Here is a 55,719-nt window from a genome sequence, read left to right on the forward strand (position 1 = left end):
TCGCCCATTGATGCCTTGTTGATGGCGCGCTGGATATTGTCTTTCGGCATCGACACCGCCTTGGCATTCTGCACGGCCAAGCGCAGGCGCGGGTTCATCGACGGATCCGGCGTGCCGCTCTTGGCGGCGACGGTTATTTCGCGCGCCAGCTTGGAAAACATTTTCGACCGCACCGCGTCCTGGCGGCCCTTGCGGTGCATAATGTTCTTGAACTGTGAATGGCCAGCCATGGCACCCCTGTCGTCTTCTTGGCAGAGCATCCTGCAGCGAGGTGTCACCTCGCCTTTTGCCAAAATGCTCGAATTCAAAATTTCAGAACGTCCCTGGTGCGTCCGGATGGACGTACGGCGCTCTATCTCGGAATGGCCGGCTTATAGATAAATCGGCTCAATTCGTCCAGCCGCGCCGTAAGCGCGGTGCGCAAAGCGCCCGCCAGCTGCATTCCTGCGGCCATTCATTCTTCCAGATCGGATTTCAGCCGGTCGAGAATGCTGATCGCGTGCGTGGCGTATTGGCTGATCCAGCGGTCGTGGATCTGCTTGATCGGCAGCGCGTTGAGATGGTTCCAGCGTTCGCGGCCCTCGCGCCGCGCCACGACTAGGTCGGCTTCTTCCAGCACTTTCAGATGCAGCATGACGGTGCAGCGGTCCATGTCTGAAAAGGCATCGCACAGCATGCCGGTGGTCCGCGGCGCGTCCTTCAGCTCGTCCAGCAGCGCACGCCGGCGCGGGTGCGCCAGCGCCTTGAAAACATTGTCGTCCTGCGTTTTGCTTGACATGTTATATTTCTATAACATAATATCGGCCTGATCAAGGAAGGAGCTGTGGATATGTCTCTTGGATTCAGAGTTTCGGGCCGCATCGGCAAACCGGTCGCCGAGGTCTTCGACGCAGTCGTCAATCCGACCAAGCTCAGCGGCTATTTCACCACGATCGGCGGCGCCAGCGCGCCGCTGGTGGCAGGCGCCGGCGTCGTCTGGTGGGGCAAGGTCCCGGTCGAGGTCGACCAGGTGGAAAAAGACAGCCGCATCGTGCTGCGCTGGGACGCCACCGACGCCGACGGCAAGCCGGCTTACAAGACGCGCATCGAGATGAATTTCGAGCCGCTGGATGACGGCGGCACCTTCGTCACCATCGCCGAGACCGGCTGGCACGAGGACGCGGTCGGCCTGAAGAAGTCCTACCTCAATTGCGAAGGCTGGTCGCAGATGCTGGCCTGCATGAAGGCCTATGTCGAATACGGCATCAATCTGCGCGACGGCTATTACCGCAGCGAGATGAAGGCCGAGCCGGCCAGCGAAGACAATATCTGAGAAGACGGAGGAAAGAATGACTGCGAAAATCACCGGCGGCATCAACATCGCCATGAAAGTGCCGCCACACCAGTACCAGGACACGATCGCCTTCTACCGGGACGTCGTCGGCCTGAAGCCGTTCACGGCCAAGGCGCCGGCTATCGGCTTCGAACTCGGCCCCAATCGCCTATGGATCGACGAAGCGCCGATGCTGAGCCAGGCAGAGGTTTGGCTGGAGTTGTTCACCGACGATTTTCCGGCCGCAGCCGATCATCTCGCCAAGGCCGGTATCGTGCGCTGCGACGCCATTGAGGCGCTGGGTGAGGGTTTTCGTGGCGGTTGGATCACCAATCCGGCCAACATCGTTCACATGGTGCGCGAACCCGACGCCTGGTGACGGAGGCCTGTTCGGAAAGGAGGACGATATGGAAATCCGTGAGACACCGACCGCCGAAGCCGGCATGCTGATCCGGCGGCCGGTCGCAGAAATGTTCGAAGCCATCGTCGATCCGGCGATCACGACGAAATTCTGGTTCACTCATGGCAGCGGCAGGCTGGACAGCGGCAAGGAGGTTCGCTGGGAATGGCGCATGTACGGCGTCTCGACGCCGGTCACGGTCAGCGAATTCGTCAGGAACGAAAAGATCGTCATGCAATGGAGCGATCCGCCGACCACGGTGGTCTGGACCTTTACCGAGATGCCTGAAGGCGCGACCTTCGTCGAAGTTCGCAATTTCGGCTTTGCCGGCAGTGCCGACGAGCAGGTCAAGCAGGCGATCGGCTCGACCGATGGCTTCGCGTTGGTGCTCGCCGGCGCCAAGGCGTGGCTGGAGCAAGGCCTGACGCTTGGCCTGATCGGCGACCGTCATCCGAAAGGCGTGCCTGCGAGTTAAAACGCACCGGCGTCCCAAAGCGCCCGATCTTAGTGCCCGCCAGCCTTTGCCTTCCTCCGGCGTCGCGCCAGCATGTTGAGACCCTCGACAAGGGCGGAAAAACCCATGGCGGCGTAGATGTAGCCCTTCGGCACATGGAAGCCCATGCCGTCGGCGATCAGCGTCATGCCGATCATCAGCAGGAAGCTCAGCGCCAGCATGACGATGCTGGGGTTCTTGGCGATGAAGTCGGCGAGCGGCCCGGCCGCCAGCATCATCACGGTGACCGCCACGATGACGGCGATGTACATGATGGCGATCTCGTCCGTCATGCCGACCGCGGTGATGATCGAATCGATCGAGAAGACGAGGTCGAGCAGCAGGATCTGGAAAATCGCGCCGGCCAGTGAAAGCTGCAGCGTCTGGCCCATCATCGTGTCCTGATGATCCTCGAGATCGACCGTGTGGTGGATCTCCTTGGTCGCCTTCCAGACGAGGAACAGGCCGCCGGCGATCAGGATCAGGTCGCGCCAGGAAAAACCATGGCCGAAAGCGGTGAATACCGGCGCCGTCAACTGGACGATGATCGAGATGGTGGCAAGCAGTACCAGCCGCATGATCAGCGCGGCAGAAATGCCGAGCCGCCGGGCGCGGGCCCTTTGTGCCTCCGGCAATTTGTTGGTGAGGATCGAGATGAAGATCAGATTGTCGATGCCGAGCACGACCTCCAGCACGATCAGCGTCAGCAACGCGACCCACGCGGTCGGATCGGAGACAAAGGCGAAATGTGGCGCCAGGAATTCGATGAGCTGCATGGAGGTCGTCCCCTCTTTACGATCTGAAGCAGGCGTAGCCGGCAGTTAGGTATTACATCGCTTATATCAATGTCATGACCAGAAGGATGGTGCGGTTTCCTCGAGCCGCGGCCCGCGGCGAAACGGCGCAATCCGCTCGGTCAGGCCGCTGCGATCCGAAATGTCGACGCCGACGCCGCACAATGTCGCCGGGCCGGTCGCCGCCTCGAAGCGCCCTTTCGGCACCTTTGACAGAAACCGGTTGAGCGGCTCCTCCTTATCCATGCCAAGCGAGGAATCATAGTCGCCGCACATGCCGGCGTCGGAGATATAGCCGGTGCCGCCATTGAGGATATGGTGGTCGCCGGTCGGCTGGTGCGTGTGGGTGCCGACGACGAGACTGGCACGGCCGTCGACGAAATGCGCAAAGCACATTTTTTCAGACGTCGCCTCGGCATGGAAATCGATGACCACCGCGTCGGCCTGCTCGCCGAGCGGACAGGCGGCAAGCTCGCGCTCACCGGCCTGGAACGGGTCGTCGAGTTCGGGATGCATGAACACCCGGCCCATGATGTTGGTGACCAGAACGCGCGCGCCATTCCTGGCGATGTAGACGCCGGAGCCGCGGCCCGGCGTGCCCTTGGGGAAATTGGACGGGCGCAGGAAGCGTTCCTCGCGCGGCGCGAAAACCAGCGCGTCGCGCTGGTCCCAGACATGATTGCCGGTGGTGACGACATCGGCACCCGCCGAGATCGTCTCGCGAAAGATCTCTTCGGTGATGCCGAAGCCGCCGGCGGCGTTCTCACCATTGACGATGACGAAGTCGAGTTTGAAATCTGAGATCAGGCCGGGCAGTTGTTCCCACACTGCCGTGCGCCCGGTCTTGCCGACCATATCGCCGAGGAAGAGAAGTCTCATCTAAACATGATCCCGAACCAAAGGTCAGCGAAGCACAAAAGCTGCATGACTTTCGGAAAAGACCATGCGTCCAGGAACTTATCTACAATTTCGGCGCGAACTGGCGCAACCCGTTCTCGGTGAGTATTTCCGGGATGACCATGTCGTGCGGCTCGTCCGGCACCAGCGCCACCTCCTGGCAGTCGAAAGCAATCCCGATCAGCCGGGGCGGCTGCCCCTTGTCGACCAGCCGCGCGATCGCGCGGTCGTAATAACCGGCGCCGTAGCCGATGCGGTGGCCGCGCGCGTCGAAAGCCGCGAGCGGCACCAGCATTACCTGGGGATCGAGCACCTCGGCCTCCTCATGCGGCCCGACGGTGCCGAACCCCATATCGACCATCGGCGCCCCACGCACCAGTTCGCGAAAGACGATGGTGGTCTTGTCGAGAATGGCAGGCAGGCAAAGCCGTGCCCCGTTTTCGCGCAAGGCAAACATCAGCGGCCGGACGTCGACTTCCGAGCGCATCGGCCAGAAGCCGGAGACGATCTGGCCAGGCTCTATCGCAATGCTGTCCCGCGCCGTCTCGGCCATTTCGAGCGCTGCCTCCACACGCCAGAACGGATCGAGCGCGTCGCGGCGTCCGAGTGCTTCCTTGCGGAGATGTCTTTTCAGTTCTTTTGGAGAGGTCATGGGGCCAAGGTAGAAAAGGTCGGATCTGATTGGAGTTTTAGGAGCGACGTTTTCCACCGCATGATCCACCGAATTTGAGTGGATCTTTTGCGTCGAGTGACGATCCACACAACCGGTGGAGAGAGCGATCCCGGGAACCTACAAAGTAGGTGGGCGCCGTATGAGAAAACCCACGGGTCTTCCCAGGGACAGCTCCCTAGGGATCATTAAGGCCCCGGGGAAAATGTTCTCCTGCCGGGAAGCGCAGACCGTCACAACCAATATAGGCTGGCGATCGGCCAAGCGCCAGAGAGACGGCCATGCTCCGCGGCTTAATTCGACACAAAGACCCGCCTGGGAGCTGCGCGGCATGAGGTTTCACCGTGCCCTCGCTGCTGCGCCTTGCACAGGCTGGACCGTCTCCTTACGGTTGCTATGAAAAACCGAGGAGCAAGAATGCGTTTCGAAGGCACGGCGGCCTATGTCGCCGACAAGGACCTGATGGTGGCGGTCAATGCGGCAATCGCGCTGGAGCGGCCATTGCTGGTCAAGGGCGAGCCCGGCACCGGCAAGACCGAGCTGGCGAGGCAAGTGGCGGCAGCGCTCGGCCTCGAGCTGATCGAATGGCACGTCAAGTCGACGACAAGGGCGCAGCAGGGCCTCTACGAGTATGACGCTGTCTCGCGGCTGCGCGACAGCCAGCTCGGCGATATCAGCTTCAACGACATCAGGAATTATATCAAGCGCGGCAAGCTGTGGGATGCCTTCGCGACGGCCAATAGGGTGGTGCTTCTGATCGACGAGATCGACAAGGCCGATATCGAATTCCCCAACGATTTGTTGCAGGAACTCGATAGGATGGAGTTCTTCGTCTACGAGACTGGCGAAACGATCCGCGCCGAAGTCAGGCCGATCGTCATCATCACCTCCAACAACGAGAAGGAACTGCCGGACGCCTTCCTGCGTCGCTGCTTCTTCCACTATATCCGCTTTCCCGACGTCGACACGCTGCACAGGATCGTCGACGTGCACTATCCCGGTATCAAGCAGAACCTGGTGCGCGCCGCGCTCACCCAGTTCTACGAGATCCGCGACGTGCCGGGCCTGAAGAAGAAGCCGTCGACCTCCGAGGCACTCGACTGGATCAGGCTCTTGGTCGCCGACGACATCGCGCCTGAGGATTTGCGCGCCGACCCGAAGAACGCGCTGCCGAAATTGCATGGTGCGCTTTTGAAGAACGAACAGGACGTGCATCTGTTCGAGCGACTGGCCTTCATGGCGAGACGGCAGGGGTGAGGAGCGGTCATCCTGGGCCGCAGGAACTCGGCCTCTGACGCCGAGCCGGAAGGCAGTTGCTACGGGCGGGCTTCGCCTGCGCTGTGAGCAGGATGATGGCCCCTTGCCTCCTGCGGCGCGACGTTTTTGGGGCCGAAGATGATGAAGCTGATGACGGCAAGAGCAAGAACGCCGATCCCGCTATAGAGCATGACCCAGCCAAAACCGTTGACCAAAGCGGCATGCGCGATGGCGCCGGACGGATCGAGTATCGCGAGCTTGGGCGAGTGTTGCGAGAGGCCGTCGAGATTTCCGGCGGCGATCTTTTCCGCCAGCGCGCGCAGTTCATTGGGATCCAAGGCCGTGCCCAATGCGTCGCGCAGATAAGAAACGATCCCCTGCGTCAACAGCAAGCCCAGCACCGCGATATTGATGGCGAGCGTGATCAAGCGCGCGCTGATATCGATGCCCGAAGCCATGCCGGCACGATCCGGCGACACTGAGCCGGTCGTGGTGTTGGTGGTCGGTGAATTGGTCAGGCCGATGCCGATGCCGGCGATCAGCGTGCCGGGCAGCATGGTCAGCCAGTTGGCCCCCTCGAGCCCGGAGCCTACCCTCATGGCGATGAAGCCGATCCCCAATGTCAGCAAGCCAAGCGGGATCGCTACCCGCGCCTGATAGCGTGCGCGCAAGCGCTCGGCTATCGAGGACATCAGCATGAGGGGAAGCGTGTAGACGAGCAGCAACAGACCGGTCGTGGTGCTGTCGTAGCCGAGCACTCCCGAAAAATAGATCGGCAGATAGATGATGAACGGCCAGTAGCTGAAATTCATGCCAATGCCGCCCATGATCGCTCCCGAAAATTGGCGAATGCGGAACACCGAGAAATCGAACATCGGATAGGGGTTGATCTTTTCGGCAACAAGGAACGCGATGAAAGCCAGCACGGCCGCGCTTGCCACGCCGATGCGGGCGCCAGAGCCGAGATCAGCCCCTTGCGTGATCAGATAGGAGAGGCCGAACACCGCAAACGAGAGCGTGAGGATGCCGGCCCGGTCAAGCTTCTGGGCGTTGCGATCGAATGATTCGGTGACACCGGCACTGATGAAGACCAAGGCAAGAATGGCGAGTGGCACATGGATGAGGAACACCCACTGCCAGCTCGACAGCGTTACGATCAATCCGCCAATGGCTGGACCAAAACCAAGCCCGATGCCCGAGACGATACTCCAGGCAACGAAGGCCTTGCCGCGTTGACTGCCGTCTTGGAACTGGTGGGACAGCACCGCCACACTGCAGGTGAACATCGCGCCCCCCGCAAGGCCTTGCAGAAGGCGCGCGACGATCAGAAGTGGAGCGGTCGGTGCGAGGCCGCACAGCAGAGATGCCAGGCCGAAGGCTACGGTGGTGATCACCATCACGCGTTTGCGGCCGAAACGGTCGGCCAATGTTCCCGTCGCCATCAACACCGTGGTGCAGGCAATGGTGTAGGCGTTCATGATCCATTGCAGATCCTTGAAGTCGGCGACGAGCACGCTTTCCAGTTTCGGAAGGATCACCGGCACACTGGAGATTTCGAGGCCGAACAGCAGCGAGGCAAGGCAGACGCCCACGAGCGCAACGGTGTTTCGGTCAATTTGAAACGTCATATCGATCACTTTCCATCGGAGCATTCACAGGGGCTGCGAGCGGCGCCCTTAACTGCGGCCGACATGACATAGACGAGCCTTGACTATGAAAAAAGGCTATGCGTTTCTATTTCAGAAATGACAAAATGGAATGATCGCGATGACCAGCCTTGATGTCGACGCCGTGCGCACCTTCGTCATGGTGGCCGACCTGCAGAGTTTCACCCGGGCGGCTGCCGCGATGGGGAGCACCCAGGCGACGATCAGCGTCAAGCTGCGCCGGCTCGAAGAAAAGCTCGGCGCGCGTTTGATCGAACGGACTCCGCGCCGTGTGGCTCTATCGGCAAGGGGAGCGGTCTTCCTTCCCGCGGCCCGTGAATTTCTTGCCGCCCATGAACGCGCCGTCGCGGAATTTTCCGCAGCGCCGTGTCGGCTTGCTCTCGGTTTTGTCGATCATGTCGCGGGGCCTAAGCTTTCCACGCTGATAGCCCAGCTTCATGCCCATGATCCGTCGCTCGCGCTCAACATAAGGATCGACACCAGCTCCATGCTGGAAGGAGCTTTCGATCGCGGCGAGCTCGACGCTGTGATCGTGCACCAGGAAGATGACATCCGACGCGGCGAAGCCCTGTCGCGCACCCACTATGGCTGGTTCGCGGCCCCTGCCTTCGAATGGCGGCCCGGAACGCCATTGCGCCTGGCCCTTTTGAGCACCGTATGCAATTGCCCAGACCGCCTGAGGGCGGTCGAGGCGCTGGATAGGGCAGGTATCGCCTGGAGTGAGGCTTTCGTGGGCGGTGGCGGCGCGGCCGTCAACATCGCGGTATCGGCCGGCTTCGCCATTTCCGCCCTCGCCCACCGTGTCGTTCCCCCCGGCCTTGTCGACGTGGGCCGCAAACTCGGCTTGCCGCCAATTCCGTCTTCGGAGATCGTTTTGCACTCGCACGCTTTGGCGCCGCGGGCACGAGAGGCGCTGCGCATGCTCGCGACCGCTTTTCGCGAGTATAATTTGCCGGCGGGATAGGCAAAGATATTCGTGATGCCGATTCTATTGGGATGGATCGGGTTGCAGACCTCAGAGAGAAATGAAATGACCGAGATCACCGTCCGCCCACTTGCACAATCTGACCATGCCGACTGGCAGCGTCTGTGGACCGCCTACCTCACCTTTTACGAAACCAAGCTGCCGGAGGACGTCTACGCCCTCACCTGGAAGCGCCTGTTCACGGCAGGCGAGTTCGAGCCGAAAGGTTTCATCGCCACCCTCGACGGCAAGGCGGTCGGTTTGACGCACTATCTCTACCATCGCTCCTGCTGGTCCCAGGTAAACAACTGCTATCTCCAGGACCTGTTCGCCGACCCGGATGTGCGCGGCAAGGGCGTCGGCGCCGCCTTGATCGAGGCGGTGAAGCAGGAAGCCGGCAAGATCGGCGTCAAGAACGTCTACTGGATGACGCACGAGACCAACACCACCGCGCGCAAGCTCTACGACCACGTGGCGCGGCGCACGGGCTTCATCGAATATGATTTGATGTGATGGCTGCCGACGATTGAAACAGCTGCTGTTGCGCAATATATTGCGCATGATCAGGACTGCCCGTGCCACTGATCGAGACCAACACACGCAAGATCGTCACGAGGCTTTTACGCGATGGCTGGGTGAACGTAGGCGGCGGCAAGCATGAGAAGTATGAGCATCCGGAGAGGCCGGAGATCATGATCATCGTGCCGCGGCATCGCGAACAATCTCTGGGTGTCGCGCGGTCGATCGCCCGGCTTGCTGGATGGATTTAGGGACGAATCATGATGCACTATGTCGGAATTCTTGACGGCGCAGATGATGTCTGGGGGGTGCGGGTGCCCGATCTTCCCGGGTGTCACGGCGGTGGCGCAAGTCCCGAGGAGGCGATAGCCGATGCGACTTCCGCCGTTCGCGAATGGGCCGAGGCACGAATGGCGAAGCACTTGCCCTTGCCCGCCGCGCGCACGGTGGCAGATCTGCTCCGACTGGGCGAAATCGATAGCGCTGCCGGCGAATCTGCCGTGATGATCCCCGTGCTGATCGATTCCGGCCGGCCTGTCCGGGCCAATCTGTCGCTCGACGCAGGCCTTTTGGCGGCAATCGATGCCGAAGCGAGCCGACGCGGCCTCACGCGTTCCGCTTTCATCGCCAGCGCCGCACGGGAGAAGATCGAAGGTCACAGATAAAGTCGTACGATGTTTATCCCCTTCTTCCTCGAACTGAAAGCCGCGCGGGTTCCCGTCTCGCTTCGGGAATATCTGTCGCTGCTGGAAGGGCTGGAGGCGGGGCTGGTCGACTATGACGTCGAGGGTTTTTACTATCTCGCCCGCTCCGCACTGGTGAAGGACGAGCGCCACATCGACCGTTTCGATCAGGTCTTTTCGCATATCTTCAAGGGGGTCGAAGCGCTGGCTGGCGAAAACGCGGTCGACGTCGAGAATATTCGGGAGGAATGGCTGCGGCGGCTTGCCGAAAAGCACCTGACCGACGAGGAGAAAAAGCTGGTCGAGGCGCTCGGCGGTTTCGAAAAGCTGATGGAAACGCTGAAGAAACGGCTGGAGGAACAGAAGGGCCGTCACCAAGGCGGTTCGAAATGGATCGGCACCGGCGGCACCTCGCCTTTCGGCGCCTATGGCTACAATCCCGAAGGGGTTCGCATCGGCCAACATGAGAGCCGCAACCGCCGCGCGGTGAAAGTCTGGGACAAGCGCGAATTCAGGAATTTCGACGATACCGTCGAGCTCGGCACCCGCAATATAAAGATCGCGCTGAAGCGCTTGCGCCGCTGGGTGCGCGAAGGCGCCGAGGAGGAGTTCGACCTGCCCGGCACCATCCACGCCACGGCCGAGCATGGCTATCTCGACGTGCAGACACGGCCCGAGCGGCGCAATGCCGTGAAGCTGCTGATGTTCTTCGATGTCGGCGGCTCGATGGACGATCACATCAAAAGCGTCGAAGAGCTGTTTTCGGCTGCCCGCGCCGAATTCCGCCAGCTCGAATACTTCTACTTCCACAACTGCCTTTACGAAGGCGTCTGGAAGGACAATCGCCGCCGCCATGCGGAGGTGATCCCGACCTTCGACCTCCTCCACAAATACGGCCCGGACTACAAGGTGATCGTCGTCGGCGATGCCTCGATGAGCCCCTATGAGATCGCGCATCCCGGCGGCTCGGTCGAGCATTGGAATCCGGAAGCCGGCGTCGTCTGGCTCAACCGCCTGCTGCAGCAATGGCCAAACGCGGTATGGCTCAACCCGGAAAATGAGAAACACTGGGGCTATACTCATTCGATCGCCATGATCCGCGATATCTTCGGCGGCCGCATGTTTCCGCTGACGCTTGCCGGGCTCGAAGCCGCGACGAAACAGCTTTCAAGGAAGCACTGAGTGGATTTTCGGAACGCAAGACAGGAAGGCCGATGACCTGTTTCCTTTGCCTGCAGTGTGGCGTCCAATTCGCGGCGACAGCCGCGCCGCCGGACCATTGCCCGATCTGCGAGGACGAGCGGCAATATGTGCGCTGGGAGGGCCAGGCCTGGATCACGCCGGAGGAACTCGCTGCCGGGCATCGGATCGTGATGAAAGACGACGCCGGCGCGCTCGCCTTCGGCATCGAGCCGCGCTTCGCCATCGGTCAGCGGGCGCTGCTGGCGCAAACGCCGCACGGCAATTTGCTGTGGGACTGCATCTCGATGGTCAATGACGAGGCGGTGGCCGAAATCAACCGACGGGGCGGCCTGACCGCGATCGCCATTTCGCACTGCCATTATTATTCGGCAATGGTCGAGTGGAGCGAAGCGTTTGGCGGCGTGCCGATCTACCTGCACGCCGATGATCGCAAGTGGATCATGCGGCCGCATCCGGCTGTTATCAGTTGGGAAGGCGAGACGCGCGCCCTAAACCCCTCGCTGACACTTATCCGTTGCGGCGGCCACTTTGCCGGCGGCCAGGTGCTGCACTGGAAGCGCGACGGCGGCGACGCCATCCTGGCCGGCGACATCTTGCAGGTGACGCCTACGCGCCGCCATGTCAGCTTCATGTACAGCTACCCGAACTACATCCCGCTCAATGCGGCGAAAGTGCTCGGCATCAAGGCCGCGCTGGAGCCTTTCGCGTTCGACCATATCTATGGCGCATGGTGGAACCAGAACGTCCTCGGAGACGCAAAGGCGGCATTTGCAGCGTCGGTTGCGCGGTATCTCGCGGCGATCGCCTGAGGAATTCTTCGCGGCATCGAAAATATGGGCAAACGCCGTAACGAATGCCTATTTTAGGCGAACTTGGGAAGGCAACCCAAATAGCGGCATGAGCTAAGAGGCAAAAAGATGGATAGCCATACCTACCCAGTCACCCGTACCGATGCCGAATGGCGCGCGCGCCTGTCGCCAGAGCAATATGCGGTGATGCGCAACCACGGCACCGAGCGGCCAGGCAGTTGCGCCTTGCTCCACGAGAAGCGCGCCGGCACCTTTTCCTGTGTCGGCTGCGACCAGCCCTTGTTCGAGTCCAAGCTGAAATTCGAGAGCGGCACCGGCTGGCCGAGCTTCAACGACCCGGTGCCCGGTTCGGTCGAGACGACCGTCGACCGCAGCTACGGCATGGTCCGCACAGAATGCCACTGCGCTCGCTGCGGCAGCCATCTCGGCCACGTCTTCGAGGACGGTCCGCCGCCGACCGGCCTGCGCTATTGCATCAATGGCGTCGCGCTGAAATTCGAGCCGGCTGCCTGACTGGAATTCGACGTTGGCAGCACTGTCCTGTCAGACCACCACCACCAGTATCAGCCACAGCACAGCCCCCAGCGTCATCAGCGAAGCCTTGATGCTGGGGGATTTCTCGGCGGTCCGCCACACCGCAAAAGTCAGAAAGAAGTTGTACGGCACCGGCGCGAAATGCACCGCCAGAACGAGAGCGAGCGGCAGCTTTAGCCCGAGCAGGATCAGCGCCAGCACCGACACTGCGATGTTGATCGCCGTGCCGACAAGGACAAGATCGCGCCAGAACAGCCGATCGAGCGGGGCCGTGCCTTGCCAGCGCGAGCGGAAGAAGCCCAGAGCGCGGCTTGCCTCACCGCCTTCGCCTTCGAAGGGAGCACTCATCGGCGCGGCCTTCTCTCTTTCGACAGCCGCAGAAATGTCGAACGCAGCAAGCCTGTCAACGCAAGTCGATCATCGGCACGCAAGCATATGATTTGACAGATTGTCATCAAACGGTCGTGAAACCTTTCTACGTCGCCCTTGCCGGCATCTTGGCAGAGATAAATTGCCGGAATCTGCCGCCCCCATCATCCAGTCGCCTGTCAAGGAGGTCTTGAGATGAGCGATAATGTCTACAACGTGCTGTTTCTTTGCAACGCCAATTCGGCGCGATCCATTATGGCCGAAGCCATCCTCAATCGGCTCGGTGCCGGCAGGTTCAAGGCCTTTTCCGCCGGCTCGCAGCCGAAGGGCAAGGTCAATCCCTACGCACTGCAGCTGCTCGAAAGCCTCAACTACGATACGAGCTTTGCCCGTTCGAAAGGCTGGGACGAGTTCGCCGAGCCCGACGCGCCGGAGATGCACTTCATCTTCACGCTTTGCGACAGCACCGCGAACGAATCCTGTCCGATCTGGCCGGGTCATCCGATGACCGCACTCTGGTCGATACCGGACCCAGCCAAAGCAGACGGCACCGAAGCCGAACTGCACCTTGCCTTTGCCGATGCCTATCGCATGCTCAACAACCGCATCTCGCTGTTCACCAATCTGCCGATGGGTGCGCTCGACCATCTGGCGCTGCAACAGCATATCGATGCGATCGGCCGCGACACGCCGAAGCCGAACTAGCTCAAGCGGCCAACAGGCAGGTGAAGTCACGAACCGGCTGCGCCATCGTCTCCCAGAACCTCGGCTACGGCGCATTCGAAACGCGATGCTTCCGTCACCAGCCAGTCGGCCATGGCCGGCCAATTGTCCTCGGCAAAACAGTTCACCCGCCACATCGAATTGATACCGAGGCCCTCGCAACTCTGTTCCGGCCTGAGTTTCAATCTGCCTTCGATCGCCGGCTGGAACGGCTTCAACCGCGACCAGGCTTGCGTGGCACCGAACTTCTCGTTGCGGCCGAAGAAGACGCCGACATGGTTCTGCGCCGGCGCGACATACATGGAAAGGACCAAGGCGAAGTCGGGCAGCCCGCGCTGCCAGAACCAGGGTCCGCGCCGCGCCATCAGAGCCCTTTCTTCCGGATGCCGTTCCGAAAACAGCGTCCAGAAGCCGCGTTGGCGGAATTCAGAGGCGCGGCGGACGCCAAAGTCGAATTCGCTCATGCTTCGACCCATTGAGGGTGCCGCAACCGGCGCCCAGGGCTGTTACCAGCCTTACACCATGCCGAGCGCGGCTTTGTAGAGGTCGAGGATAGTTTCCTCCTCTTGCCGCTCGGCCTGATCCTTCTTACGCAGCCGGATGATCGACCGCATCGCCTTGGTGTCGAAGCCGGTGCCCTTGGCCTCGGCGAACACTTCCTTGATGTCGTCGGCGATCGTCTTCTTCTCTTCTTCGAGCCGCTCGATGCGCTCGATGAAGGCACGCAGCTGGCCGGCGGCAACAGTCTGGCTGGTCTCGGTGATGTCGTCGGCCATTTTTTTCTCCGCGTCGTTTTCCATGCCGCGACTCAGGAACGTGTCGCGGCGAATTTGCAGCGGTTCGATGCCCGACCGGGGGCGACCGGTCAAGCTGTTATCGATGCGGCATGAAGGGTTAGGCACACCCCAAGGTGTGTTGAGATTCAGGTCAGGCCGAGCCGAAAACGGTGGCTGCCGAGAACCGGAGCGGAGCGTACTTAAGTACGTGAGCACCGGAAGCGCAGGCAGCTGGCGTTTGCAGGCCGGCATCACCTGAATATCAACGCACCTTACCCGAAGGCGATCAGCAAATCTTTGGCGTCGATCTGGTCGCCGGCCTTCACCAGCACTTCGGCGATTGTGCCGTCACGCTCGGCATGCAATGCCGTCTCCATCTTCATCGCCTCGATCGACAGCAGCACGTCGCCGGCCTTGACCGCCTGGCCGGCGGCGACGGCAAGTGCCGAGACCACGCCCGGCATCGGCGCGCCGACATGCGCCTCGTTACCCGGCTCGGCCTTGCGCCGCGCCTTGGCGGCGGAAGCACCATGCGCGCGATCCGGCACTTTGATCCGGCGCGGCTGGCCGTTGAGCTCGAAGAACACGGTGACCATGCCTTTCTCGTCGACATCGCCGATGGCCAGGCAGCGCACCACCAGAGTCTTGCCTTTCTCGATGTCGACAAAGATCTCGTCTTCCGGCTTCATGCCGTAGAAATAGGTCGGCGTCGGCAGCACGCTGACCGGCCCGTAGGTTTCCTGGGCTGCGGCAAAGTCGGAAAAAACCTTCGGGTACATCAGCCACGAGGCGAATTCGAATTCGCTAAGCTTGCGCTCGAGCTTCTCCTCGATCTCCTTGCGGCTGGCCTTGAGATTGGCTGCTTTCAACAGCGAGCCAGGTCGCACAGTGATCGGCTTACCGCCCTTCAGCACCTTCTTCTGCAGCGCCTCCGGCCAGCCGCCGGGCGACTGGCCGAGATCGCCGCGCAGCATCGACACGACCGAATCCGGGAAGGCGATATCCCTGGCTGGATTTTCGACATCGGCGACCGTCAGGTCCTGACTTACCATCATCAGCGCCATGTCGCCGACAACCTTGGACGACGGCGTCACCTTGACGATGTCACCGAACATCAGATTGACGTCGTGATAGGTCTGCGCCACTTCGTGCCAGCGCGTCTCCAGCCCGAGCGAGCGCGCCTGTTCCTTGAGATTGGTGAATTGCCCGCCTGGCATTTCGTGCAGGTAGACTTCCGAGGCCGGCCCCTTCAGGTCGCTCTCGAAGGCTGCATACTGGTTGCGCACCGCCTCCCAGTAGAACGAGATGTTCCTAATCCATTGCGGGTCGAGGCCCGGATCTCGCTCGGTGCCCTTCAGCGCCTCGACGATCGAGCCCAGGCAAGGCTGCGAGGTGTTGCCCGATAAGGAGTCCATCGCCGCGTCAATGGCGTCGACACCGCTGTCCACCGCCGCCAGCACCGTCGCCGCCGACAGGCCTGACGTGTCGTGCGTGTGGAAGTGGATCGGCAGATCGGTCGCCTCGCGCAGCGCCTTGAACAGTGCGCGCGCCGCCGTCGGCTTCAAGAGCCCGGCCATGTCCTTGACCGCGATGATATGGGCGCCGGCCGCCTGCAACTCCCTGGTCAGCGCGACATAGTATTTGAGGTCGTATTTGGCTCGCGCCGGGTCGAGTATGTCGCCGGTGTAGCAGATCGCCGCTTCGATCAGCTTGCCCTCGGCGCCGACCGCGTCCATGGCGACACGCATGTTGTCGACCCAGTTCAAACAGTCGAAGACGCGGAACAGGTCGATGCCGCCGGCGGCGGCCTGTTTAACGAAGTGCTGGACGACATTGTCGGGATAGTTGGTGTAGCCAACGCCGTTGGCGCCGCGCAAAAGCATTTGCAGCAACAAATTGGGCGCTGCCTCGCGCACCAGTGACAGCCGTTCCCACGGGTCTTCGGTGAGGAAGCGCATGGCGACGTCGAAGGTCGCCCCGCCCCAGCATTCGAGAGACAAAAGCTGCGGCAGCGCGCGCGCATAGGTGCCGGCAATGCCGGCGATGTCATATGTGCGCACGCGCGTCGCGAGCAGGGATTGGTGTCCGTCGCGCATCGTCGTGTCGGTGACCAGCACCTCTTTCTGTGCGCGCATCCAAGCCGCAAATTTCTCCGGCCCCAGCGCGTCGAGCTTCTGCTTGCTGCCGTCAGGCACATTGCCGTTGAGATAGGGAACCATGGGTGCGGCCGCATCGGCCTTCGGCTGCGGCCGGCCGCGCGTCTCGGGATGGCCGTTGACGCTGACATCGGCCAGGTAGTTGAGCAACTTGGTCGCGCGGTCCTGCCGCTTCACGCTCGCGAACAGTTCCGGCGTCGTATCGATGAACTTGGTCGTGTAGGAATTGTCGGCGAAACTCGGGTGATTGATGATCGCCTCGAGGAAGGTGAGGTTGGTCGCCACGCCGCGGATACGGAACTCACGCAGAGCCCGGTTCATGCGGGCGATGGTCTCGGCCGGCGTCGGCGCCCAGGCCGTCACCTTCTCCAGCAACGGGTCGTAGAAGCGGGTGATGACCGCGCCAGAATAAGCGGTGCCGCCGTCGAGGCGGATGCCAAAACCGGTGGCGCCGCGGTAGGCGGTGATGCGGCCATAGTCGGGAATGAAATTGTGCTCGGGATCTTCCGTGGTGATGCGGCACTGCAGCGCGTGGCCGTTGAGCCTGATATCCTTCTGCGCTGGCACGCCCGATTCCGGCGTGCCGATGGCGAAACCATCGAGGATGTGAATCTGCGCCTTGACGATGTCGATGCCGGTCACCTGCTCGGTGACGGTGTGCTCCACCTGGATACGCGGATTGACCTCGATGAAGTAGAATTTGCCGGTGTCGGCATCCTGCAGGAACTCGACGGTGCCGGCCCCGACATAGCTCGTCTCGCGGGCGATCTTCAGCGCGTAATCGCAAAGCTCTTCGCGCCGCGACATTTCGAGGTACGGCGCCGGCGCGCGCTCGACCACCTTCTGGTTGCGGCGCTGGATGGAACAATCGCGCTCGAACAGGTGCACGGCATTGCCGTGTGTGTCGCCCAGCACCTGCACCTCGACATGGCGGGCACGCTCGATCAGCTTTTCGAGATAGACCTCGTCCTTGCCGAAGGCGGCTTTCGCTTCGCGCTTGCCCTCCGTCACTTCGCGGGCGAGGTCGGTTTCCGAGCGGATGGCGCGCATGCCGCGGCCGCCGCCGCCCCACGATGCTTTCAGCATCACCGGATAGCCGATCGTCTTGGCGAGTGCCTTCACCGCCGCCATGTCGTCCGGCAACGGCTCGGTGGCGGGAACCACCGGCACGCCAACCTCGACGGCCAGGTTGCGCGCGGCGACCTTGTTGCCGAGCCTGCGCATCGTATCCGGCTTGGGTCCAATGAAAATGATGCCGGCCTTGGCGCAGGCTTCGGCGAACTCGGGGCTTTCCGACAACAGCCCGTAGCCCGGATGGATGGCATCGGCGCCCGAAAGCCTGGCGACGCGGATCACCTCCTCGATCGACAGATAGCTTTCGATCGGTCCCATATCCCTGGTCAGATGCGGCCCGCGCCCGACCTGGTAGCTTTCGTCGGCCTTGAAGCGGTGCAGCGAGTATTTGTCCTCCTCGGCCCAGATCGCCACGGTTTTGAGGCCGAGCTCGTTGGCCGCGCGGAAGACGCGGATGGCGATTTCGGACCGGTTGGCGACAAGGATTTTCGTGATTGCCAAGGACAAGGCTCCGGACGCTGACGGGAAGGAAACTGGCGCCATGATTAACGCGAAAATGTTGCAGCGCAAACAAAATCGGGCGGCGATTAAACCGATTTAAATCGATTCTTTTTGCTCTGAGCGCCGCGTGTTCCCTCGAATGCGCAAAGGACGCTTTAACAACGGGTAACACATCAAACGAAAAATGCCCGGCGCGAGGCGCCGGGCATTCCGGAATTGTCGTCGTCGACAGGCTTACATTTTCTGGATGTAGGTGTACTTGCCGTCGTCGCCCTTCTTCCATTCGTACATGACGTAGCCAGGCAGCGTCGGATCGCCCTTCGCGTCATAGGAAAGATCGCCCAGCACCGTCTTGAACGGGCCATTCGCCTTGAGAGCCTTGGCAACTTCCATCGGATCGTTCGACTTGGCGGCTGTGGCGGCTCCCGCGATAGCCTGCATGGCGGCGTAGGAGTAGAGCGTGTAGGCCTCCGGCTCGAAGCCCTGCGCACGGAACTTCTCGACGAGTTCCTTGTTCGCCGGGATCAGACGCGGATCCGGGCCGAACGTGTTCAGCGTGCCCGCAACCGCGTCGCCCGCGATCGAGGCCAGTTCGTTCGACACGATGCCGTCGCCGGAAACCAGCGTGGCCTTGAGGCCCTGGTCAGCCACCTGGCGGATGATCAGGCCGGCTTCGGTGTGCAGACCACCCCAATAGATGATGGAAACGCCGGCTTGCTTCATCTTGGCGATCAGCGCCGAGAAGTCCTTGTCGCCGACATTGACGCCTTCGTACATGACTTCCGTCACGCCGGCAGCGTTCATCGCCTTCTTGGTTTCGTCGGCAAGACCTTGACCGTAAGTCGTCTTGTCGTGGATGACCGCGATCTTGGCATCCTTGAAGTTCGACGCGAGGTAAGCGCCGGCGATGCTGCCCTGCTGGTCGTCACGTCCGCAGGTGCGAAACGTGTTCCACATGCCGCGTTCGGTGAACTTCGGATTGGTCGCGGCCGGCGTGATCTCGAGGATACCGTTTTCCGCGTAGACTTCCGATGCCGGGATCGAAACGCCCGAGTTGAAGTGGCCGACCACGAACTTGACGCCGTCGCCGACGAACTTGTTGGCGACCGAGATGCCCTGCTTCGGATCGGAGACGTCGTCGCCGACCGTGAGCTTGATCTGCTCGCCGTTGATGCCGCCGGCCGCATTGATGTCGGCGACAGCCTGTTCGGCGCCCTTCTGCAGCTGCGCGCCGAAAGCGGCATTCGGACCGGTGATCGGACCGGCCACGCCGACCAGGATGTCAGCCCACGCGCTTCCGCTGAACGCGACGAGCGCGGTCAGGGCGACGGCGGACAAAAGTGATTTTCTCATGTAAAACGCTCCCATTTACAGAGTGGGCGTGGATGATGCTTTCATGCGATGCCCACTTTTACTCGCAGAAAACGTACTTTGCCGATTTTCAGGCACTTGTCACGCCGATTCATCCCCGAAACGGCGTTAATGATGAACATCAACCTTTTGGTTTCCAACTCAAAAGCGATGCTCTTTCGTAGAGCCAGCTATACTGTGTCACCATCTGATTGGTGCGCGTGTATTGATAGCCGATGAAGCCCAATATCATCAGGACGATGGTATCGACGATGTAGTACTGCAGCGAGAACATCGTGCCGTCGAACAGCGCGTGATGGATGAACCTTACGGCGATGCCGAGGCCGAGCATGTAAGCGAACAACTGGACGAAGCTGCGCCATGTCTGGGCGCAGGCCTTGCCCGTCATCCAGGCCGCCCAGCCGCCAAGCAGGCAGGTGACGAAGAAGAACTGCCAGACCGAGGGTTCCTCATAGAGAATGCCCTGCATGATGAAGACTCCTGAACTCAGTGATGGCCGCCTTCGAGATAGGCGGCACGCACGTCCGGATCGGCGAGCAGCTCCTTGCCGGTGCCGCTCATCGTCACATTGCCGTTGACCATGACATAGCCCCGCGTGGCGAGCTTCAGCGCGCCGAAGGCGTTCTGCTCGACCAGGAACACGGTCAGCCCCTGCGTGCGGTTCAACTCGCGGATGGCGTCGAAGATCTGCTTGACGATCAGCGGCGCCAGGCCCAGCGACGGCTCGTCGAGCAGGAGCAGCTTCGGCCGCGCCATCAGCGCGCGCGCGATCGACAGCATCTGCTGCTCGCCGCCCGACAGCGTGCCGCCGCGCTGGGCAATGCGTTCCTTCAGGCGCGGAAACAGCGTGAACACCTTCTCGGCGTCCTCGTCGTAATGCTGGAGGTTGTCGAGGCTGGCGCCCATCTGCAGGTTTTCCATCACCGTCATGCGCGGGAAGATGCGCCGGCCCTCCGGCGACTGGGCGATGCGCATGCGCGCGATCTCATGGGTCGGCAGCTGGGTGATGTCGGTGCCGGCGAAGGTGATGGTACCTGCCCGCGCCCGTGGAGCACCAAAAATGGTCATCATCAGCGTCGACTTGCCGGCGCCGTTGGCGCCGATCAGCGCCACGATCTCGCCCTGCTTGACGGTGACATCGACGCCGTTCAGCGCCCTGATGTTGCCGTAGTAGGTCTGGACACCCCTAATATCGAGCAGCGTTGTGCCGGCCATCACTTGCGCCCCCCCCGCTTGCCCGTCGCAGGCGTTGCAGAGACATGGCTTGTCTCCACCTTCCCAGCATCGACGCGGCGCGAAAATTCCGTCTCCTTGCCAGCGGCAAGAAGCTTGGCCTGGCCAACCCAGTCCTCGCGCGCAATGCGCCCGTCGAAGGCCAGATAGGCTTCGACGGCCACGACGTCGGCCTTCTTCCATGCCGCGATCTGGTCGAAATGGAAGATGCCGTGCTGGTTGAGCTTCTTCTCATTGACCGTGCCGATGCCCTTGATGCGGGTCAGATTGTCGGCCTTGCCGCCACGCGGTGCTGTGAGCCGATTCGAAACGCCCGCGGCCTTTGATTTGGCCGGTGCCTTGGTGGCTGGCTTTGCTGCGGCAGAAGATTTCGCGCTGGGTTTGGCTGCGGCAGGCTTCGAGCTTGGCTTGCTTGCTGCGGCACTCGACCTTGCATCGAGCTGCCCGGCTTTCGAGGCGCCCTTGGAAACCGTGACGCGTTCGCCTTCGCTATGGCCGACCGTGTCGGTTACCGGCCCGGCGAGATACGAAGATGATGTGCCCGGCCCGTGCGCCGAATCCGGGCCCGTATCCAGTTGCTCGATGACGTCTTCGTCGCCGACCTCCGTCAGCACAGTCTCAACTTCCTCGTCTTCGACCCCGAGATAAGCGGCTATGACACGCGGGTCGGTGCGTACCGCGTGCGGACTGCCGTCCGAGATCTTGCGCCCGTATTCGAGCACCACGACATGGTCGGAAATCTGCATGACCACCGCCATGTCGTGCTCGATCAGCAAGATTGAGGTGCCGGTGTTGTCTTTGATGTCCATCAGGAGTTCATTGAGCGCCATCGATTCCTTCGGATTGAGGCCGGCGGCCGGTTCGTCGAGGCAGAGCAGCTCCGGACCCGTGCACATGGCCCGCGCGATCTCCAGGCGCCGTTGCGCGCCGTAGGGCAGGTCGCCGGCCGGATCGTCGGCTCGGTCGACGAGATCGGCCTTTTCCAGCCAGTGCCTAGCCAGGTCGATCGACTCGGCCGACGCTGTCCGGTAGCCGGCGAAGCCGAACAGGCCGAGGATGGTGTAGCCGGATGCCTTCATCAGCTTGTTGTGCTGCGCCACCAGCAGGTTCTCCAGCAGCGTCATGCCCGAGAACAGACGAATATTCTGGAAAGTGCGCGCCACCTTGGCGCGCGCCGGGATCTCATGATTCGGCAGGCGTTCAAGCAGATAGCTCGAGCCGTCGCGCCGATTGAGCGTGAGCATGCCTTCCGACGGCTTGTAGAAACCGGTGATGCAGTTGAACACGGTGGTCTTGCCGGCGCCGTTCGGCCCGATCAGCGCGGTGATCTCGCCGCGCTTGGCCTGGAAGGTCAGGTCGCCGATGGCAACGAGACCGCCGAACTTCATCGACAGATGCTCGACCTGCAGGATGGCATCGTTCATGGATAGGCTCGCATCACTCATCAGCCGTGGCCTTCCTTGGTGAAGGAGCCGGATACGGCCCTGCTCTCCTTGAGGAAGGCTGTCGGCTCACGGCTGCCGACGAAGCCGCGCGGCTTCCAAACCATGACGATGACCATGGCTATACCGAACAGCAGCATGCGGTAGAGTTCCGGGGTGAAATCTGGACCGAAGACCTGCTTCAGGAAATCGAGTTCGCGCAGCGCCTCGGTGCCGCCGATCATCACCATGGCGGCGACGGCGATGCCGACCAGCGAGCCCATGCCGCCGAGCACGACGATGGCGAGGATGATCGCCGATTCCAGGAAGATGAAGGATTCCGGGCTGACGAAACCTTGCCGCGCGGCGAAGAACGAGCCGGCGAAGCCGCCGAACATGGCGCCGGTGGCAAAGGCGGTGAGCTTGGTGGTGGTGGTGTTGATGCCGAGCGAGCGGCAGGCGATCTCGTCCTCTCGCAGCGCTTCCCAGGCGCGGCCGACGGGCATGCGCCTGAGCCTTATAGTGACGAAGGCGGTGAGCAGGCAGAGCCCGAGGATCAGGTAGTAGAGGAAGATCTTGTAGTAGGCGCCCGACTGGGCGATGTCGAGCACCTTGGCGATATAGTTTTCGTCCGCGACGTTGAACGACATCAGCCCGAAGAAAGAGACCTTCGGGATACCGGAAATACCGGCCGAGCCGTTGGTGACCTCGCGCCAGTTGATCAGCACGAGACGAATGATCTCGCCGAAGGCCAGCGTCACAATCGCCAGATAGTCGCCGCGCAGGCGCAGCACCGGAAAGCCCAAAAGCACGCCCCAGAAGGCGGCCATGGCCCCGGCGGCCGGCAGCAGGATCCAGAACGACAGACCAAAATGCGTGCCGAGCAGCGCATAGGCATAGGCGCCGACGGCGTAGAACGCGACATAGCCGAGGTCGAGCAAGCCGGCGAGGCCAACGACGATATTCAGCCCCCACGCCAGCATCACATAGATCAGGATCTGGATGCCGAAATTGTCGACCCATTTCAGCGAGCCCTGAAAGCCGCCCACCATCGATCCGCTGTACACCGCAAGCACCAGCACGACGACGACAGGATAAATCGCCAGTGCGGCGATGCCCAATGCCGAGAAGTGGGCATGGATGAAGCTGCGGAAATAGAACAGCACCGAGGCGAGGGCATAGATGATCGCCAGCGCTCGCGCGAACCGTGCGTAACCGGCAAGACCCGGCCCCAGCAAATCATCGAGGGAGCCGGCCAGAAGAGCAAGCACGGCAACAATCACGATGGCCGCGATGAAATACGGCAACCGGAAGAACCGCGTCGCCGCGCTCTCCGGCAACAGGCCGGTGGCGATGTCGACGACCTTCTGGCTGGCCAGGAAGGGTTGGCCATAGGCGACATAGACAAAGCGCCCGACCATGGTCAGCACAACCACGGTAAAGAGAAGCCACCAGCGCTGTACGAGGATCAGTTCGTTCGAGATGTTCTGATCGGTCCTCAGGCCGATGAACAGCACGAACAGGCCGAGCGCGATGGCGCCGGCATAAAGCGCCTCGCGCGTGGCGCGTTGCATAGGGGTGGCGACGATGTCGCGCTCCGGAGATACGGTATCGGCCATGATCTCAGACCTTTTCGACTTCTGGCCGGCCCAGAATGCCGGAAGGCAGGAAGATCAGCACGATCGCCAGGATGGAGAAGGCGGCGACGTCCTTGTAGTCGATCGAGAAATAGGCCGACCACATGCTCTCGATGAAGCCGATCATCAGCCCACCGAGCACGGCGCCGGGCAGCGAGCCGATGCCGCCGAGCACGGCCGCAGTGAACGCCTTCACGCCGGGCGTGAAGCCGTCGGAGAACGCGATGACGCCGTAATACATCAGGAATAGCGTGCCGGCGACGGCGGCAAGGGCCGCGCCCATGACGAAGGTGATCGAGATGGTGCGGTCGACGTCGATACCGAGCAACGCCGCCATTTTGCGGTCCTGTTCGCACGCTCTTTGCGCTCGACCAAGCGACGTCTTGTTGACCAGGTACCAGAACAGCGCCAGCAGCAGCGCGGTGACGATGACGATGATAATCTGCTTCAGCGATACGCTGATGCCCTCGATATTGTAGACCTTGGACACCATCGGCGGGATCGGCTTGTTGCGCGGGCCTTGCGTCACCTGGACGAAGTTCGACAGCGCGATCGACATGCCGATCGCTGTGATCAGCGGCGCCAGCCGGAACGAGCCGCGCAAGGGCCGGTAGGCCACCTTCTCGATCGTCCAGTTATACAGGCTGGTCAGCAGCATCGCGACGATCATCATGATCAAGAGCGCGATCACCACCGGCACCGAGTAGAACAACGCACCGAGGATGAGGAAAACGATGAGGGCGGTGAAGGCGCCGATCATGAAGATGTCGCCATGGGCGAAATTGATCATGCCGATGATACCGTAGACCATCGTATAGCCGATCGCTATCAGTCCATAGATCGATCCCAGCGTCAGCCCATTGATAAGCTGCTGGACAAAATACTGCATGCTGTCGTGGCTCCCCTGGAATGTCGCCCATGCAGACGCATTCCTTTTCGTATTTCCCCTAGTCGTAAAGTTTCGAGCCCGGATTGCAACGTCATTTTTTAATCGTCATGCGTGATTTTGAAGCACGCCACTCAGATTGCCCGTTCTTTCCCTTCCGGCCTCTGGACTATCGCGGACCCTATCATTGGCATAACGCAATGTCTTTGACGATTCGGCGTCAAAATGCACGTCGTTTCGAAGGAATCGCCGTCAAAATAAGTTGATGAGCGGGATCGTTGCGCCGCCGACGCAGTCGATCTTTGCGTTCCGTTCGTTTCCCTTGGGTTAGGATCCTCTCTATTTGACGACGAATCCGTGCGCGAACGGATCACGGTCGTCGATGAAGATCGTGTTCAATCCGGTCATGCGCGCCCAGCCGCCGATCGAGGGAATGATCGCCGGCTTGCCTGCCACCGTGACTTCCTTCTCGACCCTGCCCTTGAACAGCGAGCCGATGATCGATTCATGGACGAAATCGTCGCCGGCCCTAAGCTTGCCCTTGGCGTGAAGCTGCGCCATCCGCGCCGAGGTGCCGGTGCCGCAAGGCGAGCGGTCGATCGCCTTGTCGCCGTAGAAGACGGCGTTGCGCGCATCCGCCTGGCTGTCGGTCGGGGCACCCGTCCACAGCATATGCGACAGCCGGTCGATGCCGGGATTCTCGGGATGCACGAAAGAGTACTTCTCGTTGAGCCGCTGCCGCACCACCGGGCTCCAGGCGATGAGGTCGCCGGCGGAATGCTCGGCCATGTCGCGATAGTTCTTCTGCGGCTCGACGATGGCGTAGAAATTGCCGCCATAGGCGACATCGACACTGATCTCGCCGAGTTGCGGACATTCGACCGTCAGACCCTCGGCATAGAGGAAGGACGGCACGTTGGTGATGCGCACCTCCTCGACATAGTCGCCGACCTGTTTGTACTCGGCGGTGACCAGGCCGGCCGGCGTGTCCAGCCTGAGCAAACCCGGCGTCTTCGGCTTGATCAGCCCGTGCTCGATGGCCATCGTCACCGTGCCGATGGTGCCGTGACCACACATTGGCAGGCAGCCCGAGGTTTCGATGAACAGTATGGCGATGTCGCAATCGGGCCTCGTCGGCGGATAGAGGATCGAGCCGGACATCACGTCATGGCCGCGCGGCTCGAACATCAGCCCGGTGCGGATCCAGTCATATTCGGCCAGGAAATGCGCGCGCCGCTCCATCATCGTCGCGCCCTGGAGCAGCGGTCCGCCGCCGGCGACAAGCCGCACGGGATTGCCGCAGGTGTGACCGTCGATGCAGAAGAAGGAGTGGCGCGCCATTTCTAGATCCCGTCAGAAGCGGTTCGGAGAAAACGGAGAAAGATCAAACACCGGATATTGGCCGAGAATGAGATCGCGGATCAAGCGTCCGGTGGCAGCCGCCTGGGTCAGGCCGAGATGGCCGTGGCCGAAGGCATAGACAATCGTGCCGGCCTGCCTGGCGGCACCGATCACCGGCAGCGAATCCGGCAGCGACGGCCGGAACCCCATCCATTCGCGGCCACCGGCCGGATCGAGCCCCGGCAGGAAGCTTTTGGCCTTTTCGAGCAGCGCTTTCGAGCGGGCGTAGTTGGGCGGCCGCTTAATGCCGCCGAGCTCGACCGCACCGCCGACGCGCACACCGGTTTCAAGCGGCGTGACGACGAAGCCATGGCCGGAGAAGATCAGCTGCCGCTTCACGTCGAAGGCGGTCTTCGGCAGCGTCGTGTTGTAGCCGCGCTCGGTTTCGAGCGGGATGCGGTCGCCGAGATGTTTCGCCAGGAGATGCGACCACGCGCCGGCAGCGATGACGAGGCATTTTGCTTGCCGCGCCGTGCCGTCGGCCAGCGTCAATGTCGCGCCGTCCTGCCCCGCTTCGACCCGGTCGATCCGCGCTCTTTCGAAACGCGCACCCTTAGTCTCGGCATAGGCCCAGATCGCCTTGCCCAATAATTTCGGGTCCGTAACGGTCTTCCATCCCGGCACGAAAGTACCCTTGACGAAGCGCGGCGACAGGCCCGGCTGCAAGGCGGCGAGAGCATCGCCTTCGACATGGCTGAAGCCGATGCCGAAGCGCTGCCTGGCCGCCCAGCCGGGCAGCGACGCCTTGAACTCGGCCTCGCTCTCGTAAAGTTCGAGCGAGCCGTCCTCGCGCAGCATGTTTCCGGTGCCCGAGCGCGCCATCAGCCCGACCCATTCGGCCTCGGCGAGCCGCATCATGCCGGCCTGCGCCGCGAGGCTGGCCTCGTAGCGGTCGCTTCGCCCGGCGCGCCAGAAGCGGACAAGCCAGGGCAACAGCTTCGGCAGGTAGGCGGGCGGGATGCTGAGCGGGCCGAGCGGATCGGCAAGCCATTTTGGCAGATGCCTGATCATGCCCTTGTGGGCCAGCGGCAGCACGTCGGAAAAGGCCAAGGCGGCGGCATTGCCGGAACTCGTCTCCTCGCAGATCCCCGTCCGATCGAAGATCGTGACGTTTCGCCCTGCCTCGGCCAGATAGGCGGCGACACAGACGCCGATGATGCCGCCGCCGATAATGGCGATGTCTTCCCCTTTTCCCCGTTCACGGGGAGAAGGTGCTCGAAGGGCGGATGAGGGGCGGCTCCCCGCTTTTGCCGACTTGGAAATTCCTTGCACGTGGGCGCTGCCCCTCATCTGGCTGCCGCCATCTTCTCCCGTAAAACGGGAAGAAGAGAGCTTGCCTCAAAACGTCGGCAGCTCCGGCCTTGCCCCCAGCGCATCCCTGACGATCTTTTCGACCGTCCTGCGGCGCTCGCCCGACAATGGCTGGCGCGGCATGCGCACGCGGTCGTTGGTGCTGATCGCCAAGACTTCGGCGAGCTTGATGTTCTGCACCAGATAGGTCGAGACGTCGAGGTCGAGCAGCGGCCGGAACCAGCGGTAGATTTTCAGTGCCTCCTCGCGGCGACCCTGCTTCATCAACTGGTAGATGGCGACCGTCTCGCGCGGAAACGCGGTGACCAGCCCCGCCACCCAGCCGATGGCGCCGACCGACAGCGCCTCGAACGCCAGATTGTCGACGCCGGTGAACAGGTCGTAGCGGTCGCCGAAGCGGTTGATGATCTCGGTCGAGCGGCGGATGTCGTCCGAGGATTCCTTGATGGCGACAAAGCGCTTGTCCTTCGCCAGCTCCTCCATCTGGTCGACGGTAACGTCGACACGATAGGCAAGCCGGTTGGAATAGATCATCACCGGCAGGTCGCCGGCCTCGGCGACAGCGCGCAGTGCGGCGACCGTCTCCTCCTCATTGGTGTGGTAGATCGGGCTCGGCACCACCATCAGCCCGTTGGCGCCCTCTTTCGCGGCGCGGCGCGCGATCGCCGCCGCCTCGCGCGTGCCGGCTTCGTTGACCGTCAGCAGAACCGGCTTGTTGCCTGCGATCTTCTGCGCGGTCTTCAGCACGTCGATCTTCTCGTCATGTGACAGCATCGGCCCTTCGCCGAGCGAGCCGCAGACGATGATGCCGTCGCAGCCGGCCTCCATCTGCAGCGCAAAGCAGCGCTCCATCTCGCCATGGTCGAGACGATCGTCCTCAGTGAATTTGGTCGTGACGGCGGGGAAAACTCCGGTCCACATGGTGGTCGCTCCATCTGATATATCAGTCGTATATTTATTAAGAAACGGACTGTCAACACGGATTTCGCTATGATATATCGAAAATATATCAGGAGCTCACCTTTGATATTCAGTGACACAAGCCCGGCATTCGAGCCTGTGGCGGCGAAAGCCTACCGTGTGCTCGAGCATATGATCGTGACGCTCGAACTGGCGCCTGCAAGCTTCATCACCGAGGGCGCCCTGATCGACAGGCTCGGGCTTGGCCGCACGCCGGTGCGCGAGGCGATCCAGCGACTGGCTTGGGAAGGACTGCTGGATGTCCGGCCCCGTGCCGGCATCGCCATTGCCCCGCTCCATCCCGGCGACTGGTTGCGCGTCCTCGATGCGCGGCGTGGCATCGAGGTGGTTCTCGCCCGCTCGGCCGCCCGCTTCGTCACCCGTGAAGCCGCTGACCTGTTTCACGATGCGGCACTGGCCATGCAGAAAGCGGTGATATCAGGCAATGTGCTGGCCTTCATTCAAGCCGACAAGGCGCTCGACGAGGCGCTGGCGCTGGCTGCCGACAACCCCTTCGCCGCACGGCTGGCCGCCCCCTTGCAGACCCACAGCCGCCGCTTCTGGTTCCGCTACAAGGCCGAAACCGGGCTCGCCGAATCGGCCGAGCACCACGTCGCGCTGATCCGCTCGATCCTCGCCGGCGACGAAGATGCCGCCGCTAAAGATGCCAAGCGCCTGATGGCGCTGCTACGCGGCCATGCCGAGACGGCCGCTACGCGCTGAGACCGCTCATCCGATCAATGTGTCCTGACCGTCATGCGTCCTGGTCGGCCGGGATCACCACGTTTTCCCAATGTTCGCCGGCCGCGACGATGCAGCTTCTGCCGGCGACATCGGTGACGATGATCGTCCAGCTTCCGGTCTCGGCGACAAAAACTTCCATGATCGCCACTTGACCGATCAGCCCGAAAGCAAACTGTCTTTCCTGGAAATTCTCAGTCAGGTGGGCGACGAGATCGCCATGTTCAACGCAGTACTGATATTGGGCGCTTGCGGCGTTCGTACCCGCCGCCAATGCGCCAGCAAGAACCAGGGTTTTCACCCAACCCAATAGCGATTTGCGTGCCATAGGGCACCTCCTTTGCCATCACGTCCGGCAAAGGGAGACGCCTCATTTTGCCGAAACGATCCAGGCCGGTTCCGACGTCATCACCATCGCGTCGTTCCTTTCCGTGTTCCGGTCTGTCATCAGCGGGGACGATTTTTGATGTTCCCACTATGTTCCATATATGGTGTCGGCAACGAAAAAGCGCAAGCAGGCGCCCGCAGCGGGCGCCTGTGGATCCGTTTCAAGGTGATCGCAGAGAACCGCGGCCTGCGCGGCTATGCCGAAACCGCGGCCGCAGCAAAAAAAGGGCCATGCTCAGGTGCCTGGCAGCGCCGCTGTCGTCACCGCGCTCTCCCAGCCTTCACCCACCGAAACCACGCAGCTTTGACCGCGTGTGTCGCTGGCGAGGATGGTCCAGGTGCCTTGGTCGGAAACGAAGACTTCAACGATCACATTCCGATTGACGACGCCGAGCGCGGTCGGATTTTCACGGAACTTCTCGCCGAGCGCCTTGATCATGTCGGCTCGTGCCGCGCATTGTTCGGCCGCCATTGCCGGGGCGGCGGAAAACGCCGCCGCGGCGGCGCAAAGTATCGTCACCATAAGACGTGTCATCTGACACCTCCCTTGCGCCGACCGATGCCCCCGCAGCTGTCGCCAGCGCCGTTGGTTGATCTGCCGCGCCTCCTTCGCGGCAGGATTGCAAGTTAAGACTTCTGCTGCCCGCCCGGTTCCATCACATTAGCGTTCAGGAATATATGGACCGCGACCGGTCAGCAAAAAGGCCCGGTCTCTAGCCGGGCCTCTTCGTCTTCAATCTGAATCCGGAACCGTCCGGCTAGTTCATCGTCGGGATGACGAACTCTGCCCCATCTTTCACACCTGACGGCCAGCGCGAGGTCACCGTCTTGGTCTTGGTATAGAAACGGAACGCGTCCGGTCCGTGCTGGTTGAGGTCGCCGAAGGAGGACGCTTTCCAGCCGCCGAAGGTGTAGTAGGCGATCGGAACCGGGATCGGCACATTGACACCGACCATGCCGACCTGGACCCTCGAGGCGAAGTCGCGCGCCGCATCGCCGTCGCGGGTGAAGATGGCGACGCCGTTGCCCATTTCGTGGTCGTTGGCGAGCTTGATCGCGTTCTCATAGGTCGGCGCGCGCACCACCGAGAGCACCGGCCCAAAGATCTCTTCCTTGTAGATGCGCATGTCTGATGTCACGTTGTCGAACAGGCAGCCGCCCATATAGTAGCCGTTCTCGTAGCCCTGCATGGAAAAGCCGCGGCCGTCGACGACCAGCTTGGCGCCTTCCTTGACACCGGTGTCGACATAACCTTTGACCCGCTCCAGCGCCTGCGCCGTCACCAGCGGGCCGAAATCGGCGGATGAATCCGTCGAGGGACCGACCTTCAGGCTTTCCACCCGCGGCACTAGCTTTTCCATCAGCCGGTTGGCGGTATCGTTGCCGACCGGGACAGCGACGGAAATCGCCATGCAGCGCTCGCCGGCCGAGCCGTAGCCGGCGCCGATCAGTGCGTCGACGGTCTGGTCCATGTCGGCGTCGGGCATGATGATCATGTGGTTCTTGGCGCCGCCGAAGCACTGCACGCGCTTGCCCGAGGCGGTGCCGCGCGAATAGATGTAGTGGGCGATCGGCGTCGAGCCGACAAAGCCGATGGCCTTGATATCGGGGTCGTCGAGGATGGCATCGACCGCCTCCTTGTCGCCGTTGACGACGTTGAGGATGCCCGCCGGCAGGCCGGCCTCGATGAACAGCTCCGCGATGCGCAACGGCACGCCCGGGTCGCGCTCCGAAGGCTTCAGGATGAAGGCGTTGCCGCAGGCAATGGCCGGCGCGATCTTCCACAACGGGATCATCGCCGGAAAATTGAACGGCGTGATGCCGGCGACGACGCCGAGCGGCTGGCGCATCGAATAGACGTCGATGCCGGGGCCGGCGCCATCGGTGAACTCGCCCTTCATCATATGCGGCGCGCCGATGCAGACCTCGACCACTTCCAGCCCGCGCTGGATGTCGCCCTTGGCGTCGGCGATTGTCTTGCCGTGCTCGCGCGCCAGAATGTCGGCCAGCGAATCATACTCTTTGGCGACCAGTTCGAGGAACTTCATCAAGACGCGCACGCGCCGCTGCGGGTTGGTCGCTGCCCAGCCGGGCTGCGCGGCCTTGGCGTTTTCCACCGCCGCGCGCAGTTCCGCCTGCGAAGCCAGCGCCACCGTGCCGCGCACCGTGCCGTCCATCGGCTGCATGACATCCTGCTTGCGGCCGCTGGTCCCAGCGACACGCTTGCCGCCAATGAAATGACCGTATTCGATCATGATCTCTCTCCCTGCATTTGTGATGCGGCATTGTCCGCCTTTGCGCGGCCGATGGCAACGCGAGCGAAAACGCAACCGTTGTGCGTAAAATAGATAGCAATTGACGGCAGAACATCAATTCTCGCAAATAGTAAGGATGCAGGCCCCTAGCAGCAAGGATTGAGAGATGAGTTCCTTCGCGCCCCCCTCTGTCCTACCGGACATCTCCCCCACGAGGGGGGAGATTGGCTGTCATCCCCGCTTTCGCCAACCCGCAACGCTGCAAGAAAGTCGCCGCCGGAGCGGCCGGCCGATCTCCCCCCAAGTGGGGGAGATGTCCGGCAGGACAGAGGGGCGCGCCGTAGAGCGCTGCCGTAATCGGCGTCATACGGACCATTCCCATGAACTGGGATGACGTCCGCATCTTCCTCGCCGTGGCGCGGGCCGGCCAAATCCTCGGCGCGGCTAAGCGGTTGGAGCTCAATCACGCCACTGTCTCGCGCCGCATCGCCGCACTTGAGGATGCGCTGCGCACAAAACTCTTTCGCCGGCTTACCACCGGTAGCGAGCTGACGCCGTCGGGCGAGCGCTTCCTCGACATCGCTGAGCGCATGGAAGGCGATATGATCGCCGCGCGCTCGACCGTGGCGGGCGAAGGCGACGATGTCTCCGGCACCGTGCGCATCGGCGCGCCTGATGGCTTCGGCGTCGCCTTCCTGGCCAAACGCCTCGGCGCACTGACGGCGCTTCACCGCGAACTTACCATCCAGCTGGTGCCGGTGCCGCGTTCCTTCTCGCTGTCCAGGCGCGAGGCCGACATCGCCATCACCGTCGAGCGGCCGACCGAAGGCAGGCTGGTGGCGGGCAAGCTGGTCGACTACACGCTCGGCCTGTTCGCGTCCCAGGCCTATGCCGAAGCGCATGGCCTGCCCCAAACGCCCGCCGAGCTCGGGCGGCACACGCTGATCGGCTATGTGCCGGACCTCATCGTCAGCCCCTCGCTCGACTATGCGGCCGAGTTCAGCGCCGACTGGCGCACCAGCTTCGCCATCTCCTCGGCGCTCGGCCAGGCCGAAGCGGTGCGCTCCGGCGCCGGCATCGGCATCCTGCACACCTTCGTCGCCCGCTCGATGCCGGAACTGGTGGCGGTCGATATCGTCGCGCCGATCCGCCGTGCCTACTGGCTGGTCTATCACGAATCGGTCAGGCCGCTGCGCCGCGTCCAGATCGTCGCGAGCTTCATCACCAAGGCAGTGGAACGGGAGCGGGGATTGTTCGTCTGACGAGATTCACCCGACCCATTGAAATTGTGATGTCCCCAAAACACTGCGCAGTTTTGGGGCGAAGTCACCGCCCTCAAAGGCCGGGCTCGATGAAGGAAGCCTTCTGGTCCTACCGCTGGTATCGCTCCGGTCCGAGATCGCGGACATTGATGTCCGGTACCCGGTTGGAGATGATGTCGGCCAGCACCTTGGCCGAGCCGCAGGCCATGGTCCAGCCGAGCGTGCCGTGGCCGGTGTTGAGATAGAGGTTGGAAAATTCGGTGCGGCCGATCAGCGGCGGCCCGTCCGGCGTCATCGGCCGCAACCCGCACCAGAAACTCGCCGACCGCATGTCGCCGCTGCCTGGAAAAAGGTCGCCGACCGAATGTTCTAGCGTGCGCCGCCGCGTTTCATGCAGCCTCAGGTCGAAGCCGGAAATCTCCGCTGTGCCGCCGACCCGGATGCGATCGCCGAGCCTGGTGATCGCCACCTTGTAGGTCTCGTCCATCACTGTCGACACCGGTGCTGCGGCAGCATCCTTGATCGGCAGGGTGATCGAATAGCCCTTGACCGGATAGACCGGTATGGACCGTCTCAGCATGCGCATGAACTTGGCCGAATAGCTGCCCATCGCCATCACATAGGCGTCGGCAGTCTTCCAGCCCTTGCTGGTATTGATGTTGGCGATACTGTTGCGCTTGCGGATGATGCGCCTGATCGACATGTCGTATTCGAAGGTGACGCCGCGCGCCACGCAGAGCTCGGCCAGACGGTCGGTGAACATCTTGCAGTCACCGGTTTCGTCGCCCGGCAGCCGCAGGCCGCCGACGAATTTTTCACGCACCCCTGCCAGCCCCGGCTCGGCCGCTATGCAGCCGTCGGGATCGAGAATCTCGTAAGGAACGCCATATGTCTTGAGCACCTCGACATCGCCTGACGTGCCGTCGAGCTGCTGTTGCGTGCGAAAAAGCTGCAGCGTTCCCTTGGCGCGTTCATCATAGGCGATGCCGGTCGCCTCGCGCAGCGCCTTCAGCGTGTCGCGGCTGTATTCGGCCAGAGGCACCATGCGCGCCTTGTTCACCGCATAGCGCTCGGCCGTGCAGTTGCGCAGCATCCTGACCAGCCATAGCCACATATGCGGATCAAGAGTCGGCCGCACCACCAGCGGACCATGCTTCATCAACAGCCATTTGATCGCCTTCAACGGGACGCCGGGACCGGCCCAGGGCGAGGCGTAGCCGGGCGAGATCTCGCCGGCATTGGCAAAGCTGGTTTCCAGCGCCGGGCCCTTCTGGCGGTCGATCACCGTCACTTCATGGCCGGCCTCGGCGAGATAATAAGCGGTGGTGACTCCGATGACGCCGCCGCCCAGCACGAAGATCTTCATCGCATAGCTCTCCAGAACGACGTCTCGTCAGGGGTTTGGGGCGCGGCATCGTGGCTTCTGTCTGCCGGATTTTACGGCGTCCGCCAAGTGGCCAAGCATGTCGCCCAAAAGTATGCAGCGGTTTTGGGACAACGGCATGCATAAAAAAAGCCCGCGCGCTATCCATTCACATAGCGCCGGTCACATAGCGCCGGTGAAAGCGGTGTCCGAGGCTGGTCAGGATTTCATAGCCGATGGTGCCGGCATGGCCGGCCGCCTGATCCACCGTCTGCGACGGCCCGATCAGCTCGACGAGGTCGCCCGCCTTTAGCCTGTCGGGCGGCAGGGCCGAAATGTTGAGAACGATCGAATCCATCGATACGCGTCCGAGGAAGGGCAGCGGCACATTTTCGAACCAGGCGGCTGAGGCCGCGCGACGATGCCAGCCATCGGCATAGCCAAGCGAGATCGTTGCTGCGGCCAGCGGTTCGGTCACGTGAAAAATATGGCCATAGCCGACGCCGGCTCCCCTATCGAGGCTGCGCGTCTGAATGACCTTTGCCTGAAGCCGCACCACCGGCAGCATCGGATTTTCCTCCGCTGGCATCGGATTGATGCCGTAGAGCGCCGCACCGGGCCGGGCGAGGTCGTAATGAAAGGGCTGCCCAAGAAAGATGCCGGAGGAATTGGCGAGCGAAGCCGGCGCCTTTGGCAGCATCCTGCGCAGCCGCTCGAATTCCAGCCGCTGCTGCTCGTTGGCCGGATGCTTGGGCTCGTCGGCGCGAGCAAGATGGCTCATCACAAAGGTGACGTCGATACCGTCGAACGCCTGCGGATCGGCAGCGACGGCCTCCACCTCCGCTGCCGCCATGCCGAGCCGCGACATGCCGCTGTCGACCTGGATTGCAGCTTTAAGCGTGCGGCCGGCCCGCTGCGCCGCCGCGCGCCAGGCGGCGAGTTGGCCGACGCTGTTGATGACCGCGCCCAGCTCCGCTTCGACCGCTTCGCTTTCAGCGCCCGGCTGAATGCCGTTCAGCACATAGATCGCCGGCCGTGAGCCGAGCGCCTGGCGCAGCAAGACACCTTCGACCAGATGCGCGACAAAGAAAATGTCGCAGCCCTCGGCCGCCAGCGCTGCCGCCACTTGGGGCCCGCCGAGCCCGTAGCCGTCGGCCTTGACGACACCCGCGCAGCCGACGCCGCCCAGCCGCGCCTTGAGCCGCCGGTAGTTTTCGCGGATGGCGCCGAGATCGACGGTCAATATGGCGCCGGCCGCTGTCTCGCTGACGGCAACCTTTTCAGAAAGAGATTTTTTGGAGGCGTCGTTCATGCCAACCCCGTCTGCGGCGGATTGGCCATCAATAAGGCCACCGCGCTGACGCGGCAACCGTGGTCGGCGCGACCGCGGCTAGCGCCAAGCTACGCAACCAGATGCCGGAACGCCGCAACCACGTCCTCATAAACCTTGCGCTTGAACGGCACGATCAGGTCGGGCAATTCCTGCATCGGCCGCCATGCCCATTTGTCGAACTCGGCGGTGTGGCCGCCCGGTGGCGGATTGATCTCAATCTCGCTCACGTCGCCGTGAAAGCGGAAGGCGAACCATTTTTGCGTCTGGCCGCGATATCGCCCTTTGAAGGCGATGCCGACCAGATCGGCCGGCAGGTCGTAATATATCCAGTTCGGCGCCTCATCCAGCAGCGAGACCGAGCGCATGCCGGTCTCTTCATACAGTTCCCGCTGCGCCGCCTGCAGCGGTTCCTCGCCCTTGTCGATGCCGCCCTGCGGCATCTGCCAGAGCTGCGTCGTGCCGGCGAATTCGCTATCCGGCTCGGCAATGCGATGCCCGACCCAGACCAGGCCGTCACCATTGAGTATCATCAGTCCGACACAGGGGCGATAAGGCAGCGTCTCGGGATCGACCGGTTTTCTCTTCGCCATGCTCAACCTTTTTCCGGATCCACCGCCACTGCCGAAATCGGCACGATCTCGATGCCGCGCTTCTTGGCCTCGATCACCCAGGACGACACGGTGTCGACCGTCAGGTCGAAGGCCGAGCCGATGCCGACGGCAAAGCCTTTCGCCCGCGCGGTGGCTTCCAGCTCGTCCAGCTTCTTCAATATGGCGCCCCGGTCCTGCACGGCGTCGATCGACGTGTCGCCGGCAATGAAGGGCACGCCGTCCTTCAGTGCTAGGTCGGACGCGAGGCTGCGCGCCGACGAGCCGTCATCGAGATAGGCCAGGCCGCGCCTGCCGAGTTCGGCCATGAATGGCGCCATCGCCGCCGCATCGGCCGAAAATCGCGCACCCATATAGTTCATGACGCCGGTGTAGTTGGTCATCCGCGACAGCGCCCAGCGCAAGTTCTTCAAATTCTCGTCCGGTGTCGCCGCGACCGTCAGCGTGTTGCGGCCCGGATTGACGTTCGGATAGTCGAACGGTTCGAGCGGCACCTGCATGACGATCTCATGGCCTCTCTGCCGCGCCGCCTGCATCCAGCGGCTGATGCTGTTGCCCTGCGGCGCGAAGCCCAGCGTCACTTCGGCCGGCAGCTTGGCGATGGCCGCCTGCGTGCCGGTCTGCGACACGGCAAGCCCGCCGATGACGATCGCCACGCGCGCGCCGCGCGCACCGGACCACGGCCGCGCATAGACATCGAACGGCCGCCTTCCGTCGGCGGCGCGAACCGGCAACGGGCCGGTCTCACTGGTCTCGATCAGCGCCCTGTCGGGAATATGCGCGATCCTCAGGTTCTGGCCGATCGTCGAAGGGTCGTGGATGACGATGGCCGCGTTGGGCGGACCACCGTCCGCTTCGGTCGGCATATGGATGATCTGCGGCCCACTTATCTTGGGTCCCGCTTGCGCCTGCGGCGCGGGCTCAGTGGCCGGCGCTGCGGATTCGACCACCGCGGTCGTCTTCGGCGTCGAAACGGCGACTTCTTCCGGCTTTCGAAACGGTCTTTCACGCAGCGCAATCGCGCCGGAGACGCCGATCACGGCCAGCACCAGGAGAGTGGCCGTGACCACGCCGGCGCTGATCCTGCGGGCCGCGCGCGGCGGCCGGACGGCCTGTCCGAGCGGGCGTTCGATGTCATTGCCGATGTCAGCCAAGCCGCATCCCCAGCCGCGGTTCCCCCGAATCAAACTGCCGAGGCCTTGCGGCCCCGGCAGCATTACATCGCTTCGATCAGGCGGCCAGACCTGTTTGCCCGGCCGATCGACGTTACTGGTTCAAAACAGCCTTGTCCGGATTCGGCGGGAACGCCGGATCGGTCTTCTCGCCGCGCAGCAACTGCTCGGCAAAGATAAGCTGCAGGTCGTCCTTCGGCTCCGGCGGCACATAGGCTGCCGAGCCCGAACCGGTATCGCCCTCGTCGGTACCCTTGATGTGGCCCTTGAGGTCCGACTCGCCGCGCGTCAGGTCCCTGCCCTGCAGTTCCGGCGGCAACGGCTGGTCGACCTTGATGTCGGGCGTGATGCCCTTGCCCTGGATCGACTTGCCGGACGGTGTGTAATAGAGCGCCGTCGTCAGGCGCAGCGCGCCGTTCTCGCCGAGCGGGACGATGGTCTGCACCGAACCCTTGCCGAAGGACTGCGTGCCGACCACCGTGGCGCGGCGCAGATCCTGCAGCGCACCAGCGACGATTTCGGACGCACTGGCCGAGCCGCCATTGACGAGCACGACCAGCGGCTTGCCGTCGATGTCGTCGCCGGGCCGCGCGTCGAAGCGGGTGACGTCCTTCGGATCGCGGCCGCGTGTCGAGACGATCTCGCCACGGTTGAGGAAGGCGTCGGACACGCTCACCGCCTGATCGAGGAGGCCGCCCGGATTGAGGCGCAGATCGAGCACGTAGCCCTTGAGCTTTTCGTTCGGCACCTGCTTCTTGATGGTGTCGATGGCATTCTCGAGGTCGTCATGGGTCTTTTCGGTGAAGGAGGTGATCTTCATGTAGCCGATGTCGTTCTCGACCCGGAACTTGACCGCCTTGACCTTGATGATGTCGCGCACCACCGTCAGCTCGATCGGCTTGTCGGCGCCCTGGCGCAGGATGGTGAGCTTGATCGGCGTGTTGACCAGCCCGCGCATCTTCTCGACCGCGTCGTTGAGGCTCAGGCCGCGAACCTCTTCGCCGTCGATCTTGGCAATATAATCGCCGGCAAGCACGCCCGCCTTGGCGGCCGGCGTATCGTCGATCGGCGTGATCACCTTGACCAGGTCGTTCTCCATCGTGACCTCGATGCCGAGGCCGCCGAACTCGCCCTTGGTCTGCACGCGCATGTCCTGCGCCTCTTCGGCGTTCATATACGAGGAGTGCGGGTCTAGCGACGTAAGCATGCCGTTGATGGCGTTTTCGACCAGCGACTTGTCGTCGGGCGGCGTCACATACTGCGCCCGCACCCGCTCGAAGATGTCACCGAAGATCGCCAGTTGCTTATAGGTCTCGGAGCCCGCAGCGTTCGCCGTCGAGCCGGGCGCGCCATAGACCAGGCTCATCGCGGATGCGCCCATCAGCGCACCGGCAAACAGAAGCGACAGTTTCCGCATCATCTCACGTCCTTCCAGACAAACGATCCGCCCACCATGGGGTCGGATCGACGGGTTTTCCATCCTTGCGGAACTCAACATAGAGCTCCGGCGTGGCATTTCCATTCTTCGACGCCGAGGTGCTCGCCACCCGGGCCTCTCCCATCGCGCCGACCGGCTCTCCTGCGAGCACCGACTGGCCAGACGCGACGCTGATTCTGCTCATCCCCGCCAGAACGACATAATAGCCGTCACCCGCATTCAGGATCAAGAGTTGACCATAGGAGCGAAAAGGTCCCGCATAAAGCACATTTCCGTCCGCTGGCGCGGTAACGATGGCTCCCGATTGTGTCGCAACCATGTCACCGAGCATCACTGCGCCGTTACCGTCGCTGGCCCCGAACCGCCGCTTGATCTTGCCGGTGACGGGCAGCGCGATCTGCCCCTGAAGCGCCGAAAACGGTGCGGCGGCGGTGAGCCGGTTGGCTTCCGGGACCGGCAGCGCCGCCAGTTCCGTCTGTGCCGGGGCCGTCTGTGCCGGGCCCTCCTGTGTCGGGGCCTTGTCGGCATCCGCGGTCTTCTGCTCCGCTGCCTTCGCCGCATTCGCCGCCTTGCGGGCCTTGTCGGCCTCGAGCGAGGCGATCAATTCCTTCAGGCTGCCGGCCTTGGCCGCCAATGCTGCGGATCGCTGCTTTTCCTCGGCCAGCGCCGTTTGCGTCTCGGCCTCAAGCCTCTGCTTGGCTTCAAGTAGCATGCCGAGCCGCTTCTTTTCCGCCGTCTGCTCGCCGACTGCCGCCGTCAGCCGCGCCCTCTCCGCCTCGATCGAGGCCGTCACCCGCGACTGCTCCTTGAGGTCCGCCACCAGTATCTCGGTCTGCTGGCGCAGTTCCGGCACCACGGCGCCGAGCAGGATGGCGCTGCGTACCGACGACAGCGCGTCTTCCGGCTTGACCAGGATGGCCGGCGGCGGATTGAGCCCCATGCGCTGCAGCGCGGCCAGCACCTCGGCCAGAACGTCGCGTCTAGCGGCCAGCGACGCGCGGATTTTCTGCTCCTCGCCTTTCAGCCCTTCCAGCTTGGCGCCGATGTCCTCGATGTCCTGACCAAGTTTCTGCTCGGTCATCGCCGACTGGATCAGCGCCGCGGTGATCGAGGCATGATCCTTCTTGACGGTCGCCATGTCGGCGGCGAGCTTGGCCAGCCGCTCGGACGAAAGCGTGATCTCCTTCGACACCCGTTCGTATTCGGCCCGGCTTTGGTCCGGATCAGGCGTCATGTCGAGCCTGTTCTGCGCCCGCGCGGCGCTGAACGACAGCACGAGCGCCGCCGCTGCCAAGCCGCAGCGTGCGCGCCAAAAGCCCGTTCGCGATTTCCAACCTTCAGACATTGAAGCCCGACTCTATGCGTGGCTTCGTTAACGAACCATCAACCATGTTCGAGAGCCCTGCCGACCGCAAACAGCCTCGTGACGCATTGAGGCGAAAATCCGGGCGGCTCACGCCAATCCACCGGTTTCGGGTGGGAACCTGCAAAGCTCAAGAGCGATGATAGGGATGGCCGGACAGGATCGTGGCCGTCCGGTAAAGCTGCTCGCCCAACATGACACGGACCAGTTGGTGCGGCCATGTCAGCGCGCCGAACGACACCATCAGATCGGCCTGATCGCGCAGCGACTGGTCGTGACCGTCGGCACCGCCGATGGCGATGATAAGCGCCTTGCGGCCGCCATCACGCAACAGGCCGATGCGGCCGGCGAAATCCTCGGAGGAAAAGTTCTTGCCGCGCTCGTCGAGCAGCATGAGCGCGGTACCAGGCTGCAACTGCGCCTGCAGTTTCTGGCCTTCCTCGCGCCGGCGCTCGTTGGCGGTCTGGGCGCGGCCCTCCGGAATCTCGACCACACCTGAGAATTCGAGACCCACGGCCGGCCCGCTCTTGGCGAAGCGCTCGAAATATCGGTCGGCGAGCTGCTTCTCGGGGCCGGCTTTCATCCGGCCCACGGCATGAACTGTAATTTTCATCCCTGCCTCGAAGAGCCGCTAATGCATGTCACCAAAAGTGGTCACCGGTTTTTGGAAACGACATGCATCAATCAAATTACGGCTCAGTGGAGGGTCTCTTCCTCGAGGTCCGGCGCTTGCCACATCTTTTCGAGATTGTAGAAGTCGCGGACTTCGGGACGGAAGACATGGACGATAATATCGCCCGAATCGATCAGGACCCAGTCGGCGCCGGCCAGTCCCTCGACGCGCGCCGTGCCGAGGCCGGCATCCTTGAGCGCCTTGAGGAGATGATCGGCGACAGCCGAGACATGACGGTGCGATCGGCCGGACGCGATGACCATATAGTCACCGAGGCTCGATTTTCCCTGAATGTCGATTGAGACGATGTTTTCGGCCTTGGAGTCTTCCAGACTGACAAGGACTGTGTTGATGGCGCGGGACACGGCGTCGTTTACGCTGATCCCGGCCGGCGAAGGCACGATGTCGGCCTTCTTCCGCAGTGCTGTTCTCAGTGTATTTCCTTTCGCAGCAAGAACAACCAAATCACCCTTCAAAGCAGGTGACACTCCTTAGATAGGCAGAGTTGGGTTGCAGTTTCAAGACGGCAACCCTGCCGTGGTCCACGAAGTGCCGTTTCTTCCGGTTCCGCAGAAGAAAAATCGGAACTCTTGCCGCCTTGCTGGGGTTATCGGCGCATCGACCAATCGGATTCCCGCCATGCCTATCGACCCTGAGAACGCCGTTGACACCGTGCAGGCCGGCATTGCGCAGCTCAGCGCGCTGATCGTCTCGTACTCATTCTCGGCCATCGGCGCCGTCATCCTGCTGGTCCTCGGCTATATCGTCGCCGGCCTCGCGCAGCGCTCGATCTATGCCGGCCTCGGCCATATCCATGGCTTCGACGTGACGCTGCGCCACTTCTTCTCGAGGATCGCCCGCTACGCCATACTGATCCTCGTCGTTATCATGGTGCTCGGCCAGTTCGGCGTCCAGACGGCCTCGATCATTGCCGCCATCGGCGCCATCGGCTTGGCCATCGGCCTTGCGCTGCAGGGCACGCTGCAGAACATTGCCGCCGGCATCATGCTGCTGGCGCTACGGCCATTCCGCATCGGCGAATATGTCGAGGTCGGCGCCATCGCCGGGACCATCGAGGAAGTCGGCCTGTTCGCCACCACGCTGAGAACGGTCGAGGGCGTCTACGTCCTCGCCCCCAATTCGACGCTGTGGAACCAGCCTGTCCGCAACTATACGCGCAACGGTGCCCGCCGTGGCGACATCACGCTGACCATCGGCTCCTGGAACGATATCGATCTCGCGCAGAAGACCATGCTTGGCGTCGCCGCCGCCGAGCGGCGCGTTAGGCGGGAGCCGGCGCCGATTGCGTTTGTGGCGACCGTCGGCGACAGCAACGTCGCCATCACGTTGCGCTACTGGACCTCGGCTGCGGATTTCTTCGCCACCCAGATCGATCTCACCAAACGCGCCAAGCAGGCTTTCGACAGCGAAGGCATTTCTATACCCGCGCCACCACCGGAAGCGCCACGACAGGAAACCGCCACCAGACAGTGAGATGATCAATTCCCAGCGCAGGCCTATTTGTCCGCGCGGCGCTGTTCTTCGGACGGAAAGGCAAGATCCACCGGCAACGGCGCCTGCGCGCTCATCGGCGCGAAATTGCCGGTCTCGGCGGCGGGAACAGGCGCCATCGCCACCACACGCCACAGCACGAACAGGCAAAAGACAGCGGCAATGACGATGGCCACATAGATGAAGGCCTGGGTTCCATAGACAGCGGAAAGCCCGGTCACGATGCCGGGCACGATGAAACCGGACAGCGACCATGCAAACAGAAGCGAGCTGGACAGCGCCACCATGTCGTCCTTGCCGGCGCGGTCGGCAGCATGCGCGCTGGCCAGCGAATAGATCGATTCCGACGCGCCGTCCCAGACCACATAGATGACGACCAGTGCCGCCAGCGCACCGCCGTCGAAGCCCAGCGCGAACAGGCCCGCCACCAAGGCAAGCGCCGAAGCGGCGACCAGCACAAAGCGCCGGTCGGTGCGGTCGGAAATCCATCCGAGCGGAATTTGCAGGATCAATGTGCCGACCGGCATCGCCGACAAAAGCAGTGCCACATCTGCCTGGCTGTAGCCCTTGGCCGTGGCATGGATCGGCGCGAAGCCCGAAATCGTCATCGACAGGCCGCCGACGGCAAGCATGCCGGCGACGCCGACCGGCGAAATCCGCCAGGCCCGGCCAAGCGCGACGGACGCCGCCTGCGGCGGCGGCGGCTGGGCGAGCCGCGTCAGCCCGACGGGGAGGATCGACAGCGCGGTGAAGGCGATGCCGATCAGCGGCGCGTCCGCCGCCCTTACATCGATCAGCGCCAGTGTGGCGTAGCCGACACCGAGCCCAGCGACATAGGCGACGTAGAAGAAGGCCATGACCCTGCCGCGTATGGCGTTGGCAATGACGTCGTTCAGCCAGCTTTGCGCGACGATGAACAAGCCGCATATGGCAAAACCATAGAGCGCGCGTGCCGCGATCCACGACAGCGGGTGCGGCCCGGCCCCGACGGCGGCGTTCGACAGCACGATCAGCGCCGACAGCACCATGAACGCGCGAGCATGGCCGACGCGCCGCACCAGCGGACCGGTCAGGATGCAGCCTGCCAGGCCGCCGGCCGAAAGGCCGGTGACGATCAGCCCGGCCCAGGTCGGATCGAAGCCCTCGGCGCCGAGCCGGACCGGGATATAGGCGAACATCAGTCCGTTGCCGACCGCAACCAGCGCCATCGACAGGACGACGCTGGCGATGGCGATCGCCGGGGTTGGCGGGCTGCCTTGCGCCGGATCGCGTCTGGTCTGGTTTTGCTCGAGAATCACCATGCGCGCGCAGGATCGCCCACGGATCGGGGAAAAGCAGCCGCAAATGCGACATCAGCGGTCTTCCCTTCTCCCCTTGTGGGAGAAGGTGGATCGGCGCGTAGCGCCGAGACGGATGAGGGGTGCTGGAAGAAATGCAGCGTAAAAAGATCGAGGAATTTTGAGTGCTTAGTTCTTCAAGGTAGCGATCCTTCCAGCACCCCTCATCCGACCGAGCTTCGCTCGGCCACCTTCTCCCACAAGGGGAGAAGGAGACTCCTATCCCTTCGCCATGTTGCGGATCGCGGTCGACGACAGCGACGAGCGCGGGCCGTGGATGAAGGTCCAGGCCGGCGCCTTCATGCGGGCGAGCCGCGGCGCGTCGCCCTCGTCGACACGTGCATAATCGAAGGTCTTGGCGACGACCGAGGACAGGAAGGACAGCGTCGCGCCAGGGCGGTCGATCACCGCGATCGGGAACGTCATGACGATCTGGCGCCAGCGCTGCCAGCGGTGGAAGTCGCGCAGACTGTCGGCGCCCATGATCCAGACGAAGTCGACGCCGGGATTGCGCGCCTTGACCAGCGCCAGCGTGTCGGCGGTGAAGCGGACGTGATGCGCGGCCTCGAAGGCGGTGACCTTGATCTTCGGGTTCCTGGCGATCTGCTCGGATAGGCGGAGCCGCTCAGTCAGCGGCGTCAGTTCCCGCTTGTTCTTGAGCGGATTGCCGGGCGTCACCATCCACCACAACTGATCGAGCGCCAGGCGTCTGAGCGCGATCTCGGCGACCAGGCCATGGCCGGCATGGGCGGGATTGAACGAGCCGCCGAACAGCCCGACGGCCAGGCCCTTTTCGGCATGCGGCATTTTGAGGTAGCGGGAGGGAACGGGATGCTCGGGCGAGGAAAGCATGCGTCAGGCGCCCCCCTCTGTCCTGCCGGACATCTCCCCCTCAAGGGGGGAGATTGGCGGCTTCATCGCAGGCGCAAATCTTGCAGCACCGGCGATTGGCGAAATCAGAAATGACAGGCAATCTCCCCCCTTGAGGGGGAGATGTCCGGCAGGACAGAGGGGGGTGGCTGGGCGCAAAGCTTCAGGTTCTTCGAGCAAGTAGCGTCAAGGCCGCACCTGTCCCGTTCCGCGCACGCGGTATTTGAACGAGGTCAATTGCTCGACACCGACCGGGCCGCGCGCATGCATTTTGCCGGTGGCGATGCCGATCTCGGCGCCCATGCCGAATTCGCCGCCATCGGCGAATTGAGTCGAGGCATTGTGCAGAAGGATCGCCGAATCGATCTCGTTGAAGAAACGTTCGACTGCACCGGCATCCTCGGCGACGATCGCCTCGGTGTGGTGCGAGGAGAACGTCTCGACATGCTCGATCGCGCCCGCAACGCCATCGACCAGCTTCACCGCTATGACCGCGTCGAGATATTCGGTGATCCAGTCGGCATCGGTCGCCGGCTGGGCGTCGGCAAACACTTTCAGCACCTCGGCGTCGGCGTGGATTGCGCAGCCAGCCGCGCGCAACGCGTCAAGGATCGGCACCAGATGGGTGGAAGCGACGGCACGGTCGACCAAAAGCGTTTCGGCCGCACCGCAGACGCCGGTGCGCCGCATCTTGGCATTGACGGCGATCTTGACCGCCATGTCGAGATCGGCCGAACGGTCGACATAGAGATGGCAGATGCCTTCGAGATGGGCAAAGACCGGCACCCGAGCTTCGTTCTGCACACGCTCGACCAGGCTGCGACCACCGCGCGGAATGATCACGTCGAGATTGCCGCCGAGGCCCTTCAGCATTTCGCCGACGGCGGCGCGGTCGGTGGTCGGCACCAGCTGGATGGCGTCCTGCGGCAGACCGGCCGTCTTCAGCCCCTCGACCAGGCAGGCATGGATCGCGGCGGAAGAATGGAGCGAATCCGAGCCGCCGCGCAGGATCACCGGATTGCCGGCTTTCAGGCAAAGTGCGCCGGCATCGGCCGTCACGTTCGGCCGGCTTTCATAGATGACGCCGACGACGCCGAGCGGCGTGCGAACGCGTTCGATATGCAGCCCGTTCGGGCGGTCCCATTCGGCAATGACATCGCCGACCGGATCACTGAGTTCGGCGATCTCGCGGATGCCGTCAGCCATGGCGCGGATGCGGGCGGCATCGAGCTTCAGCCGGTCCATGAAGGAGGCGGAAAGCCCCGACCCATGGCCATTCGAGATGTCGATGGCGTTGGCGTCGAGAATATCCTGCTCGCGGCGGATAATCGCCTCCGCCATGGCGACAAGTGCGGCGTTCTTGGCGGCGGTCGTGGCGATGGCCAGCGGTCGGGCGGCAGCGCGCGCCCTGCGGCCTATCCGTGCCATCAAACTGGCTACATCATCGCCTTGGTGTTTGTTCAGCATTTGACCGATCCAGTGAAGCTGGTGGATTTACACGCGGCCGGCCTTCGCGGCAATGGCCGTAAATTTGAGGAAGCAGAATGAAGAGAGTCATAATCCTCGTTGCTCTCGGCGCGATGCTCATACCAACAGGCCTCCGTGCCGCCGACTACTGCGACGACAAGTTTGAACCCGGCGAGAGCCCCGACGGCAAGGCCATGACTATGGTAAGCTCGATGATGTCCCTCGCACTTGCTGAGCGCTATTGCGGCGCGTCACCGACACCGCTTTCCCAGATCGACGTCGTTATTGAAGAACTGCATGGATGTGGGCCGCGCTCTCGGCTTGAGGCAGAATTCAAAAAAAGGATGGAAGAGGAAAAAGGGGCAGAAGCAATGACGACTGACGCGCTCATCCGTGATCTCGTCGTCGGAGACGACAAGGATGTTCCCCAAGCCGAAGTGGATCGACGTGCCAAGGCTGGCATCGAAGCGGAGTTGGGAGGTTGCAGCGAGCTTCTGAAGATATACCAGGACTTTCAGGATCGATATCGCAACCCACCCAAATGGCCGCGTGAGCCTGACCAGTAGCGCGCCGTCAATGGCGGGCCGCATCTCCGTCGGCCGCGCCGCTCACCACAAGGTCGTCGCGGTGGATCATCGCCGATCGCGCTTCGTAGCCAAGCACCGTTTCGATCTCGGCTGTCTTCAAGCCAGCGATCCTTACGGCATCGGCGGCATCGTAGGCAACCAGTCCGCGCGCGATCTCGCGGCCTTCGGGCGACAGGATCGCCACCGTGTCGCCGCGCGAGAAATTGCCGCTGACCAGCTTGACGCCGGCCGGCAGCAGCGACTTGCCCGAAAGCAGCGCACCGATGGCGCCGGCATCGACAGTCAGCCGGCCGGCCGGCTCGAGCTGCCCGGCGATCCATGTTTTGTAGCCCTTGACCGGATTGGCGCTCGGACGGAAGAAAGTCGCCCGCTCGCCCCGCTCGATCGCCTTCAGCGGCGACAGTCTCGTGCCTGATGTGATGATCATGGCGGTGCCGGCGGCGGTGGCGATCTTGCCGGCGTCGAGTTTTGTCCGCATGCCGCCGCGCGACAATTCGGACGCCGCCGCACCGGCCATTGCCTCGATATCAGGGGTGATGCGGTCGACGATCGGAATGAACCGGGCTTGCGGGTCGCGCGCCGGCGGCGCCGTATACAGCCCGTCAATGTCGGAGAGCAGCACCAAGAGGTCGGCGCCCATCATCGTTGCGACGCGCGCCGCCAGCCGATCATTGTCGCCATAGCGGATTTCGGAGGTCGCCACCGTGTCGTTCTCGTTGATGACCGGCACCGCCTTCATCTTGAGCAGCGTCGAGATCGTCGCCCGTGCATTGAGATAGCGGCGGCGCTCTTCGGTGTCGCCGAGCGTCAGCAGGATCTGGCCCGATTTCAGGCCGCCCTTGCCGAGCGCATCCGACCAGGCGCCAGCCAGCGCGATCTGCCCGACGGCAGCCGCCGCCTGGCTCTCCTCGAGCTTCAGTGCCCGCTTGCCGAGGCCGAGAATGGTGCGGCCCAGCGCGATGGCGCCGGACGACACGACGAGGATTTCGGCGCCGCCTTCAGCCAGTACGGCGATGTCGTCGGCAAGCGAGGCCAGCCAGTCGCGCTTCAGGCCCGTCGTGCGGTCGACAAGCAGCGCCGAGCCGATCTTGACGGTGATGCGCCGGTATTTTCTCAGCGACTGCGCGGTCATCGCTATTTGTTCCAGCGCGTCTCGACCGGCGTGGCGACAGCTTCGCGTGCCTCGGCCACCACCGCCATCAGCGCGCGCAGAACGGCTTCGACGCCTTCGCCAGTGACCGCGGACAAAAGCATCGGCGCGCGGCCGGCGGCGCGTTTCAGCGAAGCGACCTTCTTCCTGCGGGCGTCGGCATCGAGCGTGTCGACTTGGGAAAGTGCTACGATCTCGACCTTCTCGATCAGTCCATGGCCATAGGCATCGAGTTCGGTGCGCACGGTCTTGTAAGCCTTCCCCGGATTTTCTTCCTGTGCGGAGACGAGGTGCAGAAGGACGCGCGTGCGTTCGACATGTCCGAGGAAACGGTCGCCGATGCCGACGCCTTCATGCGCGCCTTCGATCAGGCCGGGAACGTCGGCGATGACGAATTCGCGCCCGTCGATGCGGGCCACACCGAGGCCCGGATGCAGCGTGGTGAAGGGATAATCGGCGATCTTCGGCTTGGCCGCGGTCACGGCAGCCAGAAAAGTCGACTTGCCGGCATTGGGCAGGCCGACCAGGCCGGCATCGGCGATCAGCTTGAGCCTGAGCCAGATGTTGAGCTCTTCGCCCGGCAGTCCGGGGTTGGCGCGGCGGGGCGCCTGGTTGGTCGAGGTCTTGAAATGCTGGTTGCCGAAGCCGCCATTGCCGCCCTTGGCAAGCAGGAAGCGCTGGCCGACCACCGTCATGTCGCAGATCAGCGTCTCGTTGTCCTCGGCAAAGACCTGCGTTCCCGCCGGCACTTTCAGCGTCACGTCGGCGCCCTTGGCGCCGGTCATGTTGCGGCCCATGCCGTGCGTGCCGGTCTTGGCCTTGAAATGCTGCTGGTAGCGATAGTCGATCAGCGTGTTCAGCCCATTGACCGCCTCCACCCAGACATCACCGCCGCGGCCGCCGTCGCCACCGTCGGGACCGCCGAACTCGATGAATTTTTCGCGCCGGAACGACACCGAACCGGCGCCGCCGTCGCCGGAGCGGATATAAACCTTGGCTTGATCGAGAAATTTCATCGGATTGCTGAGTTTCTGTTATTGGCCTTGCGGCATTGCTCTAAACCTTTGGCACTGCTCTAAACCAAGGCGGGGCGAAGGGCGAGGCTGTTTATGAACATGGCCGGAGTCGCAATGAAGCTCGTAACCTACAACATCCACTACGGCGTCGGTCTCGACGGCCGCTACGATGTCGGCCGCATTGCTGACGCCGTGCGCGGCGCCGACGTGATCGCGCTGCAGGAGGTCTCGCGCAACAACCCCAACAATGGCGGGCGCGACATGGTGGCCGAGCTCGCCAAGGCGTTGCCCGAATACTTCGCCGTCTACGGCAGCAATTTCGAGGCCAATGTCGGCTCGCGCCTGGAAAACGGCCGCGCCATCACGACCACCTTCCAGCTCGGCAATATGGTGCTGTCGAAAACGCCTGTTCATCTGTCGCGCAATCTCCTCTTGCCGCGCAGCCGCAGTTTCGAACTGATGAATTTCCAGCGCGGCGCGCTGGAGGCGCTGATCGAGACGCCGCTTGGTTTCATCCGCTTCTATTCCACCCATCTCGACCATCGCAGCCCGCTCGAACGCTTGAGCCAGATCCGGTTTCTGCGCCAGCGCCTGTTGAACTATGCGATCGAGGGCGGCGCGCTGTCCGGCGTCGCCGAAGTCGGCCTGCCGGACCTGCCTTGTCCCGAAGCCTTCGTCGTCATGGGCGACTTCAACATGCTGTCCGGATCGCCGGAATATGTCGAACTCGCCGGCCGCCCGGATCACGAATTCGGCATGCCTGTGACCGCCGATCTTGCCGTCGATGTTGCCTTGCGTCTTGCCACCGCAAGCCCCGATCTCGTCACCTGGGTCGACCCCAAGCGGCCTGACGACGCCAGCCGCCACAAGCGCATCGACTATGTCTTTACCAGCGCCTCGCTCGCCAAATCGCCGAAGGCCCTGTGGGTCGACCGGCAAGCGGTCGGCTCTGACCACCTGCCGGTCTGGGTCGAGATGGCCTGACCCCGAGTTTGGTTCGCAACTGACTTTTTGAATTCACAATGATTCTTTCGGAACCTTTGGTTCGAGGCCATGCGCCGAGGTGTGTTGAGATTCAGGGCAGGCCGTGCCGAGAGTGGTGGCTTCCGAGAACCGGAGCGGAGCGTACATAGAGTACGTGAGCACCGGAAGCGCAGGAAGCCGCCATTCGCAGGCCGGCCTCACCTGAATATCAACGCGCCTCAAAAATGCACCCAGTTCCTGAGGCTGGTCCAGGTCTTGCGGTCGAGACGATAGCGCTCGACGGGCACCTGGCCGGCGACGATCGAGTTCAGCATGCCCTGGCCGGCATATTGGAAGCCGCATTTGTGGATGACCCGGCGCGAGGCCGGATTGATGACCCGCGTCGAGGCATGCAGCACCTGGATCGCCGTCTTCTGGAAGGCGAGGTCGACCAGCGCGTGCGCTGCCTCCGTCGCATAGCCGCGCTTCCAGTAGGGCTCGCCGATCCAGTAGCCGAGCTCCAGCCCGCGATCGGTGGTGTTGAGGCCGGCGCAACCGACGAAGGTTTCGGTCCCGGCCAGCGTCAAGGCATAGGCAATCCCGGCCCGGCGCGAGGCCGTCATCGCGAGGAAAGCACGCGCCTCGGCCTCACCATAGGGGTGCGGCATGCGGGCCAGCATTTCGGCGACATGGCGGTTGTCGGCGAGCACCACCAATTGCTCGATATCGCTTTCGCGCGGCGCCCGCAGCACCAGCCGCTCGGTCATCACGACCGGGCAATCTATCGCGTAACTTTCACCGTCTGTGTCTTCCGCTTCGGCAACCATGTCAGTCCTCCAGGCACAAGAAAAAGGGGAGATGGAAACCCATCTCCCCTGATCCATTTCCTGGCTTGGCCAGACACCGGTTCCCGAGATGGGTGCCGGTGTTCTCGTACGGAACCGGCTACTCCGCGGCCTTCGTCATCGGGTTCACCGATACGTAGGTTCGGCCATTGGCTTTTTTGTTGAAGGTGACTGCGCCAGCTTCGAGCGCAAACAGCGTGTGATCCGTGCCAATGCCGACATTGACGCCGGGATGCCACGTCGTGCCGCGCTGACGAATAATGATGTTGCCCGGAATCACGGCTTCGCCGCCAAACTTCTTCACGCCGAGCCGCTTGGAATGCGAGTCGCGACCATTGCGCGACGAACCGCCAGCTTTCTTGTGTGCCATCTAACTAACTCCGATGCGCCGCAGGGGCGCCTAAAAGGTCTTATGAACGCGTTCGCGTTCCGTTTCAAGTCCGATCCGGCGACGATTGCGCCGGCTTGCTTTACTTCTTCGCCAATTCCTTGGCCTGCTCGCGCCAGTCCATGATCTGGTCGGCGCTGAACGGCATATGCTCGTCGATCTTGGCGACATCCTTGTCGGACAGCTTGGCGATCTGGGCGAACGTCGTGATGCCCTGTTCGTTCAACTGGCCGGCCGCGACCGGGCCGATGCCCTTGATCACGGTCAGATCGTCCGGCTCGCCCTTCGGCGCCTTGAACAGCGGAGCGGCGGTTTCGGTTGCCTTGGCCTCGGCTTCCTTCGGCGCAGCTTCTGCCTTGGCTTCCTTCTTCGGAGCAGCCTTTGCCTCGGTCTTGGCCGCGGCCTTCTTCGTCGGCTTGGCACCATCCAGCAGGATCTCGGCGATCCGCACGGTGGTCAAAAGCTGGCGATGGCCGATCTTGCGGCGCGAATTCTGCCGGCGGCGCTTCTTAAAGGCGATGACGGTGCGGTTCTTGCCCTGTTCGACGACTTCGGCGGTGACCAAGGCGCCGTCGACGAACGGCGCGCCGAACGTGACATTCTCGCCCTCGCCATGCGCGAGCACGTGGCCGATCTCGACGATATCGCCGACCTGGCCTTCGACTTTTTCGATCTTCAGGAGATCGTTGGCGGCGACGCGATACTGCTTGCCGCCCGTTTTGATGACTGCGAACATTTTTTGCCTTTCGCTGTTCGGTCGGCCTTGATGAACCGCTTCAGGCGGTTCGGCCGTCTTTTTGTCAGTCTGCGGGTTCAAAAAACAAGCGGCGCGGAAGAACCCTCCACGCCGATTGCGCGCTGTCCCTAACCGAAGGTTCGGCGCGAGTCAAGGCGAGCAGTCAGCCAGCGAGCCGCGAACGCATTCAAGCTAAGCGCGCGACCTGACAAGAAGCCGGATCGTCGGGCAGATTGGCCCTTGTAACCTGGCCGCCCAGCCGTTATCTAGTGCGCCGCGCCGGCAACGGCGGACCATGACCGCGGAGAGGTGGCAGAGTGGTCGAATGCACCGCACTCGAAATGCGGCATGGGTGCAAGCCCATCGGGGGTTCGAATCCCTCCCTCTCCGCCAAAGCCATCAATTAAGTTGCTGAAAACACTTCGCATCTTCGATGGTAATCCCTTATTCCCCACTTCCTTCCCCACTTAGAAGATCGGTGAGGTCGTGCTGCCAGACACCCGCAGTCTGCCCCGCAACAGCGAAAATGTGCCCGCCGAAGAGCCCGCCGTGCCTTAAGGGACTGTGAGGTATGTGACGTAGGCCTGAACCGCGCCAATTGCCACGATAGCGATCGTAAGCCATCCAATCAGCGTTTGCTGCCTAGAGCTTTCCTTGAACCGCTTGTTTTCCAACTCAAACTCGGCAAGGCGCGCGACGCCATGTGGAGACAAGCGATAGCTGTGGTTTTCGACCAGCAGCTCGCCAGTCGCCACAAATGAATCCAGCATGAGACGATAGTAGTTGGTCACTAATTCTCTTTCAGGATGGAGGAAGCCGCGCCGACTATAGAGCATTTCGAGAAGGCCGATGGGGGTTGTTCTAAAACTGCCATTCTTGATGGTCTTTGCTAAGAAAAATCTCAGCATGTCGATACGGTCCTCCCTAACAAGGGGGCGTCGATTGAAGCGTTTCTGTTCCAGCCTGTCTCGCCAAATAATAAACCGGGGCAAGGCGGGCAATGAACTCAGGAGGAACTGACCCGGCGACGTAGTTTGGAATGAATAGCCCCGAAAATAGTGGGTCGCGTCGAAACGATACCCGCTCAATGAGGCCTTCGGGACACTGCAGTCATATCCCGGTTCACCCGTGGCATTGAAGTAGACCCCCTCGACGCCGTGGCTGGTCAGGCTTCGGACGAGGACGTTCTTGTCCGGATCAGCCGGCTCCACAAGATGAATTTCATAGAAATCGTTGGCCAATGACCGTGGACCGCTAAGGGAAAAGCGATTGGGGGCAGGCTTCCCTGCGCCTATTTGCAGGGCCCATATGTATACGAGTTTTTGGACCGCACGCATGATTGCCACAGGATGTCCCTCCGCATGACAACACATAGTGGTCGGCACCAACGAATTTTAGTGGCTTGATAGGCCCCGCTGGAAGGTACTGCCTTCGATTGCTTAGAAGCGTTGATGTGCCCACCTATCCCCGCCCCCGGCGTGAACCGGATGGCCTCTAGCGAGATGCAGACTAACCTCCGCCAAGGGTCGGTAAAAATCCGCCGCGAAAAAATTTGGAGACGCCGACGCCTTGTAGGTTCACACGACACAGCACTTCAGGCAATTAAATGCGCCCAATATCTGTGGACAAGGCGGAGCACGATATTCCCGTCTAGGCCGACACTATCTGGACCGAGGAACGCCCCAAGCCTATGGGTACAGAAGTGCGCCGTCAGTTTGGCGAAAAGTTCGAAAGATAGCACCAATTCATGCCCACCCTCTCCCAGCAGAACCTCGAACGCCACTTGTGGCAGGCAGCGGACATATTGCGCGGCACGGTCGATGCCGGCGACTACAAGCAATATATCTTCGGCCTCCTTTTTTATAAACGTCTCTGCGACGTTTGGGACGAGGAGTATGAAAAGCTCCTCGCCGAGACTGGCGACCGCGAGGAGGCTGCCGACCCGGACGAGCATCGCTTTCACATCCCGATAGAGCATCGCTGGGACGCAGTGCGCAAGCAATCAACCCAGATCGGTCAGCGGCTGAACAACGCGCTGGCGGCCATCGAAGATGCCAACCTGCGGCTGCGTGGCGTGTTCGGCGATGTCGACTTCGCCAATCAGGACCGCTTCTCTGACGCATTGCTGGAAAAACTGTTCGCCCATTTCGAGAAGCATCGCCTGCGCAATTCCGACGTGCCTGCCGACATGCTCGGCGACGCCTACCTATACCTCATAAAGATGTTCGCCGAGGGAGCGGGCAAGAAGGGCGGCGAGTTCTATACACCACGCCAAATCGTTCGGCTGATGGTCGAGATTGTCGAGCCGCGCCCCGGCATGTCGATCTATGATCCGACGTGCGGGTCGGGCGGCATGCTGTTGGAGGCTGTGCAATATCTGAAGGATCGCGGCGAGGATGCCCGCAGCCTGTCGCTCTACGGTCAGGAAAAGAACTTCGGCACATGGGGCATCGCCCAGATCAACCTGTTCCTTCACGACGTCGACGACGCCTTCATAGCTAGAGGCGACACGATCCGGTCGCCCAAGCGATACGATCCCAAGGCGCGTGAGTTCGCCGAGGGCGTCGGGGCCTATGACCGGGTGCTTGCCAATCCACCCTTCTCCGAGAAGGTCTGGGGTTATGATGTGTGGGCCAACGGCGATCCGTTCGGGCGTGATGAATATGGCTGCCCGCCCAAAGGCTATGGCGATCTGGCGTTCGTCCAACACATGCTGGCGAGCCTGAAGCCAGAGGGGATGCTCGCTGTCATTGTGCCGCACGGCGTCCTGTTTCGCGGTGGGGCCGAGGGACGCATCCGCGAAGGGATGCTGAAGGCTGACGTGATCGAGGCCATAGTCAGCCTTGCCCCGAACTTGTTTTATGGCGCGGGCATTCCGGCAGCGATCCTGATCGCCCGAAAGAACAAACCGAAGGAGCGGCGCGGCAAGGTTCTGATCGTCAATGGCGACGCCACCTACCAACCCGGCAAAGCCCAGAACTTCCTGACCGACGCGCATGTACAAACTCTGGCCGACGCCGTGCATGGCTTCGCTGACATCAAGCAGCTGGCGCGCATCGTGCTGGTCAAGGACATCGCCGCCAATGGCTACAATCTCAATATCAGCGGATACCTGCAGACCAACGGTGATGTTGAGGCGGTCGATGTCGCGGCGGAAATCGCAAAGCTGCAAGACCTGATAACCAAGCGCAACGAGGCCGAGGCGGTGATGTTCGGGCACCTCAAGAGGCTCGGCTATGTTGAGTGAGGTCCCGGAGGGGTGGTTGCTTTCTGATGTGGGGGATGTCGCTGAAATATTTGATAGTCGACGCATCCCGTTAAACTCGGAGCAAAGGCGAACCCGTCAAGGTCCATATCCATACTGGGGGGCAAACGGCATCCTCGATTATGTCGATGATTTCTTGTTCGACGAGCCACTTGTTCTAATGGCGGAGGATGGTGGCTATTTCGATAAAGCGGCCTCCCGGCCTATCTGCCATCGATTGGACGGTCGGGCGTGGGTGAATAATCACGCACATATTATCAAGCCTTTGAAGGCGGATCGTGACTACTTCTATTACTGGTTCGTACACCGAGACATTACCCCCTTCATCAAAGGTGGGACACGCGCGAAGCTCAATCAGGCAGACTTGAAAAGGCTGCCGATTGCACTTCCGCCCCTGGACGAGCAGCGGCGGATCGCTGACGTGTTGCGGTCGGTGGACGCGGCGATTGCGGCAGCCGCCGATGTCTCCGCTCTTGCCGCCACGACTTTTGACGCCCTGATCGCCGACATCTTTCGACGGTATCACCATGAGCGAGCGGTGTTTCGGTCGCTCTGCGTACCCAATGGGCTGCAAACTGGGCCTTTCGGAAGCCAGCTAAAGGCGTCCGACTACATTGAAGATGGTATCCCGGTGATCATGCCCGTTGACCTCCGGGCAGAGGGCATTGATTTTGGGACGGCAAAGGCGACATCGCTGGAAAAATGCGATCAACTCAAACGGCACGTCCTGCGGCCGGGAGACGTTTTGTTTGCCCGCCGTGGAGAGATTGGACGATGCGGACTTTATCTTGAGAATGATCCGATAGCACTCTGCGGCACCGGCTGCCTGCGTGCTAGACTGGACAACTCTAAGATGGACCCAGTGCTGGCCTATTTCTTGATCCAGTCGCAACAGGCCCGATCGTGGCTTTGCGACCACGCGGTCGGGGCGACTATGCCAAACCTGAGTACCTCAATCATTGGCGAT

General features: G+C 62.4%; 58 protein-coding genes, 1 tRNA gene and 1 other RNA gene (2 of these 60 only partly in view). 20 read left to right on the forward strand and 40 right to left on the reverse strand.

Annotation, left to right across the window (positions count from 1 at the left end):
- Together RPG13_RS03760 and RPG13_RS03765 are read right to left on the reverse strand one after the other, a co-directional pair.
- A protein-coding gene (locus tag RPG13_RS03760) for a YebC/PmpR family DNA-binding transcriptional regulator (RefSeq protein WP_023800014.1) crosses the window boundary here: on the reverse strand, positions 1-230 show its 5' end (the start). 520 nt of this gene lie to the left of the window's left edge; the window shows 230 of its 750 coding nt (coding positions 1-230); the start codon lies at positions 228-230; its stop codon lies off the left edge, out of view.
- 224 nt (positions 231-454) lie between these two features.
- Positions 455-778, reverse strand: coding sequence for an ArsR/SmtB family transcription factor (locus RPG13_RS03765; protein ID WP_337124452.1), 324 nt, complete (start codon positions 776-778; stop codon positions 455-457).
- A gap of 51 nt (positions 779-829) precedes the next feature.
- Here RPG13_RS03765 and RPG13_RS03770 point away from each other — a divergent pair, with 51 nt between their 5' ends.
- From RPG13_RS03770 to RPG13_RS03780, 3 genes are read left to right on the forward strand one after another with little or no spacing between them, the layout of a single operon-like run.
- Positions 830-1,312 carry an SRPBCC domain-containing protein gene (locus RPG13_RS03770; protein ID WP_337124453.1) on the forward strand — a complete coding sequence of 161 codons (483 nt, stop codon included), beginning with the start codon at positions 830-832 and terminating at the stop codon, positions 1,310-1,312.
- A gap of 16 nt (positions 1,313-1,328) precedes the next feature.
- On the forward strand, positions 1,329-1,691 hold the full coding sequence (locus tag RPG13_RS03775; protein ID WP_128241755.1) for a hypothetical protein: 363 nt from the start codon (positions 1,329-1,331) through the stop codon (positions 1,689-1,691).
- 28 nt (positions 1,692-1,719) lie between these two features.
- On the forward strand, positions 1,720-2,187 hold the full coding sequence (locus RPG13_RS03780) for an SRPBCC family protein (RefSeq protein ID WP_292723237.1): 468 nt from the start codon (positions 1,720-1,722) through the stop codon (positions 2,185-2,187).
- Positions 2,188-2,216: 29 nt separating this feature from the next.
- Here the strand turns inward: RPG13_RS03780 and RPG13_RS03785 are convergent, their stop codons facing one another.
- From RPG13_RS03785 to ssrS, 4 genes are all read right to left on the reverse strand, one after another.
- Positions 2,217-2,981, reverse strand: coding sequence for a TerC family protein (locus tag RPG13_RS03785; RefSeq protein WP_095487453.1), 765 nt, complete (start codon positions 2,979-2,981; stop codon positions 2,217-2,219).
- Positions 2,982-3,053: 72 nt separating this feature from the next.
- The gene (locus RPG13_RS03790) at positions 3,054-3,878 is read right to left on the reverse strand and encodes a TIGR00282 family metallophosphoesterase (RefSeq protein WP_126104514.1); all 825 of its coding nucleotides are present in this window, start codon (positions 3,876-3,878) and stop codon (positions 3,054-3,056) included.
- An 82-nt stretch (positions 3,879-3,960) separates the two neighbouring features.
- A complete protein-coding gene (locus tag RPG13_RS03795) occupies positions 3,961-4,548 on the reverse strand; it encodes a 5-formyltetrahydrofolate cyclo-ligase (protein WP_126104513.1) in 588 nt (195 codons plus the stop codon).
- Positions 4,549-4,645: 97 nt separating this feature from the next.
- Positions 4,646-4,801, reverse strand: a non-coding RNA gene (gene ssrS / locus RPG13_RS03800) — 6S RNA.
- Between the two features lie 182 nt (positions 4,802-4,983).
- Here ssrS and RPG13_RS03805 point away from each other — a divergent pair.
- A complete protein-coding gene (locus tag RPG13_RS03805; RefSeq protein WP_126104512.1) occupies positions 4,984-5,823 on the forward strand; it encodes an AAA family ATPase in 840 nt (279 codons plus the stop codon).
- 59 nt (positions 5,824-5,882) lie between these two features.
- Here the strand turns inward: RPG13_RS03805 and RPG13_RS03810 are convergent, their stop codons facing one another.
- Complete coding sequence (locus RPG13_RS03810; protein WP_337124454.1) at positions 5,883-7,451, reverse strand: MFS transporter; 1,569 nt, start codon at positions 7,449-7,451, stop codon at positions 5,883-5,885.
- A gap of 139 nt (positions 7,452-7,590) precedes the next feature.
- Between RPG13_RS03810 and RPG13_RS03815 the strand changes: the two genes are divergently transcribed.
- The 7 genes from RPG13_RS03815 (at position 7,591) to msrB (ending at position 12,181) form a co-directional block, all read left to right on the forward strand.
- Entirely contained in the window at positions 7,591-8,454 is an 864-nt protein-coding gene (locus tag RPG13_RS03815; protein ID WP_127205685.1) for a LysR family transcriptional regulator, read from the forward strand.
- A 66-nt stretch (positions 8,455-8,520) separates the two neighbouring features.
- Positions 8,521-8,967, forward strand: coding sequence for a GNAT family N-acetyltransferase (locus tag RPG13_RS03820; RefSeq protein WP_292503621.1), 447 nt, complete (start codon positions 8,521-8,523; stop codon positions 8,965-8,967).
- A gap of 62 nt (positions 8,968-9,029) precedes the next feature.
- A complete protein-coding gene (locus tag RPG13_RS03825; protein WP_126104508.1) occupies positions 9,030-9,224 on the forward strand; it encodes a type II toxin-antitoxin system HicA family toxin in 195 nt (64 codons plus the stop codon).
- A gap of 9 nt (positions 9,225-9,233) precedes the next feature.
- On the forward strand, positions 9,234-9,638 hold the full coding sequence (locus RPG13_RS03830; RefSeq protein ID WP_206637182.1) for a type II toxin-antitoxin system HicB family antitoxin: 405 nt from the start codon (positions 9,234-9,236) through the stop codon (positions 9,636-9,638).
- A gap of 9 nt (positions 9,639-9,647) precedes the next feature.
- Positions 9,648-10,838: a vWA domain-containing protein gene (locus RPG13_RS03835; protein WP_337124455.1), complete on the forward strand. Its 1,191-nt coding sequence runs from the start codon at positions 9,648-9,650 to the stop codon at positions 10,836-10,838.
- A 32-nt stretch (positions 10,839-10,870) separates the two neighbouring features.
- On the forward strand, positions 10,871-11,668 hold the full coding sequence (locus RPG13_RS03840; protein ID WP_337124456.1) for an MBL fold metallo-hydrolase: 798 nt from the start codon (positions 10,871-10,873) through the stop codon (positions 11,666-11,668).
- 108 nt (positions 11,669-11,776) lie between these two features.
- A complete protein-coding gene (msrB, locus tag RPG13_RS03845; RefSeq protein ID WP_095487465.1) occupies positions 11,777-12,181 on the forward strand; it encodes a peptide-methionine (R)-S-oxide reductase MsrB in 405 nt (134 codons plus the stop codon).
- Positions 12,182-12,211: 30 nt separating this feature from the next.
- Here msrB and RPG13_RS03850 read toward each other — a convergent pair whose 3' ends face one another.
- The gene (locus RPG13_RS03850; protein WP_126104504.1) at positions 12,212-12,550 is read right to left on the reverse strand and encodes a hypothetical protein; all 339 of its coding nucleotides are present in this window, start codon (positions 12,548-12,550) and stop codon (positions 12,212-12,214) included.
- 216 nt (positions 12,551-12,766) lie between these two features.
- On the opposite strand from RPG13_RS03850, the gene RPG13_RS03855 reads away from it, so the two are divergent.
- Positions 12,767-13,276 carry an arsenate reductase ArsC gene (locus RPG13_RS03855; RefSeq protein WP_337124457.1) on the forward strand — a complete coding sequence of 170 codons (510 nt, stop codon included), beginning with the start codon at positions 12,767-12,769 and terminating at the stop codon, positions 13,274-13,276.
- A 26-nt stretch (positions 13,277-13,302) separates the two neighbouring features.
- Here the strand turns inward: RPG13_RS03855 and RPG13_RS03860 are convergent, their stop codons facing one another.
- The 12 genes from RPG13_RS03860 to RPG13_RS03915 form a co-directional block, all read right to left on the reverse strand.
- On the reverse strand, positions 13,303-13,758 hold the full coding sequence (locus tag RPG13_RS03860) for a hypothetical protein (protein WP_292646931.1): 456 nt from the start codon (positions 13,756-13,758) through the stop codon (positions 13,303-13,305).
- A gap of 51 nt (positions 13,759-13,809) precedes the next feature.
- Positions 13,810-14,070: a DUF2312 domain-containing protein gene (locus tag RPG13_RS03865; RefSeq protein WP_023800031.1), complete on the reverse strand. Its 261-nt coding sequence runs from the start codon at positions 14,068-14,070 to the stop codon at positions 13,810-13,812.
- 272 nt (positions 14,071-14,342) lie between these two features.
- Positions 14,343-17,801 carry a pyruvate carboxylase gene (gene pyc / locus RPG13_RS03870; protein ID WP_292723246.1) on the reverse strand — a complete coding sequence of 1,153 codons (3,459 nt, stop codon included), beginning with the start codon at positions 17,799-17,801 and terminating at the stop codon, positions 14,343-14,345.
- 234 nt (positions 17,802-18,035) lie between these two features.
- The gene (locus RPG13_RS03875; RefSeq protein ID WP_095487475.1) at positions 18,036-19,154 is read right to left on the reverse strand and encodes a branched-chain amino acid ABC transporter substrate-binding protein; all 1,119 of its coding nucleotides are present in this window, start codon (positions 19,152-19,154) and stop codon (positions 18,036-18,038) included.
- Positions 19,155-19,293: 139 nt separating this feature from the next.
- The gene (locus RPG13_RS03880; protein WP_126104501.1) at positions 19,294-19,641 is read right to left on the reverse strand and encodes a DUF6867 family protein; all 348 of its coding nucleotides are present in this window, start codon (positions 19,639-19,641) and stop codon (positions 19,294-19,296) included.
- A 17-nt stretch (positions 19,642-19,658) separates the two neighbouring features.
- On the reverse strand, positions 19,659-20,387 hold the full coding sequence (locus tag RPG13_RS03885; RefSeq protein WP_126107320.1) for an ABC transporter ATP-binding protein: 729 nt from the start codon (positions 20,385-20,387) through the stop codon (positions 19,659-19,661).
- Positions 20,387-21,829 carry an ATP-binding cassette domain-containing protein gene (locus RPG13_RS03890; protein ID WP_442921327.1) on the reverse strand — a complete coding sequence of 481 codons (1,443 nt, stop codon included), beginning with the start codon at positions 21,827-21,829 and terminating at the stop codon, positions 20,387-20,389. Before RPG13_RS03890 ends, RPG13_RS03885 begins: the two co-directional genes overlap by 1 nt.
- Before the next feature lie 20 nt (positions 21,830-21,849).
- Positions 21,850-23,445, reverse strand: a complete 1,596-nt coding sequence (livM, locus tag RPG13_RS03895) for a high-affinity branched-chain amino acid ABC transporter permease LivM (RefSeq protein ID WP_127205693.1) — start codon at positions 23,443-23,445, stop codon at positions 21,850-21,852.
- A gap of 4 nt (positions 23,446-23,449) precedes the next feature.
- The gene (locus tag RPG13_RS03900) at positions 23,450-24,352 is read right to left on the reverse strand and encodes a branched-chain amino acid ABC transporter permease (protein ID WP_127288361.1); all 903 of its coding nucleotides are present in this window, start codon (positions 24,350-24,352) and stop codon (positions 23,450-23,452) included.
- Positions 24,353-24,688: 336 nt separating this feature from the next.
- Positions 24,689-25,690 (reverse strand): 4-hydroxyproline epimerase, encoded by a 1,002-nt coding sequence (locus RPG13_RS03905; RefSeq protein ID WP_292724648.1) that lies wholly within the window; start codon positions 25,688-25,690, stop codon positions 24,689-24,691.
- A gap of 12 nt (positions 25,691-25,702) precedes the next feature.
- Entirely contained in the window at positions 25,703-27,040 is a 1,338-nt protein-coding gene (locus RPG13_RS03910) for an NAD(P)/FAD-dependent oxidoreductase (RefSeq protein ID WP_292724650.1), read from the reverse strand.
- Positions 27,041-27,088: 48 nt separating this feature from the next.
- The gene (locus RPG13_RS03915; RefSeq protein WP_095487491.1) at positions 27,089-27,982 is read right to left on the reverse strand and encodes a dihydrodipicolinate synthase family protein; all 894 of its coding nucleotides are present in this window, start codon (positions 27,980-27,982) and stop codon (positions 27,089-27,091) included.
- Positions 27,983-28,051: 69 nt separating this feature from the next.
- Here RPG13_RS03915 and RPG13_RS03920 point away from each other — a divergent pair, with 69 nt between their 5' ends.
- The gene (locus tag RPG13_RS03920) at positions 28,052-28,744 is read left to right on the forward strand and encodes a GntR family transcriptional regulator (RefSeq protein WP_245329984.1); all 693 of its coding nucleotides are present in this window, start codon (positions 28,052-28,054) and stop codon (positions 28,742-28,744) included.
- A gap of 31 nt (positions 28,745-28,775) precedes the next feature.
- On the opposite strand, the gene RPG13_RS03925 is transcribed toward RPG13_RS03920, so the two are convergent.
- The 3 genes from RPG13_RS03925 to RPG13_RS03935 form a co-directional block, all read right to left on the reverse strand.
- Positions 28,776-29,090 (reverse strand): hypothetical protein, encoded by a 315-nt coding sequence (locus RPG13_RS03925; RefSeq protein ID WP_095487493.1) that lies wholly within the window; start codon positions 29,088-29,090, stop codon positions 28,776-28,778.
- A gap of 294 nt (positions 29,091-29,384) precedes the next feature.
- Complete coding sequence (locus RPG13_RS03930; protein ID WP_095487495.1) at positions 29,385-29,684, reverse strand: hypothetical protein; 300 nt, start codon at positions 29,682-29,684, stop codon at positions 29,385-29,387.
- A gap of 223 nt (positions 29,685-29,907) precedes the next feature.
- Complete coding sequence (locus RPG13_RS03935; RefSeq protein WP_127205598.1) at positions 29,908-31,404, reverse strand: CoA-acylating methylmalonate-semialdehyde dehydrogenase; 1,497 nt, start codon at positions 31,402-31,404, stop codon at positions 29,908-29,910.
- Between the two features lie 380 nt (positions 31,405-31,784).
- On the opposite strand from RPG13_RS03935, the gene RPG13_RS03940 reads away from it, so the two are divergent.
- Positions 31,785-32,666: a LysR family transcriptional regulator gene (locus RPG13_RS03940; protein ID WP_095487499.1), complete on the forward strand. Its 882-nt coding sequence runs from the start codon at positions 31,785-31,787 to the stop codon at positions 32,664-32,666.
- 109 nt (positions 32,667-32,775) lie between these two features.
- Here RPG13_RS03940 and RPG13_RS03945 read toward each other — a convergent pair whose 3' ends face one another.
- The 8 genes from RPG13_RS03945 to rsfS form a co-directional block, all read right to left on the reverse strand.
- A complete protein-coding gene (locus RPG13_RS03945; protein WP_292221657.1) occupies positions 32,776-34,032 on the reverse strand; it encodes a D-amino acid dehydrogenase in 1,257 nt (418 codons plus the stop codon).
- 166 nt (positions 34,033-34,198) lie between these two features.
- Complete coding sequence (alr, locus tag RPG13_RS03950) at positions 34,199-35,341, reverse strand: alanine racemase (protein ID WP_292712657.1); 1,143 nt, start codon at positions 35,339-35,341, stop codon at positions 34,199-34,201.
- Positions 35,342-35,430: 89 nt separating this feature from the next.
- Positions 35,431-35,952, reverse strand: a complete 522-nt coding sequence (locus RPG13_RS03955; protein ID WP_095487505.1) for an RNA pyrophosphohydrolase — start codon at positions 35,950-35,952, stop codon at positions 35,431-35,433.
- 2 nt (positions 35,953-35,954) lie between these two features.
- A complete protein-coding gene (locus RPG13_RS03960) occupies positions 35,955-37,124 on the reverse strand; it encodes a divergent polysaccharide deacetylase family protein (RefSeq protein WP_128241778.1) in 1,170 nt (389 codons plus the stop codon).
- A 112-nt stretch (positions 37,125-37,236) separates the two neighbouring features.
- Positions 37,237-38,562: a S41 family peptidase gene (locus RPG13_RS03965; RefSeq protein ID WP_126104493.1), complete on the reverse strand. Its 1,326-nt coding sequence runs from the start codon at positions 38,560-38,562 to the stop codon at positions 37,237-37,239.
- A gap of 1 nt (position 38,563) precedes the next feature.
- Positions 38,564-39,925, reverse strand: coding sequence for a murein hydrolase activator EnvC family protein (locus RPG13_RS03970; RefSeq protein WP_337124458.1), 1,362 nt, complete (start codon positions 39,923-39,925; stop codon positions 38,564-38,566).
- A 148-nt stretch (positions 39,926-40,073) separates the two neighbouring features.
- Complete coding sequence (gene rlmH, locus RPG13_RS03975) at positions 40,074-40,556, reverse strand: 23S rRNA (pseudouridine(1915)-N(3))-methyltransferase RlmH (RefSeq protein ID WP_095487512.1); 483 nt, start codon at positions 40,554-40,556, stop codon at positions 40,074-40,076.
- Positions 40,557-40,639: 83 nt separating this feature from the next.
- On the reverse strand, positions 40,640-41,017 hold the full coding sequence (gene rsfS, locus RPG13_RS03980) for a ribosome silencing factor (protein WP_095487705.1): 378 nt from the start codon (positions 41,015-41,017) through the stop codon (positions 40,640-40,642).
- Between the two features lie 238 nt (positions 41,018-41,255).
- Here rsfS and RPG13_RS03985 point away from each other — a divergent pair, with 238 nt between their 5' ends.
- Positions 41,256-42,110, forward strand: coding sequence for a mechanosensitive ion channel family protein (locus tag RPG13_RS03985; protein WP_292503658.1), 855 nt, complete (start codon positions 41,256-41,258; stop codon positions 42,108-42,110).
- 23 nt (positions 42,111-42,133) lie between these two features.
- On the opposite strand, the gene RPG13_RS03990 is transcribed toward RPG13_RS03985, so the two are convergent.
- The 3 genes from RPG13_RS03990 to RPG13_RS04000 form a co-directional block, all read right to left on the reverse strand.
- The gene (locus RPG13_RS03990) at positions 42,134-43,429 is read right to left on the reverse strand and encodes an MFS transporter (protein ID WP_337124459.1); all 1,296 of its coding nucleotides are present in this window, start codon (positions 43,427-43,429) and stop codon (positions 42,134-42,136) included.
- Between the two features lie 255 nt (positions 43,430-43,684).
- Positions 43,685-44,272, reverse strand: a complete 588-nt coding sequence (locus tag RPG13_RS03995; RefSeq protein ID WP_095487709.1) for a nicotinate-nucleotide adenylyltransferase — start codon at positions 44,270-44,272, stop codon at positions 43,685-43,687.
- A 249-nt stretch (positions 44,273-44,521) separates the two neighbouring features.
- On the reverse strand, positions 44,522-45,802 hold the full coding sequence (locus RPG13_RS04000; protein ID WP_337124460.1) for a glutamate-5-semialdehyde dehydrogenase: 1,281 nt from the start codon (positions 45,800-45,802) through the stop codon (positions 44,522-44,524).
- A 77-nt stretch (positions 45,803-45,879) separates the two neighbouring features.
- Between RPG13_RS04000 and RPG13_RS04005 the strand changes: the two genes are divergently transcribed.
- Complete coding sequence (locus tag RPG13_RS04005; protein WP_127288350.1) at positions 45,880-46,368, forward strand: hypothetical protein; 489 nt, start codon at positions 45,880-45,882, stop codon at positions 46,366-46,368.
- A 7-nt stretch (positions 46,369-46,375) separates the two neighbouring features.
- Here the strand turns inward: RPG13_RS04005 and proB are convergent, their stop codons facing one another.
- Positions 46,376-47,521: a glutamate 5-kinase gene (gene proB, locus RPG13_RS04010; protein ID WP_337124461.1), complete on the reverse strand. Its 1,146-nt coding sequence runs from the start codon at positions 47,519-47,521 to the stop codon at positions 46,376-46,378.
- 2 nt (positions 47,522-47,523) lie between these two features.
- Positions 47,524-48,555, reverse strand: coding sequence for a GTPase ObgE (gene obgE, locus RPG13_RS04015; RefSeq protein ID WP_095487520.1), 1,032 nt, complete (start codon positions 48,553-48,555; stop codon positions 47,524-47,526).
- Positions 48,556-48,669: 114 nt separating this feature from the next.
- Between obgE and RPG13_RS04020 the strand changes: the two genes are divergently transcribed.
- Positions 48,670-49,539, forward strand: coding sequence for an endonuclease/exonuclease/phosphatase family protein (locus RPG13_RS04020; protein WP_095487522.1), 870 nt, complete (start codon positions 48,670-48,672; stop codon positions 49,537-49,539).
- Positions 49,540-49,757: 218 nt separating this feature from the next.
- Here the strand turns inward: RPG13_RS04020 and RPG13_RS04025 are convergent, their stop codons facing one another.
- From RPG13_RS04025 to RPG13_RS04035, 3 genes are all read right to left on the reverse strand, one after another.
- Positions 49,758-50,345 carry a GNAT family N-acetyltransferase gene (locus RPG13_RS04025; protein WP_095487524.1) on the reverse strand — a complete coding sequence of 196 codons (588 nt, stop codon included), beginning with the start codon at positions 50,343-50,345 and terminating at the stop codon, positions 49,758-49,760.
- Between the two features lie 118 nt (positions 50,346-50,463).
- Entirely contained in the window at positions 50,464-50,733 is a 270-nt protein-coding gene (gene rpmA, locus RPG13_RS04030; RefSeq protein ID WP_095487526.1) for a 50S ribosomal protein L27, read from the reverse strand.
- Between the two features lie 100 nt (positions 50,734-50,833).
- Positions 50,834-51,487: a 50S ribosomal protein L21 gene (locus RPG13_RS04035; protein WP_095487711.1), complete on the reverse strand. Its 654-nt coding sequence runs from the start codon at positions 51,485-51,487 to the stop codon at positions 50,834-50,836.
- A 303-nt stretch (positions 51,488-51,790) separates the two neighbouring features.
- On the opposite strand from RPG13_RS04035, the gene RPG13_RS04040 reads away from it, so the two are divergent.
- Positions 51,791-51,880: transfer RNA gene (locus RPG13_RS04040), tRNA-Ser, on the forward strand.
- A gap of 161 nt (positions 51,881-52,041) precedes the next feature.
- Here RPG13_RS04040 and RPG13_RS04045 read toward each other — a convergent pair.
- Positions 52,042-52,728, reverse strand: a complete 687-nt coding sequence (locus tag RPG13_RS04045; protein ID WP_337124462.1) for a hypothetical protein — start codon at positions 52,726-52,728, stop codon at positions 52,042-52,044.
- Between the two features lie 506 nt (positions 52,729-53,234).
- On the opposite strand from RPG13_RS04045, the gene RPG13_RS04050 reads away from it, so the two are divergent.
- Positions 53,235-54,734, forward strand: a complete 1,500-nt coding sequence (locus RPG13_RS04050; RefSeq protein ID WP_337124463.1) for a type I restriction-modification system subunit M — start codon at positions 53,235-53,237, stop codon at positions 54,732-54,734.
- 16 nt (positions 54,735-54,750) lie between these two features.
- Positions 54,751-55,719, forward strand: the 5' portion of a protein-coding gene (locus RPG13_RS04055) for a restriction endonuclease subunit S (protein WP_337124464.1). The gene runs 168 nt beyond the window's last position; only the first 969 of its 1,137 coding nucleotides appear in the window; it begins with the start codon at positions 54,751-54,753; its stop codon lies off the right edge, out of view.

Origin of the sequence: Mesorhizobium sp. ISC15 (genome assembly GCF_037162615.1) — a bacterium.
GTDB lineage: Bacteria > Pseudomonadota > Alphaproteobacteria > Rhizobiales > Rhizobiaceae > Mesorhizobium > Mesorhizobium mediterraneum.

Coding starts and splice junctions, on each gene's coding strand:
- RPG13_RS03940 (WP_095487499.1), top strand. CDS start 31,785: ATGAACTGGGATGACGTCCGCATCTTCCTCGCCGTGGCGCGGGCCGGC.
- RPG13_RS03955 (WP_095487505.1), bottom strand. CDS start 35,952: ATGGCGAAGAGAAAACCGGTCGATCCCGAGACGCTGCCTTATCGCCCC.
- RPG13_RS03925 (WP_095487493.1), bottom strand. CDS start 29,090: ATGGCACGCAAATCGCTATTGGGTTGGGTGAAAACCCTGGTTCTTGCT.
- RPG13_RS03990 (WP_337124459.1), bottom strand. CDS start 43,429: ATGGTGATTCTCGAGCAAAACCAGACCAGACGCGATCCGGCGCAAGGC.
- RPG13_RS03885 (WP_126107320.1), bottom strand. CDS start 20,387: ATGGCCGGCACAACGCTGCTCGATATTAGGGGTGTCCAGACCTACTAC.
- RPG13_RS03860 (WP_292646931.1), bottom strand. CDS start 13,758: ATGAGCGAATTCGACTTTGGCGTCCGCCGCGCCTCTGAATTCCGCCAA.
- RPG13_RS03900 (WP_127288361.1), bottom strand. CDS start 24,352: ATGCAGTATTTTGTCCAGCAGCTTATCAATGGGCTGACGCTGGGATCG.
- RPG13_RS04050 (WP_337124463.1), top strand. CDS start 53,235: ATGCCCACCCTCTCCCAGCAGAACCTCGAACGCCACTTGTGGCAGGCA.
- RPG13_RS03985 (WP_292503658.1), top strand. CDS start 41,256: ATGCCTATCGACCCTGAGAACGCCGTTGACACCGTGCAGGCCGGCATT.
- RPG13_RS03830 (WP_206637182.1), top strand. CDS start 9,234: ATGATGCACTATGTCGGAATTCTTGACGGCGCAGATGATGTCTGGGGG.
- RPG13_RS03970 (WP_337124458.1), bottom strand. CDS start 39,925: ATGTCTGAAGGTTGGAAATCGCGAACGGGCTTTTGGCGCGCACGCTGC.
- RPG13_RS03770 (WP_337124453.1), top strand. CDS start 830: ATGTCTCTTGGATTCAGAGTTTCGGGCCGCATCGGCAAACCGGTCGCC.
- livM (WP_127205693.1), bottom strand. CDS start 23,445: ATGGCCGATACCGTATCTCCGGAGCGCGACATCGTCGCCACCCCTATG.
- RPG13_RS03920 (WP_245329984.1), top strand. CDS start 28,052: ATGATATATCGAAAATATATCAGGAGCTCACCTTTGATATTCAGTGAC.
- RPG13_RS03850 (WP_126104504.1), bottom strand. CDS start 12,550: ATGAGTGCTCCCTTCGAAGGCGAAGGCGGTGAGGCAAGCCGCGCTCTG.
- RPG13_RS04020 (WP_095487522.1), top strand. CDS start 48,670: ATGAAGCTCGTAACCTACAACATCCACTACGGCGTCGGTCTCGACGGC.
- RPG13_RS03855 (WP_337124457.1), top strand. CDS start 12,767: ATGAGCGATAATGTCTACAACGTGCTGTTTCTTTGCAACGCCAATTCG.
- RPG13_RS03880 (WP_126104501.1), bottom strand. CDS start 19,641: ATGCAGGGCATTCTCTATGAGGAACCCTCGGTCTGGCAGTTCTTCTTC.
- RPG13_RS03935 (WP_127205598.1), bottom strand. CDS start 31,404: ATGATCGAATACGGTCATTTCATTGGCGGCAAGCGTGTCGCTGGGACC.
- RPG13_RS03775 (WP_128241755.1), top strand. CDS start 1,329: ATGACTGCGAAAATCACCGGCGGCATCAACATCGCCATGAAAGTGCCG.
- RPG13_RS03795 (WP_126104513.1), bottom strand. CDS start 4,548: ATGACCTCTCCAAAAGAACTGAAAAGACATCTCCGCAAGGAAGCACTC.
- RPG13_RS03840 (WP_337124456.1), top strand. CDS start 10,871: ATGACCTGTTTCCTTTGCCTGCAGTGTGGCGTCCAATTCGCGGCGACA.
- RPG13_RS04035 (WP_095487711.1), bottom strand. CDS start 51,487: ATGTTCGCAGTCATCAAAACGGGCGGCAAGCAGTATCGCGTCGCCGCC.
- RPG13_RS03995 (WP_095487709.1), bottom strand. CDS start 44,272: ATGCCGCATGCCGAAAAGGGCCTGGCCGTCGGGCTGTTCGGCGGCTCG.
- RPG13_RS03965 (WP_126104493.1), bottom strand. CDS start 38,562: ATGATGCGGAAACTGTCGCTTCTGTTTGCCGGTGCGCTGATGGGCGCA.
- proB (WP_337124461.1), bottom strand. CDS start 47,521: ATGACCGCGCAGTCGCTGAGAAAATACCGGCGCATCACCGTCAAGATC.
- RPG13_RS03815 (WP_127205685.1), top strand. CDS start 7,591: ATGACCAGCCTTGATGTCGACGCCGTGCGCACCTTCGTCATGGTGGCC.
- rlmH (WP_095487512.1), bottom strand. CDS start 40,556: ATGAAAATTACAGTTCATGCCGTGGGCCGGATGAAAGCCGGCCCCGAG.
- RPG13_RS03805 (WP_126104512.1), top strand. CDS start 4,984: ATGCGTTTCGAAGGCACGGCGGCCTATGTCGCCGACAAGGACCTGATG.
- RPG13_RS03945 (WP_292221657.1), bottom strand. CDS start 34,032: ATGAAGATCTTCGTGCTGGGCGGCGGCGTCATCGGAGTCACCACCGCT.
- RPG13_RS03910 (WP_292724650.1), bottom strand. CDS start 27,040: ATGAGGGGCAGCGCCCACGTGCAAGGAATTTCCAAGTCGGCAAAAGCG.
- RPG13_RS03810 (WP_337124454.1), bottom strand. CDS start 7,451: ATGACGTTTCAAATTGACCGAAACACCGTTGCGCTCGTGGGCGTCTGC.
- RPG13_RS04000 (WP_337124460.1), bottom strand. CDS start 45,802: ATGCTGAACAAACACCAAGGCGATGATGTAGCCAGTTTGATGGCACGG.
- RPG13_RS03905 (WP_292724648.1), bottom strand. CDS start 25,690: ATGGCGCGCCACTCCTTCTTCTGCATCGACGGTCACACCTGCGGCAAT.
- RPG13_RS03780 (WP_292723237.1), top strand. CDS start 1,720: ATGGAAATCCGTGAGACACCGACCGCCGAAGCCGGCATGCTGATCCGG.
- RPG13_RS03820 (WP_292503621.1), top strand. CDS start 8,521: ATGACCGAGATCACCGTCCGCCCACTTGCACAATCTGACCATGCCGAC.
- RPG13_RS03865 (WP_023800031.1), bottom strand. CDS start 14,070: ATGGCCGACGACATCACCGAGACCAGCCAGACTGTTGCCGCCGGCCAG.
- obgE (WP_095487520.1), bottom strand. CDS start 48,555: ATGAAATTTCTCGATCAAGCCAAGGTTTATATCCGCTCCGGCGACGGC.
- rpmA (WP_095487526.1), bottom strand. CDS start 50,733: ATGGCACACAAGAAAGCTGGCGGTTCGTCGCGCAATGGTCGCGACTCG.
- RPG13_RS03890 (WP_442921327.1), bottom strand. CDS start 21,829: ATGAACGATGCCATCCTGCAGGTCGAGCATCTGTCGATGAAGTTCGGC.
- RPG13_RS04025 (WP_095487524.1), bottom strand. CDS start 50,345: ATGGTTGCCGAAGCGGAAGACACAGACGGTGAAAGTTACGCGATAGAT.
- RPG13_RS03790 (WP_126104514.1), bottom strand. CDS start 3,878: ATGAGACTTCTCTTCCTCGGCGATATGGTCGGCAAGACCGGGCGCACG.
- RPG13_RS03835 (WP_337124455.1), top strand. CDS start 9,648: ATGTTTATCCCCTTCTTCCTCGAACTGAAAGCCGCGCGGGTTCCCGTC.
- RPG13_RS03930 (WP_095487495.1), bottom strand. CDS start 29,684: ATGACACGTCTTATGGTGACGATACTTTGCGCCGCCGCGGCGGCGTTT.
- RPG13_RS03915 (WP_095487491.1), bottom strand. CDS start 27,982: ATGTGGACCGGAGTTTTCCCCGCCGTCACGACCAAATTCACTGAGGAC.
- RPG13_RS03875 (WP_095487475.1), bottom strand. CDS start 19,154: ATGAGAAAATCACTTTTGTCCGCCGTCGCCCTGACCGCGCTCGTCGCG.
- RPG13_RS03765 (WP_337124452.1), bottom strand. CDS start 778: ATGTCAAGCAAAACGCAGGACGACAATGTTTTCAAGGCGCTGGCGCAC.
- alr (WP_292712657.1), bottom strand. CDS start 35,341: ATGAACGACGCCTCCAAAAAATCTCTTTCTGAAAAGGTTGCCGTCAGC.
- RPG13_RS04005 (WP_127288350.1), top strand. CDS start 45,880: ATGAAGAGAGTCATAATCCTCGTTGCTCTCGGCGCGATGCTCATACCA.
- RPG13_RS03785 (WP_095487453.1), bottom strand. CDS start 2,981: ATGCAGCTCATCGAATTCCTGGCGCCACATTTCGCCTTTGTCTCCGAT.
- msrB (WP_095487465.1), top strand. CDS start 11,777: ATGGATAGCCATACCTACCCAGTCACCCGTACCGATGCCGAATGGCGC.